The sequence below is a fragment of the Acetobacter malorum genome (assembly GCF_002153605.1).
GTDB classification, from domain to species: domain Bacteria; phylum Pseudomonadota; class Alphaproteobacteria; order Acetobacterales; family Acetobacteraceae; genus Acetobacter; species Acetobacter malorum_A.
In genome coordinates this window covers 1-57,671 of the sequence record NZ_JOPG01000025.1, presented here as the reverse complement: position 1 = coordinate 57,671, position 57,671 = coordinate 1, and the positions used below count along the sequence as shown (strand labels likewise).

General features: G+C 59.2%; 49 protein-coding genes, 1 tRNA gene, 1 other RNA gene and 1 riboswitch (1 of these 52 running past the window's edge). Of the genes, 34 read left to right on the top strand and 17 right to left on the bottom strand.

What is annotated here, in order from left to right; translation table 11 throughout:
• Positions 1-1,555, top strand: the 3' portion of a protein-coding gene (locus HK23_RS10955; protein ID WP_256940159.1) for a Hint domain-containing protein. Its footprint begins 425 nt before the window's first position; only the last 1,555 of its 1,980 coding nucleotides appear in the window; the start codon falls outside the window, past its left edge; it ends in the stop codon at positions 1,553-1,555.
• Between the two features lie 67 nt (positions 1,556-1,622).
• Here HK23_RS10955 and HK23_RS10950 read toward each other — a convergent pair whose 3' ends face one another.
• The gene (locus HK23_RS10950) at positions 1,623-2,243 is read right to left on the bottom strand and encodes a hypothetical protein (RefSeq protein WP_086653982.1); all 621 of its coding nucleotides are present in this window, start codon (positions 2,241-2,243) and stop codon (positions 1,623-1,625) included.
• A gap of 80 nt (positions 2,244-2,323) precedes the next feature.
• On the opposite strand from HK23_RS10950, the gene HK23_RS10945 reads away from it, so the two are divergent.
• The 4 genes from HK23_RS10945 to HK23_RS10930 all read left to right on the top strand — a co-directional run bounded on the left by HK23_RS10945 (position 2,324) and on the right by HK23_RS10930 (position 8,344).
• On the top strand, positions 2,324-3,175 hold the full coding sequence (locus tag HK23_RS10945) for a hypothetical protein (RefSeq protein WP_086653981.1): 852 nt from the start codon (positions 2,324-2,326) through the stop codon (positions 3,173-3,175).
• Between the two features lie 162 nt (positions 3,176-3,337).
• Positions 3,338-6,658, top strand: a complete 3,321-nt coding sequence (locus tag HK23_RS10940) for an efflux RND transporter permease subunit (RefSeq protein ID WP_086653980.1) — start codon at positions 3,338-3,340, stop codon at positions 6,656-6,658.
• A 77-nt stretch (positions 6,659-6,735) separates the two neighbouring features.
• Positions 6,736-6,975, top strand: a complete 240-nt coding sequence (locus HK23_RS10935; RefSeq protein ID WP_043550482.1) for a DUF3297 family protein — start codon at positions 6,736-6,738, stop codon at positions 6,973-6,975.
• Positions 6,976-7,084: 109 nt separating this feature from the next.
• On the top strand, positions 7,085-8,344 hold the full coding sequence (locus HK23_RS10930; RefSeq protein WP_063907356.1) for an NAD(P)/FAD-dependent oxidoreductase: 1,260 nt from the start codon (positions 7,085-7,087) through the stop codon (positions 8,342-8,344).
• Positions 8,345-8,456: 112 nt separating this feature from the next.
• Here HK23_RS10930 and HK23_RS10925 read toward each other — a convergent pair whose 3' ends face one another.
• The 11 genes from HK23_RS10925 to HK23_RS10875 form a co-directional block, all read right to left on the bottom strand.
• On the bottom strand, positions 8,457-9,902 hold the full coding sequence (locus HK23_RS10925) for a Hint domain-containing protein (protein ID WP_086653979.1): 1,446 nt from the start codon (positions 9,900-9,902) through the stop codon (positions 8,457-8,459).
• 203 nt (positions 9,903-10,105) lie between these two features.
• Positions 10,106-12,700, bottom strand: a complete 2,595-nt coding sequence (locus HK23_RS10920; RefSeq protein WP_086653978.1) for an MMPL family transporter — start codon at positions 12,698-12,700, stop codon at positions 10,106-10,108.
• 112 nt (positions 12,701-12,812) lie between these two features.
• Positions 12,813-13,823: a lysylphosphatidylglycerol synthase domain-containing protein gene (locus tag HK23_RS10915; protein ID WP_086653977.1), complete on the bottom strand. Its 1,011-nt coding sequence runs from the start codon at positions 13,821-13,823 to the stop codon at positions 12,813-12,815.
• Positions 13,824-13,874: 51 nt separating this feature from the next.
• Entirely contained in the window at positions 13,875-14,357 is a 483-nt protein-coding gene (gene ribH, locus HK23_RS10910; RefSeq protein ID WP_063908522.1) for a 6,7-dimethyl-8-ribityllumazine synthase, read from the bottom strand.
• 30 nt (positions 14,358-14,387) lie between these two features.
• The gene (gene ribB, locus HK23_RS10905) at positions 14,388-15,758 is read right to left on the bottom strand and encodes a 3,4-dihydroxy-2-butanone-4-phosphate synthase (protein ID WP_086653976.1); all 1,371 of its coding nucleotides are present in this window, start codon (positions 15,756-15,758) and stop codon (positions 14,388-14,390) included.
• Positions 15,743-16,345 (bottom strand): riboflavin synthase, encoded by a 603-nt coding sequence (locus tag HK23_RS10900; protein WP_086653975.1) that lies wholly within the window; start codon positions 16,343-16,345, stop codon positions 15,743-15,745. The genes ribB and HK23_RS10900 overlap by 16 nt, the downstream gene beginning before the upstream one ends.
• A 2-nt stretch (positions 16,346-16,347) precedes the next feature.
• The gene (gene ribD, locus HK23_RS10895) at positions 16,348-17,346 is read right to left on the bottom strand and encodes a bifunctional diaminohydroxyphosphoribosylaminopyrimidine deaminase/5-amino-6-(5-phosphoribosylamino)uracil reductase RibD (RefSeq protein ID WP_086653988.1); all 999 of its coding nucleotides are present in this window, start codon (positions 17,344-17,346) and stop codon (positions 16,348-16,350) included.
• Positions 17,347-17,474: 128 nt separating this feature from the next.
• Positions 17,475-17,621, bottom strand: a riboswitch (FMN riboswitch).
• 118 nt (positions 17,622-17,739) lie between these two features.
• Positions 17,740-19,257 (bottom strand): outer membrane beta-barrel protein, encoded by a 1,518-nt coding sequence (locus HK23_RS10890; protein ID WP_179193880.1) that lies wholly within the window; start codon positions 19,255-19,257, stop codon positions 17,740-17,742.
• A gap of 54 nt (positions 19,258-19,311) precedes the next feature.
• On the bottom strand, positions 19,312-20,661 hold the full coding sequence (gene eat, locus HK23_RS10885) for an ethanolamine permease (protein WP_086653974.1): 1,350 nt from the start codon (positions 20,659-20,661) through the stop codon (positions 19,312-19,314).
• Entirely contained in the window at positions 20,658-21,458 is an 801-nt protein-coding gene (gene eutC / locus HK23_RS10880; RefSeq protein ID WP_086653973.1) for an ethanolamine ammonia-lyase subunit EutC, read from the bottom strand. Before eutC ends, eat begins: the two co-directional genes overlap by 4 nt.
• Positions 21,459-21,461: 3 nt before the next feature.
• Entirely contained in the window at positions 21,462-22,844 is a 1,383-nt protein-coding gene (locus tag HK23_RS10875) for an ethanolamine ammonia-lyase subunit EutB (protein WP_086653972.1), read from the bottom strand.
• Positions 22,845-23,044: 200 nt separating this feature from the next.
• Here HK23_RS10875 and qhpR point away from each other — a divergent pair, with 200 nt between their 5' ends.
• The 3 genes from qhpR (at position 23,045) to HK23_RS10860 (ending at position 25,141) form a co-directional block, all read left to right on the top strand.
• Positions 23,045-24,100 (top strand): AraC-like transcriptional regulator QhpR, encoded by a 1,056-nt coding sequence (gene qhpR, locus HK23_RS10870; RefSeq protein ID WP_086653971.1) that lies wholly within the window; start codon positions 23,045-23,047, stop codon positions 24,098-24,100.
• Between the two features lie 116 nt (positions 24,101-24,216).
• Positions 24,217-24,774, top strand: a complete 558-nt coding sequence (locus HK23_RS10865; protein ID WP_086653970.1) for a flavodoxin family protein — start codon at positions 24,217-24,219, stop codon at positions 24,772-24,774.
• Positions 24,775-24,925: 151 nt separating this feature from the next.
• Entirely contained in the window at positions 24,926-25,141 is a 216-nt protein-coding gene (locus HK23_RS10860; protein ID WP_063908515.1) for a hypothetical protein, read from the top strand.
• A 126-nt stretch (positions 25,142-25,267) separates the two neighbouring features.
• Here HK23_RS10860 and HK23_RS14375 read toward each other — a convergent pair whose 3' ends face one another.
• Both HK23_RS14375 and HK23_RS10855 read right to left on the bottom strand, forming a co-directional pair.
• Positions 25,268-26,074, bottom strand: a complete 807-nt coding sequence (locus tag HK23_RS14375; protein ID WP_143217555.1) for a hypothetical protein — start codon at positions 26,072-26,074, stop codon at positions 25,268-25,270.
• A gap of 223 nt (positions 26,075-26,297) precedes the next feature.
• Positions 26,298-26,387 (bottom strand) — tRNA-Ser (locus HK23_RS10855).
• 222 nt (positions 26,388-26,609) lie between these two features.
• Here HK23_RS10855 and rplU point away from each other — a divergent pair.
• From rplU to proB, 4 genes are all read left to right on the top strand, one after another.
• On the top strand, positions 26,610-26,924 hold the full coding sequence (rplU, locus tag HK23_RS10850) for a 50S ribosomal protein L21 (protein ID WP_006559166.1): 315 nt from the start codon (positions 26,610-26,612) through the stop codon (positions 26,922-26,924).
• A gap of 43 nt (positions 26,925-26,967) precedes the next feature.
• Positions 26,968-27,237 carry a 50S ribosomal protein L27 gene (gene rpmA, locus HK23_RS10845; RefSeq protein WP_043553668.1) on the top strand — a complete coding sequence of 90 codons (270 nt, stop codon included), beginning with the start codon at positions 26,968-26,970 and terminating at the stop codon, positions 27,235-27,237.
• A gap of 104 nt (positions 27,238-27,341) precedes the next feature.
• Positions 27,342-28,358 carry a GTPase ObgE gene (gene obgE, locus HK23_RS10840; RefSeq protein WP_063908514.1) on the top strand — a complete coding sequence of 339 codons (1,017 nt, stop codon included), beginning with the start codon at positions 27,342-27,344 and terminating at the stop codon, positions 28,356-28,358.
• 47 nt (positions 28,359-28,405) lie between these two features.
• Positions 28,406-29,536, top strand: coding sequence for a glutamate 5-kinase (proB, locus tag HK23_RS10835; protein WP_086653969.1), 1,131 nt, complete (start codon positions 28,406-28,408; stop codon positions 29,534-29,536).
• 25 nt (positions 29,537-29,561) lie between these two features.
• On the opposite strand, the gene HK23_RS10830 is transcribed toward proB, so the two are convergent.
• Positions 29,562-30,230, bottom strand: a complete 669-nt coding sequence (locus tag HK23_RS10830; protein WP_086653968.1) for a LapA family protein — start codon at positions 30,228-30,230, stop codon at positions 29,562-29,564.
• An 82-nt stretch (positions 30,231-30,312) separates the two neighbouring features.
• A complete protein-coding gene (locus tag HK23_RS10825) occupies positions 30,313-30,585 on the bottom strand; it encodes a DUF2312 domain-containing protein (RefSeq protein ID WP_025825221.1) in 273 nt (90 codons plus the stop codon).
• A 261-nt stretch (positions 30,586-30,846) separates the two neighbouring features.
• Here HK23_RS10825 and zwf point away from each other — a divergent pair, with 261 nt between their 5' ends.
• Positions 30,847-32,319 carry a glucose-6-phosphate dehydrogenase gene (zwf, locus tag HK23_RS10820; RefSeq protein WP_086653986.1) on the top strand — a complete coding sequence of 491 codons (1,473 nt, stop codon included), beginning with the start codon at positions 30,847-30,849 and terminating at the stop codon, positions 32,317-32,319.
• A complete protein-coding gene (locus tag HK23_RS10815; RefSeq protein ID WP_086653967.1) occupies positions 32,316-32,762 on the top strand; it encodes a hypothetical protein in 447 nt (148 codons plus the stop codon). The genes zwf and HK23_RS10815 overlap by 4 nt, the downstream gene beginning before the upstream one ends.
• Here HK23_RS10815 and HK23_RS10810 read toward each other — a convergent pair.
• The gene (locus HK23_RS10810; RefSeq protein WP_179193879.1) at positions 32,759-33,796 is read right to left on the bottom strand and encodes an alpha/beta hydrolase; all 1,038 of its coding nucleotides are present in this window, start codon (positions 33,794-33,796) and stop codon (positions 32,759-32,761) included. The two genes, HK23_RS10815 and HK23_RS10810, sit on opposite strands and share 4 nt — an antisense overlap.
• Before the next feature lie 93 nt (positions 33,797-33,889).
• On the opposite strand from HK23_RS10810, the gene rnpB reads away from it, so the two are divergent.
• The 20 genes from rnpB to HK23_RS10710 form a co-directional block, all read left to right on the top strand.
• An RNA gene (gene rnpB, locus HK23_RS10805) (RNase P RNA component class A) lies at positions 33,890-34,303 on the top strand.
• Between the two features lie 312 nt (positions 34,304-34,615).
• On the top strand, positions 34,616-35,098 hold the full coding sequence (mraZ, locus tag HK23_RS10800) for a division/cell wall cluster transcriptional repressor MraZ (protein ID WP_062141681.1): 483 nt from the start codon (positions 34,616-34,618) through the stop codon (positions 35,096-35,098).
• Positions 35,095-36,126 carry a 16S rRNA (cytosine(1402)-N(4))-methyltransferase RsmH gene (gene rsmH / locus HK23_RS10795; RefSeq protein ID WP_086653965.1) on the top strand — a complete coding sequence of 344 codons (1,032 nt, stop codon included), beginning with the start codon at positions 35,095-35,097 and terminating at the stop codon, positions 36,124-36,126. Before mraZ ends, rsmH begins: the two co-directional genes overlap by 4 nt.
• A complete protein-coding gene (ftsL, locus tag HK23_RS10790; protein WP_086653964.1) occupies positions 36,123-37,130 on the top strand; it encodes a cell division protein FtsL in 1,008 nt (335 codons plus the stop codon). Before rsmH ends, ftsL begins: the two co-directional genes overlap by 4 nt.
• Before the next feature lie 32 nt (positions 37,131-37,162).
• Positions 37,163-39,199: a peptidoglycan D,D-transpeptidase FtsI family protein gene (locus HK23_RS10785; RefSeq protein WP_086653963.1), complete on the top strand. Its 2,037-nt coding sequence runs from the start codon at positions 37,163-37,165 to the stop codon at positions 39,197-39,199.
• Entirely contained in the window at positions 39,196-40,704 is a 1,509-nt protein-coding gene (locus HK23_RS10780) for a UDP-N-acetylmuramoyl-L-alanyl-D-glutamate--2,6-diaminopimelate ligase (protein WP_086653962.1), read from the top strand. Before HK23_RS10785 ends, HK23_RS10780 begins: the two co-directional genes overlap by 4 nt.
• Positions 40,701-42,086 (top strand): UDP-N-acetylmuramoyl-tripeptide--D-alanyl-D-alanine ligase, encoded by a 1,386-nt coding sequence (locus tag HK23_RS10775; RefSeq protein ID WP_086653961.1) that lies wholly within the window; start codon positions 40,701-40,703, stop codon positions 42,084-42,086. The genes HK23_RS10780 and HK23_RS10775 overlap by 4 nt, the downstream gene beginning before the upstream one ends.
• Positions 42,086-43,180 (top strand): phospho-N-acetylmuramoyl-pentapeptide-transferase, encoded by a 1,095-nt coding sequence (gene mraY / locus HK23_RS10770; RefSeq protein WP_062141675.1) that lies wholly within the window; start codon positions 42,086-42,088, stop codon positions 43,178-43,180. The genes HK23_RS10775 and mraY overlap by 1 nt, the downstream gene beginning before the upstream one ends.
• Entirely contained in the window at positions 43,177-44,592 is a 1,416-nt protein-coding gene (murD, locus tag HK23_RS10765) for a UDP-N-acetylmuramoyl-L-alanine--D-glutamate ligase (RefSeq protein WP_086653960.1), read from the top strand. The genes mraY and murD overlap by 4 nt, the downstream gene beginning before the upstream one ends.
• Entirely contained in the window at positions 44,592-45,755 is a 1,164-nt protein-coding gene (locus HK23_RS10760) for an FtsW/RodA/SpoVE family cell cycle protein (RefSeq protein WP_086653959.1), read from the top strand. Before murD ends, HK23_RS10760 begins: the two co-directional genes overlap by 1 nt.
• Positions 45,752-46,900, top strand: coding sequence for an undecaprenyldiphospho-muramoylpentapeptide beta-N-acetylglucosaminyltransferase (gene murG, locus HK23_RS10755; RefSeq protein ID WP_086653985.1), 1,149 nt, complete (start codon positions 45,752-45,754; stop codon positions 46,898-46,900). Before HK23_RS10760 ends, murG begins: the two co-directional genes overlap by 4 nt.
• Complete coding sequence (gene murC, locus HK23_RS10750) at positions 46,897-48,327, top strand: UDP-N-acetylmuramate--L-alanine ligase (protein ID WP_086653958.1); 1,431 nt, start codon at positions 46,897-46,899, stop codon at positions 48,325-48,327. Before murG ends, murC begins: the two co-directional genes overlap by 4 nt.
• Positions 48,324-49,271 (top strand): UDP-N-acetylmuramate dehydrogenase, encoded by a 948-nt coding sequence (gene murB / locus HK23_RS10745; RefSeq protein WP_086653957.1) that lies wholly within the window; start codon positions 48,324-48,326, stop codon positions 49,269-49,271. Before murC ends, murB begins: the two co-directional genes overlap by 4 nt.
• Entirely contained in the window at positions 49,268-50,209 is a 942-nt protein-coding gene (locus HK23_RS10740; protein WP_086653956.1) for a D-alanine--D-alanine ligase, read from the top strand. Before murB ends, HK23_RS10740 begins: the two co-directional genes overlap by 4 nt.
• Complete coding sequence (locus HK23_RS10735) at positions 50,206-51,102, top strand: cell division protein FtsQ/DivIB (protein WP_086653955.1); 897 nt, start codon at positions 50,206-50,208, stop codon at positions 51,100-51,102. Before HK23_RS10740 ends, HK23_RS10735 begins: the two co-directional genes overlap by 4 nt.
• Positions 51,099-52,535: a cell division protein FtsA gene (gene ftsA, locus HK23_RS10730; RefSeq protein ID WP_063908502.1), complete on the top strand. Its 1,437-nt coding sequence runs from the start codon at positions 51,099-51,101 to the stop codon at positions 52,533-52,535. Before HK23_RS10735 ends, ftsA begins: the two co-directional genes overlap by 4 nt.
• Positions 52,536-52,619: 84 nt before the next feature.
• Positions 52,620-54,176, top strand: coding sequence for a cell division protein FtsZ (ftsZ, locus tag HK23_RS10725; protein WP_086653954.1), 1,557 nt, complete (start codon positions 52,620-52,622; stop codon positions 54,174-54,176).
• A 151-nt stretch (positions 54,177-54,327) separates the two neighbouring features.
• Entirely contained in the window at positions 54,328-55,308 is a 981-nt protein-coding gene (gene lpxC, locus HK23_RS10720; protein WP_086653953.1) for a UDP-3-O-acyl-N-acetylglucosamine deacetylase, read from the top strand.
• Between the two features lie 91 nt (positions 55,309-55,399).
• Positions 55,400-56,389, top strand: a complete 990-nt coding sequence (locus HK23_RS10715) for an outer membrane protein assembly factor BamD (protein ID WP_063908500.1) — start codon at positions 55,400-55,402, stop codon at positions 56,387-56,389.
• Positions 56,390-56,536: 147 nt separating this feature from the next.
• Positions 56,537-57,671 (top strand): DNA repair protein RecN (locus HK23_RS10710; protein ID WP_179193878.1); only part of this gene is annotated, 1,135 nt, incomplete at its 3' end.

Sequence of the window (57,671 nt, the reverse complement as noted above, 5' to 3'; positions counted from 1 at the left end):
TGACACATCCTTTGGGTCCGCAGGCCATGGTGGCCACCTTGTCCTGACAGATTCAGCACAATGGAGCGGAGATAACAGCTACGCCGTCCCAGCTGGTGGCTCCATCAGCGTAGAAAGTGGCGCTGTGCTGGATCATGAAACCATTGGGTCGGGCGTAACTCTCACCGTTTCTTCCGGCGGCCAGATTGGAACGTCTGGCGTTACCATTTCCTCTGGCGGTAAAGCCATTCTTGATGGCACCAGCACGGGAGGCACCGTCACTCTGGCAGACTCCGGAGCACATCTTGTCATCAGTGGGATGACCATGCCCACCAATACGATTTCCGGCTTTGGCGATGGCACGCAGATTGATCTGGCCTCCATCCCGGCGGACAGCATTACAAGCGTTACAACCTCCGGTAACATCCTCTCCGTTCACACCACCGACAAAACCTATTCTCTCACCGTCGCCAACGTCGGTAATTTTGGCACCAGACTTGTCTCAGACGGACACGGTGGCACCTATTATGAGGCCTGCTACTGTGCCGATACCCTTATCCTGACAGATAAAGGGGAACGGCCTGTGCAAGATCTGCAGCCCGGCGACCATGTCATCGCCTTTACAGATCATGGCGAAGAAACAAGAGAAATTGTGTGGGCTGGCCATAAGCAGGCTAAAGTGCGTGCTCATTTGCCTCTGACAGAAGCCGGTTATCCGGTGCGTGTCCTGAAGAATGCCTTGCAGGAAGGTGTTCCGCATAAGGATATGCTGATTACCCCTGAACACTGCCTGTTCATGGAAGGCACTTTTATCCCGGTCCGTATGCTGGTCAATGGAAGAAGCATCTTCTTTGATACGTCCGTGACAGACTATACTTATTACCATATCGAAACTGACAGGCATTCTGTCATTCAGGCTGATGGCGCGCTGTCTGAAAGTTTCCTGAACACCGGCAATAAGGCTCAGTTTACAGGCCTTACAGGTTGTGTCCGATTACTGCATGAAACAGCGCGGTGCTGGGCAAACGATGCAGCAGCCACCCTGGAGACGGACAGGCTCGTCGTGGAGCCGATTTATCAGGCTTTGGCTATTCGCGCAGAGAAGCAGGCCTTCCCGCTTCATACTCAGCCCGTTACCTTAACAGATGAGCCTGACCTGCATCTTGAAACAGCCTCTGGTCTTCGTATCAACCCACAGTCTCAGACCAACGGCCGCATGCGCTTTATGCTGCCGGCACAGATGACGGATGTTCGTCTCGTCTCCCGCGCGGCCAGCCCTGCAGAAACGGTGGGACCTTTTGTTGATGATCGTCGTCAGCTTGGTGTCTGCGTTGGTCAGATAACTCTGATAATGGGGAACAACCGTCAGACCGTCACCACTCATCTGGAAGCGGACCATCTGCCGGGGTGGCACGCAAAGGAAAATGGTCGCGCACGCTGGACCGATGGAAATGCTCTTCTTCCGTTAGGCGTGACCGATCAGCTCTGCCTTCAGGCGCTTGATATCGAAATTTTAAACACAGGCCGCTATCCGGTCACACAACCAGAATTCATGACCACAGCGCGACGCGCCTAAGTTCCCAAAATCTGCCGGGTCCTTCTTCCAAAAGAAAACGGCCCGGCAGATATCCTTCAGCGTGGTATTAAAGCGCGGGCACCGGCTGGGCCAAAGCCTCGTTCAACACGCTGTCCCAGACCGGCGAAAACTGGTCGGAATGACCATACGGCGCGAAGCGGTCAAGATATCCTGCCAGATAGGAAGGCTCCTCGCGGATATGCCCGATCAGGTCAGGGTCGTCCGTATGCCGTACGACCAGCAGACGCGCTGGCCCATAGGGCGCTATGGCGTGCGCAAGGCCTTCCGCCACGTCATGCGGTAGATTTTCATTTCGTTTGTAAACAAGAATGACTGAGGGGTCGGCGAGACGCCGAATGAATTTCCCGACCAGATAATCAATCTTTTCTTTTTCGTTTTTATAGATGTCCCGCCGCGTCTCTTCCGGTTCCACCCACTGAAGATTTTTTGAAAATATTTCTGTATGGAAAACAAATCCATACTGGGAATCACTCACCATATTATCCCAATAAGGAGAAAGATTTTCAAAAGCATAGAGCCCTTCAAACCGGTTCTGGAGCCCCCTTACCAAGGCATCAGGAGAGGAAAGAACCCACCGCAACAAACCGCCGCCTTCATCCCCGTGGGCTCTTTTCACAAAGCCAAACTCACAATTATCGCCAATATTTTCAAATCGCTCTATATTCATGAGTCTCTTTCCGGGATCGGGATCATTTCTTGCATTATTCATCTCATACCCGGCTAACCGGTCGAATTAAAGACAGCGGAATGCCACCCTTTCTTCTCCATTCCTGTAACTGGACGCCCCGGCAGGGTGCTGGCACAAATGGACGCATGTCAGGCCCATTCTTCTCTCCTCAACGCGCCATGCTGGCTGCGTTCTGTTTTCTTCTTTCCACGGCCGGCGGCTATGCTGAGGCCGCGACGACGCTGCTGGTCCACACACCCTGCCTGCAAAACCTGCACCTTGTCAGCAACAGCAAGCTGGCCGAGGCCGCACGCATTGAAGGCCCCATTCCGCCCGGCGTTACCCTCACGACGGCAGCCAATGGCGAAACCACCCTTAACCAGACGACCTGCCCCCGGAGTGGCACCCTGACGGTTTCTGTCCGGCCCGATATCAGCCTGACCATTGACGACGCTGGCACGACGAACATCACGGTGGCTGATCGCACCGGCCCTACCTTCATTCATGCAGGTAGCGGCACGCTGATGCTCGGGAAAACCGGAGAGCTGGGTCTGTTCTCTGATTCCTCCGGCCCGATCACCATTTCCACACTGGCTGAGTCCGCCCGCATCCGGTCGGAACAGAGCGCACCTGTTACTATCAACACGGTCGCCGCCCCTGCTCTGGCCCTGTATCTGGGAGGGAGCGCCAGCTTTACAGCCAGAGGCGGTCAGCTCAAAGCGCTGGAAATTACATCCAGCAGCACAGGAGACGCGGTTTTTCATGGGGTGACGGACGTTGGCATGTTCCATGTTGAGCAGAGCGGGGGGATCAGTGTTGACAAAGTCACAGGTCCACTGGCAACGGAACGAGACGGAAGCGGAAAGATTATCAGCGATGCCGCAGCCCCTCCACCACTCACCCGGGCAGACCGGGCCAACGTCCTGCCCTAAGGCTGGACGCGCTTTTTCTGCGGCTTGGCAGGGTGGTTTTCGGGGTGTGAGGGATTTCTGGCCGGTTGAGAGAGACCGAAGATTGATCTTTTGCTGCTTCGTTTAACGCCACGCTGGCCCCACTCGCCCGCCAGCCTTGATCCTGGGTAAGGAAGACCACTTTTGTCCATCTGCCGGCTTTTTATCATGCGTCCCGTCGGCACTCTTCTGATGGCCATGGCTTTTGTTCTGGCAGGTATTTTTGCCTATCGCGCTATGCCGGTGGCCGACCTGCCCAACATTTCCGTACCGGTTATCTACGTTGTGGCGTCCCAGCCCGGCAGTTCTCCGCAGCAGATGGCGAGTTCGCTCACCACACCGCTTGAGCGCCATCTGGGCCAGATTGCCGGTCTGACCAGTATGCGGTCCGATTCAACGGACACCAGCGCCTTCATCCTGATGTTTTTTGATAACAGCCGGGACATTAACGGGGCAGCGCGTGATGTAGAAGCCGCCTTGCAGGCCGCTCGCGCAGATATGCCGCACACGCTGCTGATGCCACCACAGTATTACAAGGCCAACCCGTCTGACAGCCCGATCATGCTGGCGACCATGACCTCCCCCACCCGCACCCCCACAGCCCTGCGGGATCTGGCGGAAACCCGCATGAAGCCGCTTCTGGCTGGCGTGAAGGGCGTTGGCTGGGTGGAAATGGTCGGGGCTTCCAAACCCGCCGTGCGCGTGGAGATGAACCCGATGATGCTGTATAAATACGGCATCGGGTTTGAGGACGTGCGCTCGGCTCTGGCCTCAGCCAACGCCAACACACCGAAAGGCTTTCTGGATTCCGGCGGCCAGCGCCTGACACTGGAAACAAACGATCAGGCCCGCACGGCAAACGAATATCGGGACCTCGTCATCGGCTACCGCAATGGCCGCCCCGTCCGCCTGACTGACGTGGCTATTGTGCGGGATGGCCCGCAGGATGAACGCAAGGCGGCCTGGTATAATGAGAAGCCTGCCATCATCACCATTATCCGCCCGCAGCCGGGCGCGAATGTTATTGAAGTAACGGACGCCATCCGGGCGCGCGCAGATATTCTGGCCAATGCACTGCCTGCGGACGTGGAGTTCAAACTGGTCTCGGACCGTTCCGTGTCCATCCGTGGCGCACTGGAAGACACCCAATACACGCTGGTTATTTCTGTCGTGCTGGTGGTGCTGGTCGTGCTTGCGTTTCTGCGCAGCTGGCGCTCCACGCTCATTCCGGCCATTACCGTACCGATCTCACTGGCTGGCTCTCTGGGTGTCATGCACCTGATGGGCTTCTCGCTTGATACTCTGTCCCTCATGGCACTGACCATTGCCACAGGCTTTGTGGTGGATGACGCCATTGTGGTGGTGGAAAATATTGCCCGACATATGGAAGCGGGCATGAGCCGGATGGACGCCACGCTCCTTGGCTCGCGTGAGATTGCGTTTACCATTCTTTCCATCACCATTTCGCTGATTGCCGTCTTCCTCCCGCTCCTGCTGCTGGGTGGCGTTCCGGGCAAGATTTTCTTTGAGTTTGCGATGACGCTGACCACAGCGGTCTCCGTCTCCTTCTTTCTGTCTATCTCGCTCACACCCATGATGTGCGCCTACATGCTGGAAATCCATCATGAGCCAGACCCCAATGCCCCGCCGCCCAAAAAAGGTGCCTTCACCCACGCAGCACATCTGCTGGCCGATGGCACGGATAAGGGGCTGGAATGGCTGATCCATGGCTATGAACGCTCTTTGAACTGGGCGTTACGGCACCCCTGGCTGATTTTCTGCTCCCTCCCCGCCAGCTTTTTTGCGACCATCGGCATTCTGATTGTCATGTCCAAAACCGTGCTGCCAGCAGAAGATATTTCCTTGCTGGAAAGCTATCTGAGCTCTGACCAGACCAGCTCCTTCGCTGCCATGTCCGGCAAGACGAAAGAGGTCATCAAAGCCATGATGGTGGACCATGATGTCAGTGATGTTCTGGGCTTTGCCGGGGAAGATGCCGCTAATGAATCTCAGGTCTTCGCCCAGCTGACAGACAAATCTGGCCGCAGCTCCACCCCGGAGCAGATTGCGGCCCGTGTGCGGGAACGCGTGAAAAACATTCCGGGCATGAGTGCCAGCATTTCCAATGCCGGGGACATCAATGGCGGTGGCGGACGCCAGCATGAAGGCACATATGAATATGTCTTCCAAAGTGACAACGCGGAAGACATTTACACGTGGGTGCCGCGCATTACGGAAGCCCTGCGCAAAAGCAAGGTCATTGTTGGCGTAACCAGTCATCTGTCCGGCAATGGCACGGCCATGCATGTGCGCATCCAGCGTGATACGGCGGCGCGTTATCTCGTCACGCCGCAGCTGATTGGCAATGCGTTGTATGATGCCTACGGGCAGCGCACCGCCTCCGCCATCTCCACGCCACTCACCACCTATTACGTGGTGATGGAAGTGGAAAAGCAGTTCCGCGAGAACCCGGACATGCTCAAAACCCTCTGGGTTTCCACCGCAGGCGGCACGGCAGCGGGGGCCACGGCATCCAACACGGTGCGCGTGGTCAAACCTTCGGACACCACGGAATCCAAAGAAGCCTCTCTCAGCCAGCAGTCCTTCCGCAACTCTATCGCCAACCGTCTGGCGGGTGGTGGTGCGGGGGCTTCCAACGGCTCTGCTGTGTCCTCCTCCTCCGAAACCATGGTGCCTCTGCCCACCGTTGCGACGCTGGAAACTGCCCCCACCCCGCTTCAGGTCAGCCATGAGAACGGGTTTATTTCCGGGTCCATCGCGTTTGACCTCGCCCCCGGAAAATCTCTGGGGGATGCCACGACCGAAATTCAGCACGCCATGCTCAGCCTGCACACGCCCCAGAGTCTGCGGGGCGATTTCTCCGGTCAGGCCGGGGATATGCAGAAAGATCTCATTAATGAACTGCTGGTTTTCATCGCCGCTATCGTGACGATGTATGTCACGCTCGGCATTCTGTATGAGAGCTACATCCAGCCGCTGACCATTCTTTCCACCCTGCCCTCGGCCGCCGTGGGTGCAGTGCTGACGTTGTGGATCTGTCAGGAACCGTTCTCTCTCATCGCCATGATCAGCGTGATTTTGCTGATTGGCATTGTGAAGAAAAACGCCATTCTGATGATCGACTTCGCCCTGCATGTGGAGCGGGAGCACAACCTGCCCCCGGAAGAAGCCATCCGCACGGCCTGCCTGACGCGCTTCCGCCCGATCCTGATGACCACGCTGGCCGCAGCCTTTGGCGCGGTCCCGCTGGTCTTTGGCCACGGCTATGGCTCAGAACTGCGCCGCCCGCTGGGCATTGCCGTTATTGGCGGGCTGGCCACCAGCCAGTTGCTCACCCTGTATTCCACACCGGTTGTCTATCTGTTCATGCATCGGCTGGGCCGCTGGGTGCAGCGGAAAGGAGCAGCAATTGGGGCCAGGCTGCGCTTTACGCGGGCCGCCTGAGAGGGCGATAGGCATTCCGGCCAAAACTCGCTAAGAAAACAGCGTTTAAGACCCTTATCTGCAAGGAATGGTTCATCATGACCGATACTACCGTCCCCGATCGCCTGTCCGTTAATCCGGCGAGCCCGTATTTTAATGAAGCCCTGCTGGAACGCGGCGTTGGCATTCGCTTTAAGGGCGTAGAGAAAACCAACGTGGAAGAATACTGCATCAGCGAAGGTTGGGTGCGCGTGGCTGTTGGCAAAACCGTGGACCGCAATGGCAACCCGCTGACCATGAAACTGCAGGGCCCCGTGGAGGCATGGATTAAAGACTAACCTGCGCTACAAACATGCCTCCCCAATAATTAATGACTTTATTAAATTATTGATGTTTGGGATACTGCACTCATCAATCGGATGTGAACACGTCTCAGGGAGAGCATGAATGGCCCAGTCTGAAGCCGGGAAAACCCCGGATCTCCGCTATACAGTCGTCATCGTAGGCGGCGGTGCTGCTGGTATCGCAGTGGCTGCCCGCCTGCTGCATGAACGGCCGACACTGGATGTCGCCGTGATTGACCCCTCCACCACCCACGCCTACCAGCCCGGCTGGACGCTGGTGGGGGCCGGGGTCATGACGCTGAAAAGCACGCTGAAGCAGGAAGGCGGGCTGATCCCCAATGGCTGCACCTGGCTGCGGGCTGCCGTCGACTCCTTCCAGCCGGATGAAAAGCAGGTCACGCTGACCGATGGCCGCACAGTTGCCTATAACCGTCTGGTCGTCTGCCCCGGCCTCCAGCTGGACTGGGACAAGATTGAAGGTCTGCCCGAAACACTGGGCCGCAACGGCGTGTGCAGCAACTATTCCAAAGACACAGTGGAATATACCTGGACGTGCATCCAGTCCCTCTCCGGTGGCACGGCTCTCTTCACACAGCCGCCCATGCCGATCAAATGTGCTGGTGCTCCCCAGAAGATTGCCTATCTGGCCGCTGATTACTGGCGCAAGGAAGGCACGCTGAACCGCACCAACGTAGAATTCTGCCTTGCCGGGGATGCGCTGTTTGGTGTGGCCTATTATCGCCCTGCGCTGCAGCAGGCCGTCGATTATTACGGCATTAACCTGCAGTACAAACACACCCTGATTGCCGTGAACGGCCCGGAACGCAAAGCGACCTTTGCTGTAACAGGTCCGGACGGCAAAACGGAAAATGTTGTCAAAGATTTTGACATGCTGCATGTCACGCCGCCGCAAAGCGCGCCGGACTTTATCAAGAAAAGCCCGCTGGCCAATGCAGGCGGCTGGGTCGATGTAGACCCCTCCACTCTGCGCCACACGAAGTATGACTCCATCTTCGGGCTGGGCGATGTGATTGGCACATCCAACGCCAAGACCATGGCCGCTGCCCGTGCCCAGACCCCGGTTGTAACGGCAAACCTGCTGGCCTCTCTGGATGGCAAGCCCTTCAGCGGGATTTATGATGGCTACGGTGCCTGCCCGCTGACGGTAGGCTATGGCAAAATTGTTCTGGCGGAATTCCTGTATGGCGGCAAACCCGCTCCCAGCTTCCCTTACGACCAGCGCAAGCCGAGCCGCTTTGCATGGTTCCTGAAAACGACAGTCTTCCCGCGGGTGTATTGGGACATGATGCTCAAAGGACGTGACATCAGTGTGCCGCACCACCCGGAATGGATTAAGCCCTGAAATTCGGCTTAATCAGACTTTTAAAACCCTCGCTTAACAGCGGGGGTTTTTTATTGGCTTGATCGGCACGGGGCGCGCTCTGCCAACAGCAACGCCCCCCTTACCCCTGATATTACGCCTGTTTTTCTCGGTCAGCTCTCATGTTGCCTGAAATCCTGTACGGCCCCTGCTGCGCAAGAGTGAGTGTGAGTTGAGCAAGACCGTCAGACTGTCGCGGACCAAGCATCAGGACAGCATCGCCGGTTGTCCAGCGCGCGCCGCCTCCTTCGGGGGCGTGCCAGCCAGAGAGTGAAGCGTCTGTAAGATGGTCCGTTACTCTTGTGGTGTGCCCCTGCTCCACCAGCCTGATGGTGCCGACAGCGACGCCCAGCATACGACGGTCATCCACAAACGGCCCGAAAACATCACAGGGGCGGCTCTTGTTGGAAACAATCCTGACAGATTCAACGGCACCCGGAAGCATAAAGGTCACCTCACCCTCATGACATCTGGTGGGGCGCAGGATATCCCCTTCCGCCGTTATCAGATGCAGATCTGACTGATAAGTCAGGTCGGGTTTTTCAGAGTGCAGAGCAAATCCCCTGGTTTTTGCACGGGTGTCAATCTGACGAAAAATTGGCTCCACAAAATCACGCTCGACGCCCAAGGGAGCCGCCGCGTGCCGGGCCCAGTTTTTAGGCTTTCCGCCCAGAATGAAAACTTTACCATCCTGCCGGAAGGAACGTCGGTTTCCTGTATCCAGATAGCTTTCAGTCAGCACACCATCTGCCATAATGACGGAATGCTCTTCTGTCTCGATATGATAATAGGTGTAGTCTGTTACTGACCGGTCGTAAAAAATAGAGCGATCATTCACGAGCATCCGAACCGGAATAAACTGGCCGTTTAAAAACAGACAATGCTCTGCCGTAATCAGCATGTCTTTATAGGGAACACCCTCCGCCAGAGCATCTTTAAGAAGACGCACAGGGTATCCTGCTTCATCATCGGCAAGATCCGGGCGTATAACCGACTGTTTTTTACCAATCCAGACAATGGTACGCGGCGTTTTCTGGCCCTGCTGGTACGTCAGAATTTTCTGCCCGACAGTCAGATCCTGCACCGGGCAAGCCCCGGACACAGTCTCGATCATGCTGTCCGCCAGAAAACAGACAGGGAGATAAACCTCATTCCCCTGGCTGCTCAGGATATTGGTCATATCCACAGTCTCGTCATCAGGGAGGTTAAAAATGTTCCCCGAATACTGGAAAGTAAAAATTTGTTGGTATGGGCTGCCATTCAGGAAGGAGAGCAACGTGCTTTTGGTCGCCGAAGAATAAGAACCCTGAACCGTTTGATACAGATTTTCGGGAATGACGATATTCCCCAGTCCTCCAGAAGCATCGACCACTGTAATAAGAGCCTGCCCCTGCCCGCTCGTCATATCAACGTTTGTAACGTTTAGGGTGCCTCCACCATTTTGAAAGGTGACGGTATACATCGCCTCTTCATCAGGCTGCTCAGGAAACGTAATAGTACAATCCTGCTGAATCCCATTTTCAACGGTGACATCTTCCATAGCAGGCTCCACACCAAAACACGTTACAACAAGGAAAAATACGTTCCCTTTTGTAACCTGACAGTTCACGAACTCACTATGGATGCCCGTATTTTTCTCTTTTATTCAACAATACTGAATATTTTCCTGAAATTTTCTTTCAGACCATAAAAAAAGCCGCCCTCAGAATGGAGGCGGCTTTTTTATGCAATGGCCTGACGTTCTCAGGCTTCGTCCGTCGGTCGCTTCGGCAGCAGAGCGGGAACAAACACCAACGTCGCCAGCAGCGTGCAGCCCAGTGAGAGCAGCAGCAGGCGCCCCATGCTGGCTGTGCCGGGGTGATGCGAGAGCGCCAGAGAACCAAAGGCTGTGCCCGTTGTCAGAGCGGAAAAGAGCACGGCGCGGGCGGTGGGAGATGCCAGCGGGAATTTCACTCCGTCCCGCCAGTTCATGACGAAATAGATATTGAAGGAAACGCCAACCCCCAGCAGCAACGGCAGGGCGATAATGTTGGCGAAGTTGAGCGTTTCCGGCAGCAGCACCACCAGAATAACCGTCATCAGGGCAGACAGCATCAGCGGGGCCAGAACCAGCAACATATCCTTCACCCGGCGGAGGGCGAGGAAGAGGATCAGCGCGATCATAATAATCGCCGCCGCCGCAGCCTGTTCAAACGCGCGTACAATGGAGCGCGCGCTTTCCACAATATCAACTGCCGTGCCAGCAATCTCCGGCTCGACCTTTTGCAGCGCCGTCACAAATTTCCGCAGAGCCCCACTGCTGGACATCACGCCCGTTGGGTGGACTTCCACCAGCGCGCGGCCATCTGGCAGCAGATAGTCATTAGCGATGGAGGGCGGCACGTCTTTCAGCGTCACCGGCGTAGCCTGCAACATGGTGCGCAGCTGCTCCAGCTGGGCAGGCAGAAACCGAACCAGAGCATTATTGGCAGCCATGACCTGCGCGTCCGGCGCAGTAGAGAGTTTGACCAGTGCAGCCTGAATGCGCCGCAACGGGTCCTGCGCAGAGAGTTTGTCCAGCACGCCACCCAGCGCCGCAGCCGTTGCGCCCGCAGAGGCCCGGAGTTCATCGGCACTCGGAGCGGGTTTGGGGTTAGGCACAATCAGGGTGGGCAGCAGAATGGAGCTGGCATCCTGAATCAGCGCCAGCTTCTCATCCTGTTTGGTCGGCACAAAAGAGCCCAGCCAGAGCACGTCATGCACCTGCGGCACGGTGGACAGGCGGTCAGCCTGCTTCTGCGCATCATCCAGAGACTTCACCAGCAGTTCTGCACTGTAAGGGGAAGACTGCGGATTGCTCATCAGCAGATGCAGAGCGCGCATGCCTTCGGAATTCGGATTTTTGGTGTGCAGCGGGTCACCGTCAAACTGGAGTTTGGGTACCAGTGCGATGCCGACCACAGCCACGACACCAAACAGCCCCAGCAGCAACGTGCGGTGATGCCGGATTTTGACATCCACCGGCTTCATGAAGCTGTAGCCCATATCCGGGCAATCCAGCTTGGGGTGGAAGATTTTCAGCAGCGCAGGCAGCAGGCTGGTGGTGGAAACAAACGCCACCAGCATGCCGATCCCGGCAATCAGCCCCAGCTGCGCAACCCCCAGAAAAGCCGTGGGGGTAAAGGCCAGAAAGCCCGCAGAGGTTGCAAGAGCCGCTACCAGAATCTGGTGGCCGGTTTCTTCACCCGTTTCCCGCAGCGCTTCCAGAATACCGGCATTACCAGAATCTGCATGCTGAGCCCGGAAACGGACGGAAAACTGGATGGCAAAATCGACCGCAATGCCGACAAACAGAATGGCAAAGGCCACGGAAATCAGATTAAGCGTACCCACCGCCACGGCCGCAAAGCCAGTCGTCAGCAGCAGCCCCACAACCAGTGTCACCACAATTGGCAGGACCACGCGCCATGACCGCACGGCAAGGGTCAGCCAGAGAGTGACGAGCACCAGAGAGCCAACCAGACCGCTGACCATACCTTCAGCGACGGTCGCAAACTCTTCATCATCCAGCTTCACCTGCCCGGTCATATGCACTTTGACCTGGCCGCTTTTGACAAATTCGAGGGATTTGATGGCCTGCACCATGGCATCAGACGCCGCACCACCCGGCTGGAAAGAGCCATAATCCAGCTTCGGCTTGGTAATAACGAACTGATACCGCCCCGCCAGATCGGACAACTGGCCGCCCAGAAGCTGCTGCCATGAGAGCGGCTGAGGCTGGCCTGCAGCGGCCTTTTCAAGATTATCGGCAAACCCGGCCAGCGGGGTCTGGAAGCTTTTCAGACCGTCCGCCTGCCCCTGTTTGATCCCCTCGGAGATCAGGGACATCGCGCCAAACAGGCCGCGGGCAGACGGATCCTGCGCCAGTGCGGACAGGAACGGCTGAGCTGTAATGGTGTCATTCAGCACTTGTGAAAGCGGCTGTGGCTCCAGAAACATCAGGCCATTGCGGATCAGATACGGGTTAGCATCGGGCCGCTCGGCAAAATTGAAGTGCGTATGGTCGGCGGAGAGCTTTTCGGCCAGCTCGCGTGCCGTCTCCCGCCCCTCTTCCGGCAGATCAGCTTCAATCACTGCAACCAGCAGGTTTTCCTTCTGCGGGAACAGACGGCCCATTTCATCCGAGCGCTGCTTCCACTCCAGACGGTCGGACAGCATCTTGCTGGTGTCTGTCGTTACGCCAAGGCAGGTCATGCCCGCATATACCGCCCCACAGGACAGCAGCAGGAACAAGGCCACCACCGCATAGGCATGACGAGCACAGAATGTAATGAAGCGACCTATGGGGGCAGAGAGCATGACTGACGATCAGATCCTGAAAAGTTCACGGCACAAGGCCCAAAGCTGCTTTCGTTTGGACCAACCCAATGGCCCGATGCAAGGGAGGATATGCAGATCACGCCTGACGGGCTTACAGACCAGAACGGGAAAGCGGATTTTTGCACCCGTTTTGAGACCGCGCATCCCACCGGTGTTCCAGCCATTGCCAGACCAGCAGCGAGGGCACGCCCCATGCAATTTCCCGCACACGTTTAATAAGAGACAGAGCAATAGCCAGAGCAGGACTAATGCCAAACAGGCTGCCGATCAGCAGATAACCGCCTTCTGAAACACCCAGCGCGCCCGGCACGGCAAAGCCAACGGACTTGGCGGCCTCACCCACACCCTCAATGACAAAACCGACCGAGAGCGAGCAGTCATGCCCCATGAAATGCAGAATGAGGCAGACTTCCACCGCCCCCAGCGCCCAGGCTACAAACTGGAGCCACAGGGCCATCACGGCATTCCGCTTGACCTTGTACAGGCCCAGCACCGCCTGATGCAGGCCCCGGATGCCATCCACACCGCTCCAGCCCAGATGCCCGGCAATTTTAACCAGAAGCACTTCCACAAAGGCCACCGCCCCCAGCCACTGGCTGATAAACAGCGCAAGACCCACGGCGAGCGCAATCAGGGCGCTTTCCAGCAGTTCGTCGGTAATGGGGGAGCGTTTGACCAGAAACAGCAGCAGGCCCAGCCCCATGAACGTGAACAGGACCTGACTGAGCAGTTCGAGCGTAAGATCACAAATGGTCGAGGCGGCTGCGTGTTTGATGCCCAGGCCACGGCGCGCCAGCAGGCGGCTGGACCAGACCTCCCCCCCAACCTGCGCTACGGGGAGAAGGTTGTTGATCCCTTCCCGCACACACCGCAGCACAAAATAGTCGCGCCACGGCAGAGAGGGGGAAAGGCTGTGACCTGCAATCGTCCGCCAGGCCTGCGCGGACAGCGCGACCTGCACGGTATGAAACAGAATGGCGGCCAGAATGCCCCAGCCACCCGTCATGATAAGTGAAAGAATGGAGCGCGCGCCGAACTGCATCAGCATCCACACAGTCAGCCCCAGACCTAAAAGACCCGCGATGACGGTAACCCGCTTCATTCTTCCCCCTGCGTTAGAGGGCCGCTGACTCCGTATTGCAGCCCTTTTGCATCAGACCCTGATCTGACGCAGCAAAGCAAGAGACTCCACGCAGGCAGCTGCTGCTTCACGCCCTTTGTTATGAATATCATCGCGGGAACGGACTTCAGCCTGCTCATCCGTGTAGGTGGTCAGCACACCAAAGGCGATGGGCGTTTCCGTTGCCAGAGAGGCCTGCATCAGCCCGACCGTGGTGCCGAGGCTGATAAATTCAAAATGAGCCGTATCGCCTTTGATCACGCAGCCAAGGCAGATCACCCCTTCAAAGCGGCCACTTTTAGCGAGTGTCTGCGCCAGCAGCGGCATTTCAAACGCGCCGGGGGCCGCAAAAATATCCTGCTCAGCAACCGTAATGCCGTGCTCGCCCAGCCATGCCAGTGCGCCATCCCGCAGGCCACCTGTCACGTCTTCATTAAAGCGGCTGACAATCAGGGCCAGACGCGGCATGGGCGTAAGGTTGAGGTCCGGGAGAGAGACAGGAATCCGTGTGCTCATGAAATTATCCTTAAAGAAAGCTGTGTAAAATCAGACTGTGGCGTCGGCCGGCGCATCGCTCACAGAAAAGTGACTCAGGCTGTGCCCCATCCGCTGCCGCTTGGCATGCAGATAGGCCCGGTTGTGCGGATTAACGGGTGTTTCCAGACCGATTCTCTTGCGGACATGGAAACCACGCGCTTCCAGCGCCCGCACCTTATCGGGATTATTGGTCAGCAGATCGAGCTGCCCCACGCCCAGATCCCGCAGGATTCCGGCTGCCGCCGTCCAGTCCCGCACATCCGTGGCAAAGCCCAGCCGATGGTTGGCATCAACCGTATCCAGACCGGCATCCTGCAATTCATACGCGCGGATCTTGTTGACCAGACCGATACCCCGGCCTTCATGCCCACGCACATAAACCAGCACACCACAGTCCGCCTTGCCGATGGCTTTGAGCGCCGCATGCAGCTGCGTGCCGCAGTCACACCGCAAAGACCCCAGCGCATCGCCCGTCACACATTCGGAGTGCATGCGCACCAGGGGCACAGCACCGGCGGCGGCAGGATTGCCCTTAACCAGCGCCACATGCTCCACGCCTCGTGAATCCCGGAAGGCATGAATTGCCAGATCTTCCCCGCCATAGGCACTGGGCAGCGCTGCGGTGGCGAGATCCGCCATAGCTTCTTCTGCCACAGCCTCTGCATCTGACGTTTCATGATCATGCCCTGCCGGAGCCACAGCATTTTCCGTATCCGTCGTAAGCGGCGTCAGACCGTGGGCGCTGATCCATGTAACCAGCTCCGCGATGGAGATAATCGGCATGTCATGCTGCTGACCGTAAATTTCCAGCGCTGGACGGCGGGCCATGGTGCCGTCTTCATTCAGAATTTCACAGATCACCGCCGCAGGGCGGAGGCCCGCCAGACGCAACAGGTCAATAGAGCCTTCCGTATGCCCAATCCGCTCCAGAACCCCTCCGGGGGCGGCCCGCAGCGGGAAGATATGGCCGGGTGTTGCCAGATCCATGGGCTGTGCCGTCTCAGACGCCGCCACCTGAATGGTATGGGCGCGATCCGCGGCGGAAATGCCGGTTGTCACCCCTTCCCGCGCCTCAATAGACACTGTGAAGGCCGTGCCATGCCGGGCGGTGTTGTCCCGCACCATCATGGGCAGTTGCAGCTTGTCCACCTGTGCGGGGGTCAACGGCAGACAGACCAGCCCGCGGGCGTGAGTAATCATGAAGTTCATGGCGGCTGGCGTCATGAATTCCGCTGCCATCACGAGGTCACCCTCGTTTTCGCGGTCTTCATCATCCACCATAATCACCATGCGGCCCGCACGCAGAGCCTCTACAGCGCGGCGCATGGATTCAGACGGCTGAGCCGCCACGGGTGCGCCGTTTTTCACCGGTTCTGACATAGAACCTCCACATATTTGGCAATCACATCAACTTCCACATTCACCGCGTCACCCGGCTGGAGTTTGCCGAGGTTGGTGTGGGTCCATGTGTGCGGGATAATCATCAGCGCGATGCGGAACACATCGTCCTTCACCTCGCTGAGTTCATTCAGGGTCAGGCTGATGCCATCCAGCGTGATGGAGCCTTTTTCCACCATGTAGCGCCGCAGGCTGGCGGGCACTTCAAACATCACGCGGTATGCATCACCGGAGGGCGTGCTTTCTACAAAGCGGGCGGTGCCATCCACATGGCCCTGCACGATGTGGCCGGAGAGGCGAGTGGCCGGTGTTACGGCACGTTCCAGATTCACATGGCTTCCGGTCCGGAGCGCACCCAGCGTGGTGCGGTCCAGCGTCTCACTGCTGACAAAGAACTGCACCAGGCCGGTTTCGGACGGTGCCGTGGCGGTCAGACACACCCCGTTGACGGCAATGCTCTCCCCTTCAGCCACATCCCGCAGACCGGTTTCCACTTCCAGCATGACAGATTTGGCACCGGGTTCGACTTTAAGCACAGGGCCGAGTGATTCGATGATTCCGGAAAACATGGTTACTCCTCAGCGCACCGTGCCCACTCCGGAAACAGAGCAAGCGGCGTTGTTGCATGACGGGTTGTGACGGAAAAATGGTCTGCGCCCTGGGCATCCTGACGAATGGTCAGCCAGTCATCCCACAGGTTCTGCTCCCGCAGGGCGGCCAGCACAGTCGGGCCGGCTTCCACCATTGCCCAGAGAGAGGACGTTTCTGCCAGCAGAGCGGGAAGCTTTTGAATGTCCGGGCAGAACTGCACATCAAAGCGCGTACGGGCCTGCTCCAGCCAGTGCGTCGGCACATGGGCAGAGTGACCGCAGACCACCAGATCTCTGCGGCGGTCGGCATGGTCCTGCACATGCCGCACCGTAAAGGACGGGTTATCTGCCACCACCGTACCCGTGCCGGTTATAACCAGATCAGTCGCCCGACGCAGAGCATGAGCAAAGCGGAGCGACTCTGGGGTTGTGAAGGTTGTCTGCCCGGCAGGCGGCACCATGCTACCGTGCTGGTCCAGCGCCTGTTTGACCGTGATCCACGGCCGACCCTGCGTCATCCGCATGGCGAACGGGGCCAGCAGAGCACGACAGCGAGCGGCAAGGTCAGCACCATTCGGGCTTTCCGCCAGCCAGTGCACAGAAACACCAGCCTTTGCCAAAGCCGCTGCCCCGCCGCCAGCGACATGCGGGTTGGGGTCCGGGCAGCCGATCCAGACAGTCTGCACAGGAGACTCCAGCAGAGCTTCCGTGCAGGGGCGCGTACGACCTGTGTGATTGCAGGGTTCGAGCGTGACAACCGCCGTGTGCACACGGTCAAACACTCCGGCTCGCTTAGCCTGCTCCAGCGCCAGCCGTTCCGCATGTAACTGCCCGGCACGATGATGCGCCGCGACAATCAGCACCTCACCGGCCTCATCCAGCAGTGTGCAGCCTACGGCGGGATTAGGAGCCGTCTGGCCCACAAATCGCCATGCTTCTGCAACCGCCACCTCAAAGGCCTGCGCCACACAGTTCGGCATCATTTTTGAAGGGCCTTGCGTCACACCCTGCACCCATCTGCCAAAAACAAAACACCAGACAGACTCAGGGCAGATAGCAGGGAACACCCCTTACGCCTCCGCTTTAGACGCGAAGACCCAAAGGCCTGCACCGTTCTCTCTCATCCGGACTGTAACCGTCGGCTCCGGAATTACACCGGATCTGCTGACCCTGCCGAAGCAGGCGCTCGCGGGCTTATAACGGAAAACCGTTACTTACCGCCGGTAGGGACTTGCACCCTGCCCTGAGAACGTCACGGTCATACAAGAGATGACCGCACTTGTTATGATGGGGTGAATAAAGCCTGCTTGCAAGAGACAATGCATGCAAAGCAGGCCAAAGAATGCGTGAGGTCCGGGTTAAGCGCCGCGTTTTCAAAAAGCCCAGATCGCGTCACAACTGAACCAGAGCATATTATTGGTGCCGTTGTTCACGATAGGATTGGACACCGTGCCAGCCTGATTAAACGGGTGGGTGCTGTTGAGCGATTTATCCAGACGCATTTCCGGCCGGATGGTCAGAGCGCCAAGCCCAAGGCGCTTATTGATGAATTCCGGCTGGTAGGACACCCCGACCGTCAGTTCCCCATACGTGGTGGGAGGTGCTGCGTAATAGGGATAAGGCTCGTTGCTGAGGGACTTGGTATAGGACGTAAAGCTGGAATACTGCGCCGTCACCGCGCCCGTATTGTCACGGTAGATTTCGCCACGGGCATTCAGGGTCAGCCAGGGGCGGATAGCCCAGGCCAGATAGGATGAAACCCCATACACATCATCATGCGTCAGATCATCATGCAGATAGATGCCGTCCACCGTGACGGTCACCTTCTTGTTCACATGGTAGGCCGCCATGATGTTCCCGTTATACTGCATCTTCTCGTTCGCGAGGGGGCCCATCCCGGCACTTGACCATCCATCCGGGGACATGATGGCGCGCCCGTTATTGCCCTGCGGGCCAAAGTGGCCAATGGCATGCACATCCAGTTTGCCATCCAGAAGGTGATTAAACGCAAACCCGAAATAGCCTTTGGGCTTATTATTGTTTCCAGACCGCCCGAACGTGGTGGAATTGCCCGCATCCACACCCAGAATCCAGTCCATATGTTTTGTCAGATGCATGGTGGCAAGAATGCCAACTGTCTCAAACGGCACGATATAATCAGATGCGTAATTGAACGTGTAGAATGGCCGCGCCTGCGCAGGCGTGCCCTCTACCCCCATTATCCCGTACATCTGCCCCACCTGCACATCTATCCCGTGGCGGAACAGCCAGGGCAGATGCGCATCAAGATGCGCCTGCGTGGGTGCCCACTGATACAGGCTGTTCAGAGAGCCAGACCCCATCCCTATGGTCGGGTCAAACCGGGCGTCCGAACCATACATGGCCTCAAAAACAAAGCCGATGCCATAGCCGCCGCCCACACTGGTGACGGGATGAGAGAGGGACCCCATAATCTGGTTGAGCGTAAAAGTGTTGGCGCGGTCAGTATAATACTGCGCAAAGTTTCGGCCCGAGCGCGTCCACGGGTTACCGGAAATCCCGGCCTCAACGCTCAGGTGCCCTTCCAGACCATCCCAGTATGTCAGCTTATGCCCCGGTTTGGGATGAAACAGATTGCCAACATGCAGCTTTGGCATATCCGCCTGATCCGGCGTGATGGCAGGAACCACCAGTTGTCCATCCGATGGTGTACCAGCAGATTTTTCAGCTTGAGGAGGCTGCGCCACAGGCTTTTGCACGGCCCCCGGCTGCACCCGCTTTTTTGGCACAGACGCACGCCGCGAAAGAGGCTGCTCCGGCGATGCAGCCTGAGTGTTCGGGGAGAAAATCGCACAGCCCACCAGCAATAAAGAAGCCAGAGAAACCTGCTTCAGTCTGTTGTGCTTTGCCATCCGCCTCAATCCATTCCAGACACTATGGGGGTCACAAGACATGATCTGGCCGCTCTATTGAACCGGCTGTTTTCTGGACAGAGCCATGAACAGAACAGACAGCACCACCATGAACCCCAGATAAATGCAGAAAATCGTGGCATTGCAGGAGATGACCGCCACCAGAGCAATCACCGCCCCAACCAGCGCAATACCGGGCAGAACCGGGTAGAGGGGCGCACGATAGGAGCGATGCAGATCAGGCTCCGTGCGGCGCAAACGGAACAGGCTGACCATGCTCAGCACATACATGGTCAGCGCCCCGAAGACGGACATGGTAACCAGCGTTGCAGTGAGCGACTGCCCGTTAATGGAAATGAAATCGTCCGAAAAAATGGCAGCAATGCCGATCACGCCGCCAGCGATGGTCGCCATATACGGAGTCTGAAACCGGGGGTGCAACTGCCCCAGCACTTTGGGCAGGAAACCTGCACGGGCGAGTGCGAAAATCTGCCGGGCATAGCCCATGATAATCCCATGCAGGGACGCCACCAGACCAAACAGCCCAAGCCAGACCAGCATATGCAACCAGCCGCTATTGCTCCCTACCACACGCTTCATGGCCTGCGGCAGCGGATCATTCAGGTTGGCAAGGCTGTGCCAGTCCCCTACCCCGCCTGCAAACAGCATGACCCCAAAGGCGAGAGACACCAGCGTGAGCACCCCGGCAATATAGGCAATGGGAATAGCGCGCTTAGGATCTTTCGCCTCTTCCGCCGCCATGGCGACGCCTTCAATGGCAAGAAAGAACCAGATAGCAAACGGGATGGCCGCAAAAATGCCTCCCATAGCCTCCCAGCCAAAATGCGGGGCCGCACCCCAGCCATCATGCAGAAAATTCTGCCATGAAAAGGCCGGAGCAACGACACCCATAAACACCAGCAATTCGATAATGGCTGCAATGGTAATGAAGAGTTCAAAGGTTGCTGCGATATGCACGCCAACAATATTCAGCGCCATGAACACCAGATACGCGCCACAGGCTGCCACCTTTGGCGAAAGCCCGGGAAACTGCACATTCAGATACGCCCCAATGGCCAGTGCAATGGCAGGAGGTGCAAAAATGAACTCCACTAAAGTCGCCAGTCCTACAACCAGACCGCCCCAGCGGCCCAGCGCACGGGAACTGTAGGTAAACGGGCCACCGGCCTGTGGAATGGCGCAGGTGAGTTCCGTAAAACTGAAGATGAAGGCTGTATAAATCACTGCGACAAACACAGTGGCGACCAGAAAGCCCAGCGTGCCGGCCGTGGCCCAGCCATAACTCCAGCCAAAATATTCACCCGAAATCACCAGACCGACGGCAATGCCCCACAGGTGGAAGGCCCCCAGCGTTTTGTGCAGATTCGTCGGGCTCTGGCTCATGCGTGCGGGTCCTTTTCTATTGAAGGAAGGGAATGTTCAGGAAGGCTGCTGTCAGGGGCGGCATCTTTCAGCCCCACCCCCGTCAGCTTCAGGTGCATGGCTTCCTGCATCAGCCATGCCAGCTTGTCCGCCGCCACGGAGGTAGGCAGACCATGTTGATGGATATTGGAGAGACAATTCCGCGCGGAATCCGGGCAGCCAACGTAGGGCGCATACGTCAGGTAAACACCCATGCTATCGGCCACACTCAGGCCGGGGCGCTCGCCAATCATCATCACAACCATGCGCGCGCCCAGAGCCGAGGCAATCTCATCGCCCAGCGCCACCCGGCCCTGTGTGGCGATCACCAGTGGTGCAATACGCCAGCCTTTCAGCCGTGCCAGCATCGCCCGAAATAAGGGGATAGCCCCTTTCTGCGTTGCAATAGAGGAGAGGCCATCCGCCGCGACAAACACAACATCCCACTCGCCTTTTTGCAAAAAGGCCTGACTTTCCGGCGCAAGCCTACGGCCCAGATCAGGCCGGCGCAGATAGGTTGAGCGGTCCGCAGCGCGGCTCCGCACACACAGGCAGGAGATCCCGTTAAGTTCCTCCAGCATGGCCTGCACATCCAGCGGCGTATGCACGGCATCCCGCGCCTGCGCATGGGCGGCCTGAAACGTCAGCACATCCGTTGTGCGCTGCGCGTTACCACTGCGGCCCAGCCCGATCCGCGCACGCGTGAGAGACCGGAGGTCCTGCCAGACATCCGGCGCGCCATCTTTGTTTTTTGCAGGAGGAAGAGGGTTTTTGGTCATGGGTCAGCCAACCAGCTGCGCGAGGCGGGTCTGGTGCGGTGCAAGTTCCCGCATGCGGCCAGAGTGCGCGTCAAACAGCCCCATCTGCTCCAGCCATGCCGCAAATTCAGGCGCGGGGCGGAGGTTGAGCATGCTGCGCAAGGTCAGAATATCGTGGAAAGACAGGCTTTGATAATTGAGCATGATGTCATCCGCGCCCGGCACACCGATCAGGAAGGTAATGCCCGCAGCGCCCAGCAGCACCATCAGGTTGTCCATGTCATCCTGATCAGCTTCGGCGTGGTTGGTGTAGCAGGCGTCACACCCCATCGGCACACCCAGCAGCTTGGCGCAGAAATGATCTTCCAGCCCGGCGCGGATAATCTGCTTGCCGTCGTACAGATATTCCGGGCCGATAAAGCCGACGACCGTATTCACCAGCAAAGGCCGGAACGCACGGGCCACGGCATAGGCACGGGCTTCCACCGTCTGCTGGTCCAGCCCGTGATGCGCCTCAGCAGAGAGGGCCGCCCCCTGCCCGGTTTCAAAATACATGACGTTATCGCCCACCGTGCCGCGTTTGAGCGACAGGGCGGCCTCATGCGCTTCCTTCAAAATACCCAGCGTGACACCAAAGCCTTCATTGGCTTTCTGCGTGCCAGCAATGGACTGGAAGACCAGGTCCACCGCACCGCCTTTGTTCATGATCTCAAGCGTATTGGTCACATGAGTCAGCACACAGGTCTGGGTCGGGATGTCATACCGTCGGCGGGCATGGTCCAGCATATCCAGCAGGGCCAGACCGTTGGCGACGCTGTCCGTCGCGGGGTTGATGCCAATTACGGCATCCCCCATGCCATAGAGCAGTCCGTCCAGCGTGGAAGCAGCAATCCCCTTCAGGTCATCTGTCGGGTGGTTGGGTTGCAGGCGAGACGCCAGACAGCCTTCCAGACCAATGGTGTTGCGGAAGCGGGTCACCACACGCATTTTCCGGGCCGCACTCATCAGGTCCTGATTGCGCATGATTTTACTGACCGCCGCTGCCATTTCCGGCGTAAAGCCCGGCGCTGCGGCTGTCAGGGCTGCTGGCGTAGCCTCATGCGACAGCAGCCAGTCCCGCAGGTCCCCCACCGTCATAGATGCAAACGGGGCAAATGCCGCCGTATCGTGCGTATCCATAATCAGACGGGTGACGTCATCGGCCTCGTAGGGAATCAGTTCAGTCCGCACAAAAAGGTCGAGCGGCACATCCGCCAGCGCATAGCGGGCAGCAATACGCTGCGCATCAGACGTAGCGGACAGGCCGGCCAGCTCATCCCCGGAACGCAAGGGAGAGGCTGCGGCCATCAGGGCCTTCAAATCATCAAAGACATAGCGTTCACCGCCAAGACTGTACTGAAAGCCCATGCCAGCATGCCTCCCGAGACTCTGCGGAAATCCGCCAGAAACAAACCGGGACTCGGTATCCTGCCCCGTTATTTCTGTTTCGTTCGATACTGAAATGATACGCGTTCCGGGGGCTGGCTGACTTGACGGATACCAACAAACTTTTGACACTTTACAACGTTCAAAATGGTAAACACCGCCACTCTTGCATTGAGGACACCATGCCCCGCTTTCCCGGCACAGGAGAAAACGCCAGCGTTCTCGCCGCCGCCGCGTGGGGAGTAGAGCGCTTCATGCAGGACCGTGGCGGGGACATTGACCGCATTGCGGGACGTGCGGGCCTCTCCACCCGCCAGTTTTCTCTGCCGACCGATGCGCTGGATCTGGGGGCCTATTGCCGCCTGTTTCAGGAAGCCGCAGCCGACACACAGGATGGCAATATCGGCCTCTGGTTTGGCCAGCAGTTTGACCCGCGCAAGCTGGGGCTGATCGGCTATGTCGCCCTTCTCTCCCCCACGGTGTCAGATGCCCTGCACAATCTGGCCTCGCATTTCGGCTATCATCAGGCTCGCACAGAAACCCGATTTGTGCAGCAAGGGGACCTGCTTCGGCTGGATTATGCCATTCGGGACCCGGCCATTCTCACCCGGCGACACGATGCAGAACTCACCATGGGGATGTTCTGCAACATTCTGCGCCATGCGCTGGGGCCGGACTGGGCACCGGAAGAAGTGCATTTTGAACACAGCCAGCCAGAGCAGGCGGAAGAACATCGGCAGGCGTTTCAGGCGGAGATCCGTTTTCAATGCCCGACCAATGCTCTGGTGTTCCGCAAAACAGGGCTGGACCGCCCCATGCCGGATGCAGACCCGATCATGCTGGAGGTCATCCGCTCCTCCCTCATTTCTCTTTCCCGCAGCAGGCCGGATCTCGCCGCCCCGCAACTCTCCCTGAAAGAACAGGTGGTTCAGTACATCCGGGCCGCCCTTGAAGACGGACATATCGAATTCCCCGATATCGCCGCCCGGATGAACCTGCCGCCCTGGACCCTGCAACGCAGGCTGGCGCAGCTCAATCTGTCCTATTCTGCTCTGCTGGAAGAAACCCGATACGCCGAAGCGCTCCGCTATCTGGCCATTCCCACGCATGACATCAGCGAAATTGCCCGTAGGCTGGCTTATACGGAAACCAGTGCTTTTAGCCGGGCTTTCCGAAAATGGAGTAGCATGTCGCCCCGCGCATGGCGGCAACAGACCCGGGGGGATTTCACTCCCTGAGTTGGAGATGACATCTCGAAAACGGTTCTTATCGTGCCCCGGCGTGGATGGCATGGTGCCCTGACGACTTCACAAACGCGCCGCCAACACGGCACATCCCGATAAGGAAAGAGAGAATGTCCGACGTTCTTGTTGTTTATCATTCCGGCTATGGTCACACGCGCAAGGTTGCGGAGCATGTGGCACAGGGTGCAAATGCGACCCTCATCACCATTGATGAAAACGGCAATATCCCGGAAGATGCATGGGACAAGCTGAACGCCGCCAAAGCCATTATTTTCGGCGCGCCGACCTACATGGGCAATGCCAGCTGGCAGTTCAAAAAATTTGCTGATGCCACCTCGAAAATCTGGTTTACCCGCGGATGGGAAAACAAGATTTTCGGCGGCTTTACCAATAGCGCCAGCCTGAATGGCGATAAATCCGTGACGCTGGAATGGCTGAACACGCTGGCCTCCCAGCATGGGGGCATCTGGGTCAGCCTTGGCCTTGCCCCGGCCAACACCAAAGCCGCGAAGCGCACGGACATCAACAACCTTGGCGGGTCCGTTGGCCTGCTGGTGCAAAGCCCGGCTGATGCCAGCGTGGATGAAATTCCGCAGGGCGATCTGGACACAGCGACTCTGTATGGCAAACGCGTAGCTGATATCGCTGCCCGTTTTTCTGCGGCGTAACGCATTACTGCTTTAATCTAATGATGTGGCTTCAGGGGCTGCTCACAGCCGACCCTGAAGCCCTTGCCTGTTTCCCCGGCCCGGATCTTTCAGGAGACTGCATGGCAGGGCTGCCATAAGCTGGCCGCAGATTGACCGGAGCCAGAAAAGAATGGACAAGCTGCGGTCAGAAAATTCATACCAGTTCAGACAACACGATGAAGGCGGAAACGTAATGACTGTAGGAAAAAAAGTAGCCTTGGTTGTACTGGTCGCATTCACGCTGTCTGGCTGCAAAAACTTCTATCACAGCAGCTGCCCCGGCTTTTCAGGCGAAAACCCTGAGGCCCGCGATGGCATCAAATCCGTTATCCAGACCTGCAACTAAGTTCCGTTACGGTTGAGTTCTGACAGCTCTATAAAGAATAAACGCTCTACAGGCTTATACAAACTGCCTGTAGAGAATACTTACAGAACTCTATATTAAAAAAATAGAGATAAGCTAAAGCGGCATCTAAGATTGGGATTGTGTAATTGTCTCAATAAGGTGTTGACCTGCATGAGCCAGAGATTCGGCTGATTGATACAACTTATCACCGCGCTCGACAGCTTTCTGAGCGACGCCGAAAGTTGAGAGAAGCTTTTGATAAATAGACCTACTCTCTTTCTTTTTCGTAGTTTCCTGTGTGGGAATTAGCCGATCAGCTTGGTGAGCCGTGAGTGTCACGCTCCCAAGTTTTTCAAGAGTATCCTGAACATTTAGGCATTCTGGATGTTCCAAATAAAGTATGATTTGATTGATTTGACGTTTCAGACGGAATTTAAGCTCGTGAGACAATGGAGAATCGTCAAGAAGCGACAAAACCTCTCCTAATCCCGTTACTATAGCTGAAATATCTTCTTCTGAAAAGCGGCTCTCAGGAAATTCGGATTCAATATTGGCACCAAGGAGACCCAAATGGCCACACATAGTTTCACTGCATTGCGCGCGATAGCCAGATGCATTTTGATTTAGTTTAGAAATATTTGTGAATATCTCACAATTACTTAATAATTGAATAGAGGACTGCCTGCGACTTTCATTAAAACGAGACCCTGAACGTATCTGGGATTTAAGCAACTCTATATCGCTTGCAACATCTCGAATGCGATCAAAAAGATAAAAATCTCCCCGAGAATTATCGCTATCAAACATTTGCCTCCACATTTGTAAAATAGAGACATTCTGAGATGCGTTTATCGGAAGAAATTTTCTCAACTCATTAAACGTATCTTCCAATCTTTCTGCTACGTTTGTTTTTTCTGGGTTACCACTATACATTTTAAAAAGCATCCTTATTAATGATATATACGTCGTAATATTTTCTTTAAAAAATCGTCGATAGAATCTCAAGAGCAATGCAGAGCCATAATAAACGCATTTGTTGTTGAATTGCTGCTTTTGTTGTTAGCAATTAACTATGAGAAAAACCTATACATGCAACCGCAATTGTCTGCGATTTTTTAAGAAAAACTGTGTACCCAGTAGTTTATATTTTTTTCTCTGGCGGAGAGGGAGGGATTCGAACCCTCGGTACGATTGCTCGCACAACGGTTTTCGAGACCGCCCCGTTCGACCGCTCCGGCACCTCTCCGTTGGCCCGGCTTATAAGCAGGGTTTTTATGGCGCGCAAGCAGAGATCCCCGGCTTTAGCAAGTTCTTGTTGACGAGCGGGGGAGACTCCCCGTAAAAAGCCGCACCACTCCACACAGATGGAGCCATGCCGCCAATGCGGCCAAGGAACAAAAAGCGACCAGACCCTTCGCCTGCGCCTGTGCCGCGGAAGGTCAAGAGATCGGAAAGAGAGACAGGTTTTATGTTCGCAGTTATCCGCACCGGCGGCAAGCAGTATCGGGTTGAGCCCAACATGGTGCTCAAGGTTGAAAAGCTGGAAACCGAAGCTGGCGCTACCATCACCTTTGATGAAGTTCTTGCCGTAGGTGGCGAAGGCACCACCACCATTGGCGCCCCCACCGTTGCTGGCGCAAAGGTGACGGCAACCGTCATCGCTCAGGACCGCCTCAAGAAGGTCATCATCTTCAAGAAGCGCCGCCGGCAGAACAGCCGCCGCAAGAATGGCCACCGCCAGCCGGTTACCGTTCTGCGCATTCAAGAGATTAACGCCGCCTGAGCCCAACTGGGTTCGGCTGGTAAGACCAAGGAGGACTTAGGTCATGGCACAAAAAAAAGCAGGCGGTTCATCCCGTAACGGGCGCGACAGCGCCGGACGCCGTCTTGGCGTCAAAAAATTTGGTGGCGAACAGGTTATCGCTGGCAACATCATCATCCGCCAGCGCGGCACGAAGATGAAGCCGGGCGCTAACGTTGGTGTTGGTCGCGACCACACCATCTTCGCTCTGGTTGACGGCAGCGTTCGCTTTGAGCGTCGCGCCGAAGGCCGCGTGCACGTTTCCGTGGACGCGCTGCCGGCAGCTGCTGAATAAGTATTCGGTAAGCTCCACCACGCGTTTTTCCCGTGGCCGGAATGGCAAGGGGCCGGTCCTCACAGGATCGGCCCCTTTTCATGTTCAGGCGTTGAAAGTATCCCATGAAGTTTCTTGATCAGGCAAAAATCTACGTCCGCTCCGGCGATGGCGGAGATGGTGTCACCGCCTTCCGCCGGGAAAAATATATTGAATTCGGCGGCCCGGATGGCGGGAATGGCGGCCGTGGTGGCGATATCATTTTTGAAGCCGTCCCTAACCTCAACACCCTGATCGACTTCCGGTACACCCAGCATTTCCGCGCCCGTAAGGGCGGTAACGGAGCCGGGTCTGACCGCACGGGGGCTGCTGCGCAGAACGTGGTCATCAAGGTGCCGATCGGCACCCAGATTTTTGATGATGACCGGGAAACCCTGCTGGCGGATCTGGATGAAGCCGGAAAGACCATCACCCTTTGCCGGGGTGGTGACGGCGGCTTTGGGAACGCGAATTACAAAAGCAGCACCAACCGCGCCCCGCGCCGGTCCGACAAGGGCTGGCCGGGTGAAGAGCGCTGGGTCTGGCTGCGTCTGAAGCTGATTGCCGATGTTGGTCTGGTCGGCCTCCCCAACGCCGGGAAGTCTACATTCCTGTCGGTTGTGTCCGCCGCACGTCCTAAAATTGCAGATTATCCCTTCACCACCCTGCACCCTCAACTGGGGGTTGTGCGCCTGTCCATGACAGAAGAGTTTGTGGTGGCGGATATTCCGGGGCTGATTGAAGGCGCGCATGAAGGCACCGGTCTGGGTGACCGTTTTCTGGGCCATGTGGAACGCTGCGCCGTTCTGCTGCATCTGATTGATGGCGCTGCGGGTGACGTCGTAGATGCCTGGCGCACCATCCGGCACGAGCTGGATGCCTATGGCGGTGGTCTGGCCGACAAGCCGGAAATTATCGCCCTGAACAAGAATGATGCCATGACCCCGCGGGAAGCCTCTGCCCGCAAACGCGCGCTGGAAAAAGCCAGTGGCGCCCCGGTCATGCTGATTTCCGCCGCCACGCGGCAGGGTGTTCCGGAACTGCTCCGGGCCATTCAGACACAGGTCACAACCATCCGTAAGGATGAAGAAGACCCCGCTTAAGCCTGCAAGCCCCTCCGGGGGCCACGACAAAGAATGGATTGTTTTCCATGACCGGACGCCCCACCAGCCCTTCCCTTTCTTCCGCCCGTCGGCTTGTTATCAAGATCGGCAGCGCGCTGGTGGTGGACCCGGATAAAGCAGCTCCACGGCAGGCCTGGCTGGCCAGTGTAGCGGAGGACATCGCCCAGCTCCGGCAGCAGGGCACAGACGTAACCGTCGTCTCCTCCGGGGCCATTGCTCTGGCCCGCCATACGCTGGGATTAACAAACCGCACCCTCCGCCTGCCGGAAAAACAGGCCGCTGCCGCCGTAGGCCAGATCAGTCTGGCGCAGGCATGGAGCCATGCCCTTTCCACACAAGGCCTGACGGCGGCTCAGCTTTTGCTGACACCGGAAGACACAGAAGACCGCCAGCGTTACCTGAACGCGCGCGCCACGCTGGATACGTTGCTGGGTCTGGGCTGTGTGCCAGTTATCAACGAGAACGACACCATCGCCACGGCAGAAATCCGTTTTGGCGATAATGACCGCCTTGCCGCGCGTGTCGCCCAGATGACCGATGCGGATCAGCTCATTCTGCTGTCCGATATTGACGGCCTGTACACAGCAGACCCCCGCACAAACCCGGATGCCCAGCATCTGCCGGTCATTGAGGCATTGACCCCAGAAATTGAAGCCATGGGAGGCGAACCACCGCCGGGCTATTCTTCCGGCGGCATGCGGACCAAACTTCTGGCGGCGGGCATTGCTACGCGCTCCGGCTGCGCCATGGCCATTGCTCTTGGCAAGCAGAACCACCCGCTGCGCGCCCTGCTGGAAGGCGCACGCTGCTCATGGTTCCTGCCGCAGGCCTGTGCACAGACAGCCCGTAAACAATGGATTGCCGGAAGCCTGACACCTGCGGGTGAAATCATGATTGATGACGGAGCGGCAGATGCCCTGCGGCATGGTGGCTCCCTGCTGCCCGCAGGTGTGCTGGGCGTCAAAGGAGACTTCACTCAGGGCGATCTGGTTGTGGTTGTGGATAATGATGGCCGCGTTCTGGCGCGAGGCCTGTCCTCTTACGATGCCGATGATGCCCGCCAGATTGCGGGACATCGCTCTTCAGAAGTCTCTGAAATTCTGGGCTGGCAGGGACGGGACGAGATCATCCACAGAGACGACCTCGTTATGGCCTGAAGGAGGGGGCATCCCCTCCGGTTTTTTAGAAATCAGCAGGCTTACGGGACGGCCAGTTCAGTACAGGCTCAGCCCGGCCTGTGTCTTCATCGTAAGACCGGTTGACCCGCGGTTCTGCCGGCTGTTCTGCATTCCGTAAAAAATCAGGCCGATACGGCGGCTGATCAGCATCAGGCGCACGGTAACGGCGCATGGTATCCGCCAGCGGCTCCTTGCGCCCGGACGCATCTTTCTGCGGCTCATGCCAGGGCATGACCCGGCGGGCAGAACCCTCCCGCGGCTCCGGCTCCAGATTAGGAGCCGGCGGGGCCTCGCGGCGCGCTTCATACGCGTCGGAAACCTTGGGGGTGCGCAGCGGCGTCAGCACAGGGGCGGACAGAATGGGAGAGGGGCGGGTTGGTTCCGGCGGACGGATTTCCTCCACCTGCACACCCTCCGGCACGGATGGACGGCTCAGAGCCTCATCCACGGCCGAACGCGTGCCCTGCCCCTGCCCTGCCGCCAGACGCATGGCCAGCGCCCGCACCTCGGCCTGCATTTCCTGAATTTGCAGCTCCAGCTCCGCCAGCCGGCCTTTTACGCCAAAGACAGCAAAAGGCATCATCAGGAACGCAAGCCCAAAGACGATAACAACCGCTATCACCAAAAGCTGCGCCCAGAGCGGCATCCAGTCTGGAAACACTACAGACATCATTTCCTACAGACCCCACATGTCAGGTTTCCATGCCGTGCCAGCGGCCTCCCTTGCGGCAACCCGCTGCCCGGCACGGCCTTCATTACATTCCAAGGGCGCGACGATAGATATCAAGCAGGGTTTCCTGCTCTTCCACTTCACTCGGCTCCTGCTTGCGCAGGCGGATGATCTGCCGAATGACCTTGACATCAAACCCGGCGGACTTGGCTTCGGTAAAGATATCCTTGATATCGCCTGCAAGCGCCTTGCGCTCTTCTTCCAGACGCTCGACCCGCTCGATGATGCTTCTCAGCCGGTCAGCGGCAATGCCACCCACAGCGGCATCGTCACCACCGGAAAATCCTTCGGTATCCATGCTCCAGTTCCCCCGTTTACAGACCGTGTTCAGGGCACGACTGCGGCAGGCCTTTCGCCCGCCACGCCCGAACACCAAAGGCGCGGGCTTATCGCGAGCCGCCCGCGCGGTCAATTACCTTGACAGCCAGAAGCCTTATGGACAAACCGTCTGCCACAACGCTTTCCCGGCTGCCCCGTTCTCAATGCACACTCAGGGGGAAGAAAGTCTTTGTTTGGGGCTTTTCAAGGGCACCCACGATCTTGCGGGAGTACTATGGCCATGGCGCACATTAATCGGATTGACCCTTTCGATTTCATTATTTTCGGCGCCACGGGCGATCTGACAATGCGCAAGCTGCTGCCTGCGTTTTTACAGCGGTTCCATGCGCAGGAATTTCAGGATGATGCGCGCATTATCTGCGTGGCACGCTCCGCCCATTCCACCGATCAGTACCGCGAACAGGTGCGCAACGCCCTCCGGGAATTTGCCCCCACCGCCGCGCGGGATGCGGAAACGCTGAACAAGTTTCTTGCTCTGGTGCAGTATGTTGCTCTGGACGCTACAAAAGAAGGCAGTGACTGGAGCGGACTGGAAGAGCATCTGAGTGATGCGCAGCGGACGCGAGTCTTCTATCTGGCCACCAGTCCCGCCCTGTATGCCCCGCTCTGCGCTGCCCTTGCGGACCATTCCCTGATTACGCCCATCACGCGTGTGGTGCTGGAAAAGCCCATTGGCGTCAGCATGCAAACCGCGGCGGAAATTAATGACGGCGTGGGACGCTTCTTCCCTGAAGAATCGATCTACCGGATTGATCATTATCTGGGGAAAGAAGGGGTTCAGAACATTCTGGCCCTGCGCTTTGCCAACCCGGCACTGGAAAAGCTCTGGTCTTCCGACGCAATTGCTCACGTGCAGATTACGGCGGCTGAGACGGTCGGCGTCGGCAAGCGCGGACCTTATTATGACGAATCCGGCGCACTGCGTGACATGGTGCAGAACCACCTGCTGCAGGTGTTGTGCATGGTGGCAATGGATGCCCCGGCCTCGTTGCAGGCCGATGACCTGCGGAACGAAAAGCTGAAGGTGCTGAACGCCCTGCGCCCGATGACGCCGGATATGGTGCGCCATAACGTCATTCGCGGGCAGTATACTGCCGGCCGTATTGATAGCCAGGACGTGCCCAGCTACGCGGAGGATCTGGGGCAGGACCGCGCCAGCAATACGGAAACCTTTGTCGCCATCCGCGCAAAAATCCGCTCTGCGCGCTGGGGCAATACCCCGTTCTACCTGCGCACCGGTAAGCGACTGGCCGCCAAGACCACGGAAATTGTGCTGCAGTTCCGCCCGCAGATGTGGCCGATTTTCACCAACACACCTTCTCCGGGGCGGCTGGTCATTCGTATTGCGCCCAAGGAAGGCCTCTCACTGGTTCTTGCGACCAAGGACCCCGGCGCAGGCGGTTTCCGGGTGCGGAATGCGGCTCTTGATATGTCGTATGAAAATCAGTTCACCATCGAGTATCACGATTCCTACGAGCGCCTGCTTCTGGACGCCGTACGCGGCAACCCGGCCCTGTTCATCCGCCGGGATGAAGTGGAAGCCTCCTGGCGCTGGATTGAACCGATTCTGGACTCCTGGCGTCACGCCCTCTCGCCGCTGGAACCCTATCCGGCTGGCAGCTGGGGTCCTGCCTCAACCCGCGCCCTGCTGGCGCGAGATGGTGCCCTCTGGCATGAAGATATGCTGACATGAGCCTAAAACCCTCCCCCCTGTCCCAGCGCGGCCCGTTCCGCAAACGTACCTTGCGCCAGCATGTTCTGCGCCGTCTGGCGCTGGTCGTGCCCATTTCCGTGCTGATGATTGTGCTGGCCAAAACCGGGGTGATCGACACCCTGACAGACCGCTACACCTTCCGGCCAGAAAGCTGGTTTGATGATACCGCGCTGGTGCGCCACCTGCGAGTGGTGGTGACGCATAACGGCATGACAAACATCAAACCGGACTGCCTGCTGTTTGTGGTGAACGGGAATGACCCGCCAACGGGCTCCCGCATTGACGTGATGCAAAAAACCTCTGGCTCCTGCCCCGGCCCCAAAGGTGAACTGCCTAAGCTGTTCACCCTGCGGATTGACCGGATGAACCACGTCATCATGTCGGATCAGGGTTCCCCGACGCTGTTCCACCCGATGCCTTAAGGGCCTTTTGAGGCAAAGGCCTTTCGTAAGGCCCGGCCACCAAACCGCAGTGCGGCCTTACCCTGAGGCATGAGGGCGTAAAAGTTCAGGAAGCCATGCACCGCGCCGCGATAGCATTTATACTGCACGGGCACGCCCGCCTGCTGTAGAGCCTGCGCGTAGGCCATGCCTTCATCCCGCATCGGGTCACATTCCGCCGTAACAATCACGGCAGGCGGCAGGCCCGACAGATTGGGATTAAGGCCTGGTACAAAACGCGGCGCAGTCCAGTCTTCCTCGCGCGCTATATACTGATCCCCATACCACTGCATGGAGGCGCGGGAGAGGAAATACCCCTCCGCATACAGGTCATGTGACGGGAAAACCTGCGCCCCATACAGTGAGGGATAATAGAGCAGCTGCAACGCCGGAACCGGCCCGTGCCCCGCTGCGCCATCCTGCGCCAGAACAGCAGCCAGATTTCCCCCCGCACTATCCCCCGCCACAGCGATCTTGCCGCCCCAGAAGCGGGCAGAAACAGCGGCGAGCCAGCGCAAGGCGGCCTGACTATCATCCGCCGCAGCAGGATAAGGATGCTCCGGTGCAAGCCGATAATCGGGCAACAGCACCGCCGCACCGGAAACCCGCGCCAGACGGCAGCACATGCCGTGATGCGAATTCAGCCCGCAATGCACAAAACCACCACCATGGAGAAACAGGACAGCGCCCCTCACCCGCCCGTAAGGCAGATAAAGCCGCGCCCGCATGGGGCCGGCTGCACCGGGCACGGAAATGGACAGAACTTTTTTGACCCCCAGAGCCGAAAGGCGCGTTGGGAATGAGGGCGTATCCATCGCTTTGCGCAGCACGGCCAGAAATTCGGCGCGTTCTGCGGCTGCATCCCGAAGAGTGGCCGCCACAGGCTGAAATTTTTGGGACGGTCCGGCTTTACTACGCGCCCCCTGCCAGCGGATCCACCCCAACAGAAGGCGGGAGTAGAAATTGGGACGAGCGGGAATGCCCTGAGCGGTCTCAGGCTCTGCGGAAACTCTCATAGCATCAGCATACTGCATTCTTGCGCCATGCCGAGACGATTCCGTCACGCTTGCCCCTTGACCTGCTGTGCAGCCCGACGCAGGGTGGCGCCGCCAGACGGTCGGACGGTCGCTGTTCTGCATACTGTGCAGGAGGGAGGAAAGTCCGGGCTCCACGGGAGAACGGTGCCAGCTAACAGCTGGCGAGGGTGACCTTAGGGAAAGTGCCACAGAAAACAAACCGCCTTCCGGGCGATGATCCATGGGAAACCATGGGACAAAGCTGAAGGTAAGGGTGAAACGGTGCGGTAAGAGCGCACCGCTCCTCTGGTAACAGAGGAGGCAGGGTAAACCCCACCGGGAGCAAGACCGAATAGGAGCGGCGGAAACCTGCAAGGGTTTCAGGGGTTCTCCCGCCCCGCTGCTCGGGTTGGTTGCGTGAGGCATGTCGCGAGGCGTGTCCCAGACGAATGACCGTCCAGGCTCTTCGGAGCTGGACAGAACCCGGCTTACAGACCGTCTGGCATTTTCTGTTTCTGCCTCATTTCATTACGCTCCCCACGGCGTTCTGCCGATATCTGCACGTATATGCAGAACATTTGAAGAACATGGCGTGGCAAAGTTTTGTTGGTCTCTATTTTACCATTGCTTTCATGGCTTCAAACAGTTCTGCGGAACTACTTCATAAATGGCGGTTTTCTGCTGTTTTTTCTGCCTTTTTAATTTGCGTCCCATAAAATCCCATGCTATCCCACATTACACCATGAAAGTGGTGGAGGCGGCTTCGTTCCCCGCTGTTCTGCGAACGGAAAGGTCTGAATCAGAAGGACATCGTCTTACGTGAGTGTGTTTCTCGGCACGCATGAGAATCGGTTTGACGCGAAGGGTCGCGTTTCGATTCCTGCCGGATTCCGCACTGTTCTGAAGGCGCAGCATACGGAAGGCGATTCACTGGTGATCCTGCGACCATCCCATACAATGCCCTGCATTGAAGCGTGGCCTGCCGGAGCCTTCTCACGCCTGACCCAGCCGCTGGACCGGCTGGATATGTTTTCTGATGAGCATGACGACCTTGCCGCGGCCCTGTATGCCGATGCCTACCCGCTTGATCCGGACCGCGAAGGCCGCATTATCATTCCCGATTTTTTGCGTGAACACGCAGGTATTACGGAAAGCACGACCGTTGCTTTCATGGGCGTAGGCCGCACCTTTCAGATCTGGGAACCCGAGGCCGCACGCCAGCGCCGTGCAGAGGCCCGTCAGCGGTCCCGCCGCATCAGCATCCCCGCAGCGCGTGACGGGCAGGAAGGAGGGTCCGCATGAATGCTCTGACCACATCCTCCACGCTGCACCCAGCCTCTGGCACACCCGCTCCGGGCCATGTGCCCGTGATGCTGGCCGAAGTGCTGGAAAGCCTGAAACCTGCTGATGGCGATGCCATTCTTGACTGCACCTTTGGCGGCGGTGGTTACACCTCCGCTATTCTGAAAAGTGCAGACTGCGCCGTATGGGCTATTGACCGGGACCCGGACGCCATTGCGCGTGGCCATGCCATGGCCGCAGATTTTACCAATGCCGCCGGCCAGCCCCGCCTGCACATGCTGCATGGTGGGTTTGGCAGCATGAAGGATCTGACAGAAGCCGCTCATGCCCCGGCCTTTGACGGCATTGTGCTGGATCTGGGCGTTTCCTCCTTCCAGCTGGATGAAGCCGAGCGTGGCTTTTCCTTCCGTATGGATGGTCCGCTGGATATGCGCATGGCAAAGAGTGGCCCCTCTGCTGCGGATATCGTGAATAAAGCGCCGGAAAGCGAACTGGCTGACATTTTCCATTTTTATGGCGAAGAGCGCCACGCCCGCCGCGTGGCCCGCGCCATTGTGGCCGACCGCGTAGAAACGCCGTTTGAAACAACGGCGCAACTGGCCGGGCTGATCCGTCGCGTGGTGCCGGCTGATCGTTCAGGCATTGATGCCGCTACTCGTTCTTTTCAGGGCCTGCGCATTGCCGTCAATGACGAGCTTGGCGAGATTGAACGCGGCCTGACGCAGGCGCTTGATCTGCTGGCTCCCGGTGGCCGTCTGGTTGTGGTCTCCTTCCATTCTCTGGAAGACCGCATCGCCAAACGGGTGATGGGCGCTGCAACAGGCAAAACCACAAGTTTTTCACGCTATGACCCGCGTGCAGCATTGACGAAGGGGGATGAACCCGCCTTTATCGCGCTCACCGGGAGGCCCCTCCGTCCTGGTGACGCCGAATGCGTCGCCAACCCGCGTGCCCGTAGCGCCCGCCTCCGCGCTGTGGAAAAACGCCCGACCGATGTTTCCTCCTTCGGCAAAGGATTGACCCCATGATCCCCCGGCCCTTTACCTGCTGCTGCGCTGTCCTGGCCATTGCCTCGGGATTCTTCCTTTATACGAAGAAGCATCAGACCACGCTTCTGGATCAGCAGATTTCCAAAATCGTGTCTGATACGGAACGCGTGCGCTCTCAGACAGCCATGCTGCGCACGGAATGGGCTCTGGAAAACCAGCCGGAACGTCTGACCCGTCTGGCGGAACATCATCTGGCAGGCCTCCACACCATGGACCCGGCACAGTTTGTCCGTATGGCCGATCTTTCTGCCCGCCTGCCCGCACCGACCGTTAAAACCCCGACGGAAGATCCGCGCGCTGGCATGACAGCCGCAACACTGGCCTCTGCCCAGCCGAGCGCACCTGTGCCGGCAGCGCATCCGGCTGTTGTCGCGGTTGCGGAGGCCAAACCGGCGCGCCCTGCTCCGCATCATGATCGCAGTGTGGAAGACGACGAAGCCCCGACGCCGCGCGCTGCTGTGACCGTTGCGGAAGAAACGCCGGTGCGCGCTGCGCCCGCCATTCGTCCCGTTGTGCATCATGACCGTGCCCCGCGCCCGGCTCTGGATGATGCGGATGATGCCGCCGTTCGTACAGCACAGCTGACCGTGCCGGTTCCGGCCGCTCGGCCTGTCGCGCCGCGCCGCGCCGCAACGCAGGTGGCGGATGCTGCGCGCACCAGCCAGCCCGTAGCCCGCACGCCAGTCACTGTGGCCAGTGCAGCCGATGCGCCGCAGCCTGTGCGCCATGCCCAGACGGCTCCCGCGCCGACCCGCGTTGCTGCCGTGACACCCAAACCCAGCGTGACGGACAGCGATGGCGACTCTCAGGTTCGGCATCCGCTGCCTGTGACGGTGGCAAGCTGGCATGCAACCCGGCAGCATCGCGCCGCAACGCCGTCCGCTGGTTATGTTGAGGCACGGGCAACGTCTTCTTACAGCAGTGGCTCTCTGCTGAACCACAGTGGTGACGCATTGCCAGCCCCTGTGCCGATGACCAACTGATTTTCCAGACAATAAGGTGACTTCAACCCGATATGGCCGTTCCGCCGCACGATTATGATACCCCGCCCCCCGTGACGCGCACTGTGCGCATCACGGGTGAGGATCTTCGTGCACGCGCCCATCGGGACCAGATGCATGTCAGATTGCTGGGCGTTGCAGGCGGATTTTGCCTGCTTTTTGCTATTGTGGCCGTCAAACTGTCCATCGCGACAGTTTTGCACCCCATGGCACCGGAAAAGCGGCAAATTGCCCCGCAGGTTCCGGAAATTCCCAAAATCGACCCTAAAGGCAGTCTGGCAGGAGACTTCTCTCTCCCGCAGGTGCACCGGGCATCCATTGTGGACCGCAATGGTCAGACGCTTGCGCTGTCTTTGCCGGTTGCGCAGGTTTACGCCAATCCGCAGGAACTGATTGACCCGCAGGATGTCACCAAAAAGCTGAAAACCGTCCTGAAAGATCTGGACGAGGCCGACACCACCCGCAAGCTCTCACTGCCCAAGCAGTTTGTGTATATCGCCCGTAACATTACCCCCCAGCAGGAACTGGCCATCAACAGCATGGGCATTCCGGGGATCTATTTTGAACCGGGTGAGCGCCGCCATTATCCGCTGGGTCACATGGCCGCGCAGATTATGGGCACAGTGGATATTGATGACCACGGCGTGGCCGGTGTTGAGCGCTATTTCGACAAACGCCTGATGAGCGACCATCGCCCGCTACGGCTTTCACTGGACGTGCGCGTTCAGTCCGTGGTGCGGGATGAACTCGCCAACGCCATGACTACCTTTCAGGCCATCGGGGCGTGCGCCATTGTGATGGATGTGCGGACGGGGGAAATTATCGCCATGGTCAGCCTGCCTGATTATGACGTGAACGAGTTTTCGCACGCCACAAATGACGCCCGCTTTAACCGCGCGGTGACGGGCCTGTATGAACCCGGCTCGACCTTCAAGCTACAGACAGCAGCAATGGGTCTGGAAACCGGCACCATTCATATCTGGGACCGTTTTTCTTCCACGCCGATCCATATTGGTCGCTTCACCATTTCGGATATGAAGAACGACCACTTCGCCCCGTGGATGACCCTGCCGGAAGTGATGGCCTTTTCTTCCAACCCGGCCGCAGCGCATATCGCGCTGGATGTGGGTGGTACACGGCAGGCGCAATGGTTCCGTGACATGGGCTTTTTTGCCCCTGTCCCGATTGAATTGCCGGAAGCTGCCCGTCCGCTGGTGCCGCACCAGTGGGGAATTTCCACAACCATGACGGTCGGGTTCGGGCACGGTATGGCCGAACCGCCGCTGGCCATTGTGCGCGGCACAGCCGCTACGGTGAATGGCGGCATTCTTGTCACACCCACCCTTCTGGAAAAGGAAGAGGGGCCGCCCCCCACGCAGGAGGCGGCGCTTTCTCAGGGTGTGCAGAACGTCGCTCTGGAGCAGGCCGAAGCCGATACCAGCACGAACAGAACCACCATCGGGAGTGATGGTCTGGCCGTGCCGCAGGGCACGCGGGTTATTTCTGAGAAAAATTCCGCTCTGTTGCGCCGCCTGCTGCGGCTGGACGTCACCGGCGGCACTGGCCGCACGGCAGAATCACCGGGCTATTTTGTGGGTGGTAAAACCGGCACGGCGGAAAAAATCGGTCCGCATGGCGGATACCTGAAGCACGTCAACATCTCGGCTTTTACCGGCATTTTCCCGATGAACGCACCGCGCTACGCCGTGTATGTCATGCTGGACAGCCCCAAACCCACACCGCAGACTCACGGCTGGACGACAGCAGGCTGGAACGCCGCCCCGACCGTTTCCAAAATTGTCTCGCGCATTGGGCCGATGCTGCAAATCTTCCCCGATACAGCGCACGCGGAACAGATTGACGCCAGCATGGCGCTGCCTATGCATCCTGCGGTGCCGCGTGGCGTCCGTCCGCTTGGTCCGGGGAATGACCCGGGCGACCCGCGCAAGGCGGAAGCCGAACACCGGGCCGCCAAGGCTGCGGAGCAGAAAGAACGTGCAGCCCATAAAGCTGCCCTGAAAAAACAGGCTCAGGAGGTGATGGACGAATGACCACACGCCTTTCCACCCTTCTCAAGACTGTAGGCCTTACGGCAACCGGGGCCGAGGATGATCCGGTGATTACCGCCATCACGCCAGACAGCCGCGCCGTCAAACCCGGCACGCTGTTTGCAGCCCTCCCCGGCGTTAAGGTCGATGGCCGCACCTTTATTCAGGCTGCCGTGCAGAATGGGGCTGCCGCTGTGCTGGCTCCGGTCGGCACGGTCTGGCCTGCGGATGCAGCACCCTGCCCGCTGGTACTGGCAGAAAACCCGCGCCATGTTCTGGCCGTTCTGGCGACGGCGCTGGCTGGCCGTCAGCCGGACTGCCTTGTGGCGATTACCGGTACCAATGGCAAAACCAGCACCACGGATTTCCTCCGCCAGCTCTGGGCTTTGCTGGGGCTGAAAGCTGCTGGCGTAGGTACGCTGGGCCTGACAGGTGTGAACGGTCTGGGCATTACCATGCCATCCCTCACCACGCCGGACCCGGTGGCACTGGCCAATGGGCTGGCCGCCCTTGCGCAGGCCGGGGTTGAGCATGTGGCGCTGGAAGCATCCTCCCACGGGCTGGAACAGGGGCGGCTGGACGGCCTGCACCTGTCTGCTGCCGGGTTCACCAACCTGACCCGGGATCATCTGGATTATCACGGCACGGTCGAAGCCTACCGCGCCGCCAAGCTGAAACTGTTTGAAACGGTTCTGCCCGAAGGTGGTCTGGCCGTTGCCAATGCAGATATGGACGCTCAGACGCTGGCAGAGCTACGCGCCATCGCCACACGGCGTGGGCTGACCTTGCGGCTGACAGGCGAAAACGGCACCACGCTGCGCCTGCTGCGCCACACACCGCTGCCTGCCGGGCAGGAGCTGGAACTGGAGGTTTGCGGCCAGCGCCAGACTGTCACGCTGGCGCTGCCGGGCCGTTTCCAGACAGATAACGCCCTTCTGGCCGCCGCTCTTGCAGCACCGGATGAAGCGTCCCTGCCCGCCATTCTCGCTCTGTTGCCGCAGCTTACCGGGGTGCGCGGTCGCATGGAACGCGCAGTCGTGCTGCCCAATGGGGCCAGTGCCTACGTAGATTATGCCCACACGCCAGATGCCCTTGCCCGCCTGCTAGCCTCTCTGCGTCCACATGCGCGGGGCAAGCTGGTTGTGGTGTTTGGCGCAGGCGGTGACCGTGACCGGGGCAAACGCCCGCTGATGGCGCAGGAAGCGGCACGCGGAGCAGACGTCGCCATTATTACGGATGACAACCCTCGCACGGAAAACGCCGCGGCCATCCGTGCAGAAGTCCGCACAGGCGCACCAGATGCGCTGGAAATTGGTGGACGCAGGCAGGCCATTGCCGAGGCTCTGAGCATGCTCGGCCCGGATGACGTGTTGGTTGTGGCGGGCAAAGGGCATGAACAGGGGCAGATTATCGGCACGGAAGTGCATCCGTTTGATGATGCCGCCGTGCTGCGCGACCTGGGCGGGGCTCAGACCAGCACCACCTCAAAACAGGCAAACCCGACATGACGGCTCTCTGGACACGCGATGAACTGGAAACCGCCACAGGTGGCAAATTTGCAGGCCCCTGCACGCCGGTTGTGACCGGCATTTCCATTGACACCCGGACCATCGCCCCCGGCGATCTGTTTGTGGCCCTGAAAGGCGATAACAGCGACGGGCATGCGCATATCGCAGTCGCTCTGGACAAAGGTGCGGCAGCAGTGCTGGTGCATGACACCACCGGCTGCACCGATCCACGCCTGCTGATGGTGACGGACACCATGGCAGGCCTACAGGCTCTGGCCCGTGCCGCACGGGCACGCTTTGCCGGCAAGATGGTGGCTGTCACCGGCAGTGTCGGTAAAACCACCACCAAGGAAATGCTCCGCCTGTGCCTTGGCGCTCTTGGCCCGACCCATGCGGCGGAAGCCTCTTACAACAATCACTGGGGCGTGCCGCTCACGCTGGCACGTCTGCCGCGTGACGTGGCGTTCTGCATCAGTGAAATCGGCATGAACCACCCGGGCGAAATCCTGCCTCTGGCCAGCATGGCGCGCCCGGATATTGCCGTCATCACCACCATTGGCTCGGCACATCTGGGCTATATGGGCAGCGTGGATGCCATTGCGCAGGAAAAAGCGGAGCTGATTACCGCCCTGCCGACTGGCGGTGTGGCTATTGTGCCGGATGATGCCCACGGCCAGTCCTTTTTTACCGCAGCCGCGCGGCAGGCCAATGCCACCCTGTGGCATACCGGCCTGAAACGGGACAGCTTTGTGCATCTTTCCGGCCTGAAGGCCATTGAAGGTGGCAGCCAGTTTACCGCCCATGCAGGCAGCCGCTCCGTGCCGGTTACGTTGCACGCACCGGGCACGCATCTGGCCCGCAATGCGCTGACGGCTCTGGCCGTGTGTGCTGCTCTGGGTGGGGATCTGAGCAAAGCTGCGCAGGCTCTTACCAGCTTCCGCCCCGGCAAGGGGCGTGGCGCTCTGGTCCAGATTGCTGGCGGGGACGTAACCCTGCTGGATGAAAGCTATAATGCCTCCTCCGCCTCCATCCGCGCGGCGCTGGATGTTCTTCGTCATCTCCCGGCTTCACGCCGCATTGCCGTTCTGGGCGATATGCGTGAACTGGGCGATTTTTCCCTCTCCGAGCACCAGGCGCTGGCTCAGCCCGCCGCCGCCGGTGCCGACCTTGTTTTCTGTTGCGGACCCCACATGAAATCCCTTTTTGATGCCCTGCCCAAAACGGCGCAGGGTGCCTGGGCGCAAGACGCCGCCACTCTGGCTCCTCTGGTTTGCGCGGCTCTGCGCAAGGGGGACGCCGTTCTGGTCAAAGGCAGTCTGGGGAGCCGCATGCGGGATGTGATTACGGCTCTGAACAGCCTGAGCGCCGTGGAGCCTGCCTGATGCTATATTTTCTGGTCTCTCACCCGCTGACAGACGCACATATTCCGCTGCTCAACCTGCTCCGCTACATCACCTTCCGGGCCGGGGCAGCCTGCTTTACCGCGCTGGCCATCAGCCTGATGCTGGGCCGCCCGCTCATTGCCATGCTGCGCCGTATTCAGCGCGGAGGTCAGCCAATCCGCGCCCTTGGGCCGGAACGGCATCTGCTGGAAAAAACCGGCACCCCGACCATGGGCGGCGTGCTGATCCTGATTGCCCTTTTCGGCTCCACCCTGCTGTGGGGGGACCTTGAAAACGGCTTTGTGTGGGCTGTCATGCTCACCACACTGGCGTTTGGCGCTGTGGGCTTTGCGGATGATTACCGCAAGCTGGCCCGCCGGAATACGGATGGTGTGTCCAAACGGATGCGGCTGGGATGTGAGTTTTCGGCGTCCCTGCTGTGTGGCTGGTTCCTGCAAAGCCTGATGCCGGATGACCTGACCAATCAGCTGGCCTTCCCCTTTGTGAAAGATCTGCTGCTGCCGCTTGGGTTTGCCTATCCCATCTTCGCCATGATCACCATTACCGGCTTCGGCAACGCCGTAAACTTTACGGACGGGCTGGATGGTCTGGCCATTGTGCCGGTAGTCATTGCCGCTCTGGTGTTTGCCATCCTGTCCTACATTGTCGGCAACCATGTTTTTGCAGATTATCTGCAGGTCCATGCCGTGCCGGGCACCGGAGAACTAGCGGTTTTCTGCGCCGCTTTGGTCGGGGCTGGTCTCGGCTTCCTGTGGTTTAATGCCCCTCCGGCTTCCGTCTTTATGGGCGATACCGGATCTCTTTCTCTGGGTGGCGCTCTGGGGGCGCTGGCTGTGGCCATCAAGCACGAGCTGGTGCTGTGCATTGTGGGTGGCCTGTTTGTGGTGGAAACGCTCTCCGTCGTTATTCAGGTCTTCTGGTACAAGCGCACCGGGCGGCGGGTGTTCCTGATGGCCCCCATCCATCACCATTTTGAAAAGAAGGGCTGGGCCGAGCCGAAAATTGTCATACGCTTCTGGATTGTTTCCGTCATTCTGGGGATGTGTGGTCTGGCCACGCTGAAATTGAGATGAGCAATTTTCCCGCCACTCTTTTTACCGGCCAGCATTTTGCTGTGCTGGGACTGGGCCGGAACGGTCTGCCCGCCGTGTGCGCTCTCGCACAAAGCGGGGCTACAGTTCAGGCGTGGGATGATGGCGAGGCTGCCCGTGCAGCACTCGCCAAAGCTGTAACAGGCCTGCCGCAAGACGTGGCGGCACGGATAACCTGTGCCCCCATCGAGACCCTGACGGGGGCAAATGGCCTCGTTCTCTCCCCCGGCATTCCGCATGTGCTGCCCAAACCGCACCCTGTCGCCATCATGGCGCAAGAGGCTGGTGTGCCGATTTTGTCCGATGCGGAACTGCTGTTCAGGGCAGTCCGCAAAGCGGGCAGCAAGGCGCGGTTTGCGGGCATTACCGGCACCAACGGGAAATCGACCACCACCACGCTTCTGGCCCATATTCTGGCCGAAGCCGGTGTTCCGGTTGCTGCTGGCGGAAATCTTGGCCCCGCGGCATTAGCCCTGCCTTTGCTGCCGGATAACGGCGTGTATGTGCTGGAAATGTCCTCCTACATGCTGGAACGGCTGGACATGCTGCATTTTGATGCCGCCTGCCTGCTAAACCTCACACCCGACCATCTGGACCGCCATGCCGGTATGGACGGGTATGCCCGTGCCAAGACCCGCGTCTTTACTCACCAGATCGCGCAAGATCTGGCCGTGATTGGCGTGGACGACGACTGGTGTCGGGATATTGCCAAAACCCTTCAGGCTGGCCCGGCGCAGTGCCTGACCATTTCCGGTGCCAACGCAGACTGTGATGTGTACGGGCAAAACAACGCCATCTGGCAGGCGGGACAGTGCCTTGCGCGCCTTGGCCCCTCTCTGCCCGGCAGCCATAACGCAGAAAACGCCGCCGCCGCCTGTGCCATGGCGCGCTTTCTGGGCGTGCCAGACGACAAGCTGGCTGCGGCCATTCTCTCCTTCCCCGGCCTCCCCCATCGCCAGAAACTGGTGGCAGAGCAGGATGGCGTAGCCTTTATTGATGACAGTAAAGCCACCAATGCCGATGCCTCCGCCCGTGCCCTGGGCTGTTATGACCGGCTGATCTGGATTGCAGGCGGGATGGCGAAAGAGGGTGGCATTGCCTCTCTCACGCCCTATTTTCCACGCATTGTGCATGCGTTCCTCATCGGGCGGGATGCCGCACAACTGGCGGAAACGCTGGCAGCACATGGCGTGGCGTTCACACTTTCCGGCACGCTGGAAAACGCTGTGCCCGCAGCCTATGACGCAGCCCGGAAAACGGGCACGCCCGTCGTGCTGTTGTCCCCCGCCTGCGCCAGTTTTGACCAGTTTTCCGGGTTTGAAGCCCGTGGGCTGCGCTTTCTGGAACTCGCCCGCACGGTGACGGAACAGCCGCAAACAGGAAAGGCCGACTGATGGCAGGCTCCCGCATTGATGACTCCCGGTTTGGGCGCTGGTGGCGCAATGTGGACCGGACGACGCTGATCTGCGCGTTCATCCTGATCGGCTTTGGCTATATTCTGATGCTGGCCGCAAGCCCGGCTGTTGCGGTGCGTATTGGCGCATCCCGCAACATGTTCATTTTCAAACAGGTGATGTTTCTGACAATTGCGGGGCTGATTGTGGTGAGTGTCTCCATGCTCTCCCGCAAGACAGTGCTCAGGCTTTCCCTTGTGGGCGGCGCGCTGATGCTGGGGGCCACAGCTCTCACGCTGGTGCATGGGATTGAAATCAAGGGCGCGCGGCGGTGGATCGCCCTGCCGCTGATGTCGCTCCAGCCTTCAGAATTCCTCAAACCCTGCTTTGCCGTGGTGACGGGCTGGCTGCTCACACAACGCCGCGTCACCCGCTATTTTCCGGGGATGCTGCTGGCCTTCGCGCTGTTTGGCGTCATTCTGATGCTGCTCAAGTCCCAGCCGGATATCGGGATGCTCACGGTTATCACCACCGTCTTCATGACGCAGCTTTTTGTGGACGGTCTGAACCTGATTCTGGTGGGGCTTGGCGTTGCTGTCATGATTGGCGCGGGCATTGCCGCCTTCTTCCTGTTCCCGCATGTGCGCTCCCGCGTGGAACGCTTCCTGCATCCTAATGTGGGCGACCATTACCAGATTGATACCGCGCTCCGCGCCTTCGGCAATGGCGGCCTGACGGGCCGTGGACCGGGTGAAGGCCGCGTGAAGGATCTGCTGCCCGATGCCCACGCGGACTTTGTGTTTGCTGTGGCGGGTGAAGAATATGGTCTGATTGTCTGCATGCTCATCATCTGCGTGTTTGGCGTGATTGTGGTGCGCACCCTGCTCCGGCTGATCCGGGAGGATGACCCGTTTATCGTCATTTCCACCACCGGACTGGTGACAGGTTTTGGCCTGCAGGCCTTTGTGAATATGGCATCCTCCTTGCATCTCATCCCCACCAAGGGCATGACGCTGCCTTTCATTTCCTATGGCGGGTCTTCCGCTATGTCCGTGGCGCTGGCCGTGGGCATGGTGCTGGCTCTCACGCGGCATCAGCCGGGTGAACGGTTGCCACGCAGCGGAGGCTTCATGACCACTCTCAGACAATGGCGGCCCGTATGACCCAACGCACTATCGTCATTGCCGCAGGCGGCACCGGCGGACACTTCTTTCCTGCTGAAGCACTGGCCGATGCTCTGGCCGAACGCGGCCACAAACTGGTCCTGATGACGGACGCCCGCGCAGGTGCGCGCACAGAAGGCGTCTTTTCTCGCGGTCAGCAATATGTGCTGCCCGGTGCCGGTGTTGCCGGCCGTGGGCCGATGCGCGCCTTTAAGGCTGGTCTCACCCTGCTGAGCAGCGCTTGGAAGGCCCGTGCCATTCTGCGCAGCGTGCAGCCGGATGCCGTGGTGGGGTTTGGCGGTTATCCCTCCGTACCGCCGCTGCTGGGCGCACGCCTGCTGGGCCGCAAGCATCCGGCCCTGATTATTCACGAAGGCAATGCCGTTCTGGGCAAGGCCAATGCGGTGCTGTCCCGTTTTGCGGATGTGATTGCCACCTCCTTCCCCTCCGTTGCCAAACTGCCGATCGGCGCGCGGACAGCCTTTACCGGCATGCCGGTTCGCCCGGCTATTGCCGCGCTCGCGGGTGAAGGCTGGACCATGCCGGATCAGACCATCAACCTGCTGGTGTGGGGTGGCTCTCTGGGGGCCAGCGTGTTTGCACAGGTGGTGCCCTCTGCCCTTGCCAAACTGCCCGCAGAGCTGCGCGCCCGCCTGAACGTCACGCAGCAGGCGCGGAAGGATGACGTTGAGGCCACGCGCAAAGCCTATGCCGATATGGGCGTGACAGCCCGCGTGGAACCGTTTCTGAATGATGTGCCTGCCTTGTTGCAGAGCGCGCATCTGGTGATTGGCCGGGCCGGTGGCTCCTCCGTTGCAGAGATCACCACCGCTGGCCGCCCCTCCATTCTGGTGCCCCTGCCCATTGCCGCGAGCGATGAGCAAACGGAAAACGCCCGTGCCATCACCACAGCCGGCGCTGGCTGGATGATCCGCCAGCCGGACTTTACCTCTGCCGCTCTGGCAGATCGCCTGAATGACCTCCTTACGGCCCCGGAAGAGCTGGCGCGCGCAGCGGCCGCCGCAGCCTCACTCGCCCGCCCGGATGCCGCCACCCGCCTGGCCGATGTTGTAGAAGAATGCTTGCACCTTTCCCCCTCGCCCGCCTATCCGACACCTCCCAGCCAGACGGAGTTCAGCGCATGAGAGCCCTGCCCCTTTCCATCGGAACCATTCATTTTGTCGGGATTGGTGGCATCGGCATGTCCGGCATTGCCGAGGTGCTGTCCATGCTTGGCTATTCCGTGCAGGGGTCGGACATTGCGGAAAACGCCAATGTCAAACGGCTGCGCGCTGCGGGTATTCCCATCACCGTGGGTCACGCTGCGGAAAATCTGGGGGAAGCTCAGGTTGTCGTTATCTCCACGGCTGTCAGCCGGGATAACCCGGAAGTGGTCGCCGCCCGCAGCCGTCTGATCCCGGTTGTGCGCCGTGCGGAAATGCTGGCGGAACTGATGCGCCTGCGCTGGTCCGTCGCGGTTGGCGGCACACACGGCAAAACCACCACCACCAGCCTGATTGCGGCTGTGCTGGAAGCCGCGCGTCTGGACCCCACCGTGATTAACGGCGGCATTATTGAGGCCTACGGCACCAACACCCGCATGGGCAAAGGCGACTGGATGGTGGCGGAAGCGGATGAGAGCGACGGCTCCTTCCTGCGTCTGCCCTCCGTGATTTCCGTTGTGACCAACATGGACCCGGAACATCTGGACCACTGGGGTTCCGCCGAGGCCATGGAAGCGGCGTATGACCAGTTTGTCTCCAACGTGCCGTTCTATGGCTTTGCCGTGCTGTGCATTGACCACCCCGCCGTGCAGCAGATGATCCCCCGCATGTCCGACCACCGGATTGTCACCTACGGGTTCTCCCCGCAGGCAGACGTGCGGGCTGAAAAGCTGATTACCGACAAGATGGGGGCGACGTTTGAAGTCACGCTGACAGACCGCTCCACCCGCCGCACCCGTAAGGCAGGCCCGTTCCGCCTGCCCATGCTGGGCTCCCACAACGTGCAGAACGCGCTGGCCGCCATTGCCGTGGCAACAGAGATGGATATCAGTGACGACGTTATCCGCTCAGGCCTGGCTGCTTTCCGGGGTGTGAAGCGTCGCTTTACCCGCACGGGTGAATGCAACGGCGTGACGGTGATTGATGATTACGGCCATCACCCCGTGGAAATTGCTGCGGTGCTGAAAGCCGCGCGGCAGGCCGGGGCGAATAACGTGATTGCGGTCATGCAGCCGCACCGTTATTCGCGCCTGAAAATGCTGTTCCCGGATTTCTGCACCTGCATGAATGATGCCGATACCGTCATTGTGGCCGATGTCTATGCCGCAGGCGAACAGCCGGACCCGGAAATGACGCGTGACAAGCTGATTGAAGGCCTGCGTGAACGCGGCCACCGCTCTGTAGTGCCGCTCTCCAGCCCTGACCATCTGGCGGAAATGATCAACGCCATCGCCAAGCCGGGGGATTATGTTGTGTGTCTCGGCGCAGGCACTATCACCAACTGGGCACAGGCTCTGCCGGAACAGCTTAAGGCACTGCACGCAGCCGATGGCGGGCGCGCAGCATGAGCCTGTCTTCCGCCTCCATGACGGATCTGGTGCAGCAGGCATTTGCGGAAACCCGTGGCCGCCTGACACCGCAGGCTCCGCTTGGCCCGCGCACATGGTTCCGCGTGGGCGGTGCGGCGGAATGGCTGTATCAGCCTGCGGATGCGGAAGATCTTGCATCTGTCATGCAGCGTCTGTCCCCCGAGCTCCCCGTGACAGCACTGGGCGCCTGCTCCAACGTGATTATCCGCGACGGCGGACTGGATGGCATTGTCATCCGTCTGGCACGCGGGTTTTCTGACATCACGGTTGAAGAAGACGGGCTTGTGGTCGGCAGCGCCTGTCTGGATGCCACCGTGGCCGAATACGCCGCACAGGCGGGTCTGGCCGGTCTGGAATTTCTGGCGGGTATTCCCGGCTCCATTGGCGGCGCCGTGCGGATGAATGCCGGGGCCTACGGGTCCGACATCGCGACCGTGCTGGACTGGGCGGAGATCATTACGCGGGATGGCAGCCTGATGCGGCTGGATGCCGGCGCGCTGAAATTTGGCTATAGACGGTCCGGCCTGCCGGAAGGCGCGCTGGTTATCCGTGCCCGCCTGCGGGGTACGCCGGATAAACAGGCCGATATTTCCGCCCGCATTGCAGAAATCCGCGCAGCGCGTGAACTTTCTCAGCCCGTGCGCGCCAGAACCGGCGGTTCCACCTTCCGCAATCCGGACCCGGATATCTCCCCCCGCAAGGCGTGGGAACTGATTGATGCCGCTGGGTGCCGTGGGCTGACGCGTGGAGATGCGCAGGTGAGCGAGAAGCACTGCAACTTCCTGATCAATCTCGGTCAGGCGACCGCCGCCGACCTTGAAGGTCTGGGGGATGAGGTGCGGCATCGCGTAGCCCAGCAGTCTGGCGTTCAGCTGCACTGGGAAATCAAACGCATCGGCAAGGCAGAAGGACCCTCCGCATGAGCAACAGCAAACGGATTACCGTTCTGATGGGCGGGATTTCTTCTGAGCGTGAGGTCAGCCTCGCCTCCGGCAAAGGGGTGGTCGAAGCGCTGCGCAGCCTTGGCCATACCGTCAGCACACTGGACCCGGGGGCTGATCTGGCGGCACTCGTCACAACGCTGACGGAACAGAAACCCGACGTGGTGTTCAACGCCCTGCACGGGCGCTTTGGCGAAGATGGCTGTATTCAGGGTGTGCTCAACTGGATTGGCGTGCCTTACACCCATTCCGGCATCCGCGCTTCCGCCACAGCCATGGACAAGGCCGCTGCCCGCGCTGTCTTCCTTTCCGCCGGCCTACCGGTTGCGGACGGCAAGCTGGTTGCCATTGAGGATCTGGCCAAAGCCGACCCCATGCCAGCACCGTATGTGGTCAAGCCGGTGAGCGAAGGCTCGTCCGTCGGGGTCTCCATTGTCCGCTCCGGCTCCAATACGCGGCAGGAAATTGTTGAAAACTGGCGCTATGGCCCGCATGCGCTGGTGGAAGCCTTTATTCCCGGCAAGGAAATCACGATTGGTGTGCTGGGGGACCGCGCCTTGACCGTGACAGACATCACACCTGCACCCGGCGGCGGCCATGATTTCTATGATTATGACGCCAAATACACCAGCGGCGGCTCCAGCCATGTCCTGCCTGCGGCGATTGATGACGCCGTGAGCAAACAGGCCTGCGAGATTGCCGTTGCAGCGCATCAGGCACTTGGCTGCTCCGGCGCGTCCCGCTCGGACTTCCGGCTGGATGATACCGGCCCCGGTCCCGCACGGCTTGTGCTGCTGGAGGTTAACACCCAGCCGGGTATGACAGCGACCTCTCTGCTGCCGGAACAGGCCGCCTATTGTGGCATAAGCTATCCGGAACTGTGCGGCTGGCTGGTTGAGCAGGCAGCCTGTCCCCAATGAGAATCCCCTCTTCCCCTTCTGATCGTCCGTCACGCATCGGGCTGTTTGCCCGGCGGCAGAAGCGGCTGATCCGCCCCTTATTCGGCCTGCTGTTTCTGGCGGCGCTGGGGGGAGGAGGTTACCTGTATTTGCAGCAACCCGGCGCACAGGAACGTCTGGCTCCCTTGCGGGAGAAAGTTCTGAGCGCTGCCCCGCTGCGGATAACCAAAATTCAGGTGCAGGGCGCGCAGCTCACCAGCGATTCCGCTATTCGCAAGGCTCTTGGCGTGTCCGTTGGGGACCCGGTGCTGAATTTCAGCGTCTCCGAAGCACGGGACCGTTTGAACGCCCTGCCCTTTGTCGATCATGTGGTTGTTGAACGGCATCTTTCGGGCGAAATTGACGTCACCATTACCGAGCGTCCGCCCTTTGCTGTCTGGCAGCATCAGGGGCATTTTGAGCTCATCGACCGGCAAGGCAAGCGCGTGCCGGATCAGGGCATGACGGGCAAGGACGCCGAGGCTTTCACCAAACTGCCGCTGGTGGTGGGGGATGGCGCGAATGACGCCGCCTCTGCCCTGATTGACGCGCTGACGCAGGAACCCTCCGTGCGCGAGCATGTAACGGCTGCCGTACGGGTGAGTGACCGCCGCTGGAACCTGACCTTGCGGGATGGCGCCACGGTCTTTCTGCCCGAGGGCGAGGAAGTTCCGGCCATTCACCGGCTGGCCAAGCTGGATGCTACCACGCATCTGCTGGACCGCCCGGTGGTGCTGATTGATATGCGTCTGCCCGACCGCCTGACCATTCGGGAGCGCCCCCCGCAGCCCGCCCCCTCCGGCACTGATGCCGCATCGCCTCCATCACAGCCCGGCAGCCCCTCCCCCGCTGGCCGGCAGGGAAGTCCTGCATGACGAACCGCTCGCGCCCGTCCTTCTCGCTCAATTCCGCTGCGCAGTCCCGTTTGCGCAAGAAAGCCAGCACGACATCCGCCTCTTCCAGCCTGCGGATGAGCGGGGATGACACCATTCTGCCGCTGCCCCCTTCCGAGACCAACAAGCGCCCGCGCACCTGGCGCAATGGCTATTCGGCTGTGCTGGATATTGGTTCCACCAAAATCACCTGCCTGATTGGCAAGGGAGAGCCCAACGGCAGCCTGAAAGTCATCGGCTGTGGCTGGCGGCGCTCCGCTGGCGTGCGGAACGGGGCCATTACTGACCTGCAGGCAGCGGAAGCCGCCATTCGTGCCACCGTTGGGCAGGCTGAGCTAATGGCCGAACGCACGATTGACCGGGTGGTGGTCAATCTCTCCTGCGGGCATCCTGCCAGCCGCCTGTTCAATGTACGCTGGCCGGTTGGCGGGCGTGTCGTGACGGAAGCCGATATTCGCCGGGTCGTCACGGAAGGCCGTGTTCAGGCCACAGTAGAAGGCCGGGATGTTGTCCACACCCTGCCAATTGATTTCACTGTGGATGATACGGAAGGCGTGGCTGACCCGCGGGGCCATCTGTGCGACACCCTGAAGGCGCGCCTGCATATTATTGATGCCGCCTCCACCGCGCTGCTTAATCTTGAAACCGTTCTGAGCCGTGCGGAACTCAAGATGGAAGCGCTGGTGTCCTCCCCCCTCGCCTCCGGCCTGTCCGTGCTGGATGCAGATGAGCGGGAACTGGGCACCACGGTTGTGGAAATGGGCGGCGGCACGACATCACTCGCTGTATTTGGAGAAGGACAGATTCTCCATACCGCGCAGATCAGTGTCGGCGGCCTGCACGTTACGCGCGATATTGCACGGGGCCTGAGCACATCCTTAGAAAATGCTGAACGGCTCAAGACAGTTTACGGCAGTGCTGATCTCTCTTCCGATGTGGAAGATGAAATTCTGACTGTTGAACTGCTGGGCAATGACGTTCCTCATTTTGAACAGATTTCCCGCGCACAACTTGGTCGCATCATCCGCCCCCGCATGGAAGAAACGCTGGAGCTGGTGAGAGAAAAACTGGATGGTGCGGGGCTGGGCAATGCCGCCAGTGGCCGCATTGTGCTGACAGGCGGTGCCTCCCTGCTGGATGGCATGCGTCCGCTGGCAGAACGTATTCTAGGTGCCTCGGCATCCAAAGGGCGCAGTGGCGGACCGGCTTTTACACGGTCTGTCCGGCTTGGAAGACCCAAGCATATTCTGGGTCTTCCCGAAAACACGGCGGCGGCTGCGGGCTTTGCAACCGCTGCGGGCCTGCTGTCCTGGGCCGCCAGTGCAGAGCGTCCATTCGGCGATGTTGAGTTCCGCGAGGCCCCACCCTCCGGCATGTTACAAAGACTCGTCGCTTTTATTCGTGACAGAGTTTGATATACTTAGAGAAATATTGATAACTTCGCTCTAGCATCCATCTGAAGACTTCGTTAGTTTGCCGCAGCTGCCCGGGAGAGCCACATGACACTGAACCTGACCGTTCCACCTCAGACACATGCTGATTTTTCACCGAGAATTACGGTTTTCGGTGTCGGGGGCGGCGGCACGAACGCAGTTGACAACATGATTGCGTCCAGCCTTCAGGGTGTGGAATTTGTTGTTGCCAACACGGATGCGCAGAGCCTTGCCAAGAGCCGTGCAGACCGCCGCGTGCAGCTTGGCCCGCACCTTACCCACGGGCTGGGCGCTGGCGCAAAACCGGAAGTTGGCCGTGGTGCAGCGGAAGAAGCAGCAGACGAGCTGGCCCGGTATCTGGATGGCTGCCACATGGTGTTCATCACCACCGGCATGGGTGGCGGCACCGGCACCGGGGCGGCACCGGTTATTGCCCGCATGGCGCGTGAGCGGAATATTCTGACGGTTGGCGTTGTCAGCAAGCCGTTTGATTACGAAGGTAAACGCCGCGCCCGCATTGCGGAAGAAGGCATCAAGGAACTGCAGCAGTACGTTGATACGCTGATTGTGATTCCGAACCAGAACCTGTTCCGCGTGGCCAGCGAACGTACAACTCTGCGTGAAGCCTACAAGATGGCTGACCACGTGCTCTACATGGGCGTGCGTGGCGTGACCGATCTGATGATGGCTCCGGGCTACATCAACCTCGACTTTGCCGACATCCGCAGCGTGATGGCAGAAATGGGCAAGGCCATGATGGGCACGGGTGAAGGCGAAGGTGAAAACCGCGCTGTTGAAGCCGCCGAGGCCGCTATTGCCAACCCGCTGCTGGAAGACACCTGCATGTCCGGCGCGCAGGGCCTGCTGGTCAACGTGACCGGTGGCGAAGACATGACGTTCTTTGAAGTGGACGAAGCCTGTAACCGTATCCGCCGTGAAGTGGCGGAAGACGCGAACATGATCTTCGGTTCCATTATTGATGAGAACATGAACGGCAAGATCCGCGTGTCCGTTGTGGCAACGGGGATCGATATCGGCACGCAGGCGAATGATCGCCCGCATCTGGTTGCTGTGGATGGTGAAGTTCCGGCTGAACAGCAGACACTGGCAACCGGCACCGGTCCGTCAGTCACGGCCAATCCGGCTCAGCCTGCTTCCACCATGCAGCAGCCTGCCGCACCCCGTATGGATGCCGGCATGCAGCAGCCTCGTCCGGCAACAGCTCCTGCCCCGCAGGCTTATCAGCCGCAGCCGGGTGGGCAGCACGTCTCTCCGCCGCCTGCACACAGCGTCCCCGGCCAGATCAATACGGCTCCGGCTGCTTCTGCTCCGGCACAGGCTCAGCCGCAGCGTCCGGCGGCGTCCCCGCGGGCCGGCCTGTTTACGGAAGCCCCACGCTCTCCGTATCTGCCTGAGTCCAACCAGCCGTCCTCACGCAGCCTCTTTGGCCGCGTAACCGGCGCGTTCCGTCGCGCAGGTGCAGCTGAAGAACAGCGGAGCGAGCCGGCTATTGAACCGCAGCGCCCGATGGTCAGCCCGGCTGGTCAGCAGGGTCCGAGCGTACGCCCGGCTGATACAGATGATGCCGGGCTTGAAATCCCGACCTTCCTGCGCCGCCAGTAAAAAAGCGCAGTTTTCTGCCGCGCTGCTCGCTCCGGGCAGCGCGGTTTTTTTATGTAATAGACGGCAATAATGATTGACTCGCCAGAACAGCAGGCGGGCTTTAGCGTTAACCTGCACGTCTTTTAAACCGCGCAGGAAAGAAGCCAGAGCCATGGACAGTCTGCTTATGGAACCCAAGAACCGCTCCACCACGCTGGAGCCTGTTTCTGGCCCTGCCCAGCCTTCTGCAAAATATCAGCCTGCGGTCCAGCATACGTTGCACCATGCCATTTCTTGCGTGGGTATCGGTTTGCACACAGGGGCACGTATTACGCTCACCCTCCAGCCCGCCCCTGCCGGGCATGGCGTTGTATTTAAACGCTCGGATCTGAACGCGGCCCTACTGCCTGCGCGATTCGACTACGTGGTGGACACACGCCTCAGCACTGTTCTGGGGGATGTCACTAACCCGGCCAACCGGATTGCCACTGTTGAACACCTGATGGCGGCCCTGAATGGCTGCGGGATTGATAATGTTCTGGTGCTGGTCGATGGGCCGGAAATCCCAGTATTTGATGGCTCTGCCGCCGATTTCGTCTTCCTGATGGACTGCGCCGGCCGCGTGGAGCAGGACGCTGTGCGGCACCGGATTGATGTGCTGCGCCCCGTGCGCGTTGAGCAGGGCGATGCCTTTGTTGAACTCAGCCCGGCCCCCGTCCAGAACCTGCATCTGGACCTGAGCATTGATTTCCCTGCGGAAGCTATCGGCAAACAGACCTTTTCTACAGAGCTGACCCCCACCACCTTCCGGCAGGATCTGGCACGCAACCGCACCTTCACGCTGCGGCAGGAAATTGAAGCCCTGCACAAAGCCGGTCTGGCGCGGGGTGGCTCGCTGGATAACGCTATTGTTGTGGATGGGCATGAGATTCTCAACCCGTCCGGCCTGCGCTGCCCGGATGAGTTTATCCGCCACAAGGTGATGGATGCTGTGGGTGATCTGTATCTGGCAGGAGCCCCCCTGCGTGCCCGCTTTACCGGCCACCGCTCGGGCCATTGCCTGAACAATAAGGTGTTGCGCGCCCTGTTTGCAGACCCCTCTGCATGGCGCTATGTCCCTGCCCATGCGAGCTTTTCCCTCGCCGCAGCGTAAGATGCGTAACCCCAAAATACAAAGAGCCTCTTCATTCTCTTTTCTTGAGCGCCATGCGTGCTATAAGACAAGTTCAATTTGAAGAGCCGGAATGTCTGTGAGCCTCATTAATTCTCTTTCCGTTCGCTGCCGCATACGCCGCCTGGCTTCGGCTGGTCTGCTTTTGGGCTTGTCCGGGTGCAGCCTGTTTGGCGGAGGGAAACCCGCTCCGGCTCCTAAGCTCGCCTCTCCGGAAACCCTGTATAATAACGGGATTGATGCTCTGCGGACCCAGCGTTACACGCTGGCCTCTGCCGAGTTCGAGGTTTTGCAGCAGAATTACCCCTATTCCGGCTACATTGCGAACGCTCAGCTGATGGAAGGGTATTCCTACTACCTTAAAGGCAAATACCCTGAGGCCGTGCAGCAGCTAAACCGCTTTATTGGCCTGCACCCCACCAGTGCTGACGCTGCCTACGCTTATTACCTGCGCGCTCTGTGCTTTTATGAGCAGATTGCAGACGTCAAGCGTGACCAGCAGGGCACTGTGGAAGCTATGGATGCGCTGGAAGAGGTCATTACCCGCTTCCCGCAGTCTCAATATGCGCGTGATGCTCAGCTGAAGATTGACCTCTGCCGTGACCATTTGGCCGGTAAGGAAATGCTGGTTGGCCGTTACTACCAGCAGGAACGCAATTACGAAGCCGCCATCAACCGCTATCAGCGCGTGATTCAGGATTTCCAGACAACCAACCATGTGCCTGAAGCGCTTGAACGCATGGTGGAAGTCTATCTGGACCTCGGCCTGACCGATCAGGCCCGTAAATCTGGTATTGTGCTTGGCTATAACTATCCGGGCAGCAAATGGTATCGGTACGCCTATAGCAACCTGAAGCGTTACAAGCTGCTCAGCAGCAACTTCCCGATCCCGGGCAAAGTTGTCACTGCGCAGCCCACAGCGCCCGCGGCAACAACGCAGCCGCCCACGGCTGCCGGAACCGCTCCTGCCCCTGCGGCTATGGATATCAAGGCCGCACCGGTTCAGCCTGTTAAGAAACAGCGTATTGAACCGCAAGTCGATCAGGCTCCGGCCCTGCGTTAAGCAAAAGCGGAATGCGACAAAAACCAGACCCACGCCGGAGCCACCGCCTCCGCGTGGGTTTGTTGTTTTATGGGCAGACAAAGCGGTGGATGAAGGCTATAAGCCGCAAGAACGTATAGTGAACAGTCTTTCAGACCGGACATCATCATGCTGACAAACCTTTCCATCAGGGACGTCGTGCTGATTGAAGCACTGGATCTTTCCCTGCACGCCGGTTTTACGGCCCTGACGGGTGAAACCGGGGCGGGTAAATCCATCCTGCTGGACAGTCTCGGGCTGGCTCTGGGTGAGCGCGCCAACGCCGGACTTGTCCGCGCCGGAGCGCAAGAAGCCCGCGTAACAGCCAGTTTTGACATCCCCCAGACTCACACAGCCTATGACGTGCTAAAAGAGCAGGGCATTCCGGCAGAGCCGGGTGAACCGCTCATGCTGCGCCGGATTGTCTCCAAGGAAGGCCGGTCTCGCGCATGGATCAATGACCAGCCGGTTGGCATTACGCTCATGCGCCGGGTCGCGGTGTCACTGGTGGAAATTCAGGGCCAGCATGAGCAGATGGGACTAGCCGATTCCAGCACCCATCGCGGCCTGCTGGATGCCTATGGTGTATCCAGCAGCCTGCTGAAAGACGTGGCCGGAACCTTTGACTCCTGGCAGACCCTGAGCCGGGATCTGGAAGCCGCCCGCAAAAGCCTGCATGAGGCTGCGCGGGAAGAAGAGTGGTTGCGCCATACGGTTGAGGAACTCAGCACTCTCAACCCGCAAGCGGGGGAAGAAGAGCAACTGGCCGTGCAGCGCCATAGCCTGCAACAGTCTGAGCGTCGGGGCGAAGCTATTGCCGCCGCTCTCTCAGAACTCACGCCGCGTGACAGACGCAACAGCGGTCCGGCGGCAGCCCTCCGTGGGGCAAGCCGCGCCCTGCAACGCCTGCTCCCTGCCCCCACGGCTGAAAAAAACGCCATTGACCCGCTGGAAACCCGCACGAATGAGGCTCTGAACGCGCTGGAAAGTGCCGAGAATGCGCTGGCCGAAGCGGAGAATCTTCTTTCCCGTCTGGCCGACGATTCTGAAGCAAATCCGCGCTTGCTGGAAGAAATTGAAGAGCGTCTGTTTGCCCTGCGCGCCGCCGCCCGTAAACATGACGTGACGGTAGATGATCTCCCCACCTTTCTGGCCGACCTCTCTGCACGCTTAACCGCGCTTGAAACCGGGGCCACACAGCTGGACGCGCTGGAACAGGCGGTTAAAGAAGCCCGCGCTCAGTATGAACAGGCCGCAACCCGCC

Coding starts and splice junctions, on each gene's coding strand:
- HK23_RS10950 (WP_086653982.1), bottom strand. CDS start 2,243: ATGAATATAGAGCGATTTGAAAATATTGGCGATAATTGTGAGTTTGGC.
- HK23_RS10945 (WP_086653981.1), top strand. CDS start 2,324: ATGCCACCCTTTCTTCTCCATTCCTGTAACTGGACGCCCCGGCAGGGT.
- HK23_RS10935 (WP_043550482.1), top strand. CDS start 6,736: ATGACCGATACTACCGTCCCCGATCGCCTGTCCGTTAATCCGGCGAGC.
- HK23_RS10930 (WP_063907356.1), top strand. CDS start 7,085: ATGGCCCAGTCTGAAGCCGGGAAAACCCCGGATCTCCGCTATACAGTC.
- HK23_RS10925 (WP_086653979.1), bottom strand. CDS start 9,902: ATGGAAGATGTCACCGTTGAAAATGGGATTCAGCAGGATTGTACTATT.
- HK23_RS10920 (WP_086653978.1), bottom strand. CDS start 12,700: ATGCTCTCTGCCCCCATAGGTCGCTTCATTACATTCTGTGCTCGTCAT.
- HK23_RS10915 (WP_086653977.1), bottom strand. CDS start 13,823: ATGAAGCGGGTTACCGTCATCGCGGGTCTTTTAGGTCTGGGGCTGACT.
- ribH (WP_063908522.1), bottom strand. CDS start 14,357: ATGAGCACACGGATTCCTGTCTCTCTCCCGGACCTCAACCTTACGCCC.
- ribB (WP_086653976.1), bottom strand. CDS start 15,758: ATGTCAGAACCGGTGAAAAACGGCGCACCCGTGGCGGCTCAGCCGTCT.
- HK23_RS10900 (WP_086653975.1), bottom strand. CDS start 16,345: ATGTTTTCCGGAATCATCGAATCACTCGGCCCTGTGCTTAAAGTCGAA.
- ribD (WP_086653988.1), bottom strand. CDS start 17,346: ATGCCGAACTGTGTGGCGCAGGCCTTTGAGGTGGCGGTTGCAGAAGCA.
- HK23_RS10890 (WP_179193880.1), bottom strand. CDS start 19,257: ATGGCAAAGCACAACAGACTGAAGCAGGTTTCTCTGGCTTCTTTATTG.
- eat (WP_086653974.1), bottom strand. CDS start 20,661: ATGAGCCAGAGCCCGACGAATCTGCACAAAACGCTGGGGGCCTTCCAC.
- eutC (WP_086653973.1), bottom strand. CDS start 21,458: ATGACCAAAAACCCTCTTCCTCCTGCAAAAAACAAAGATGGCGCGCCG.
- HK23_RS10875 (WP_086653972.1), bottom strand. CDS start 22,844: ATGGGCTTTCAGTACAGTCTTGGCGGTGAACGCTATGTCTTTGATGAT.
- qhpR (WP_086653971.1), top strand. CDS start 23,045: ATGCCCCGCTTTCCCGGCACAGGAGAAAACGCCAGCGTTCTCGCCGCC.
- HK23_RS10865 (WP_086653970.1), top strand. CDS start 24,217: ATGTCCGACGTTCTTGTTGTTTATCATTCCGGCTATGGTCACACGCGC.
- HK23_RS10860 (WP_063908515.1), top strand. CDS start 24,926: ATGGACAAGCTGCGGTCAGAAAATTCATACCAGTTCAGACAACACGAT.
- HK23_RS14375 (WP_143217555.1), bottom strand. CDS start 26,074: ATGTATAGTGGTAACCCAGAAAAAACAAACGTAGCAGAAAGATTGGAA.
- rplU (WP_006559166.1), top strand. CDS start 26,610: ATGTTCGCAGTTATCCGCACCGGCGGCAAGCAGTATCGGGTTGAGCCC.
- rpmA (WP_043553668.1), top strand. CDS start 26,968: ATGGCACAAAAAAAAGCAGGCGGTTCATCCCGTAACGGGCGCGACAGC.
- obgE (WP_063908514.1), top strand. CDS start 27,342: ATGAAGTTTCTTGATCAGGCAAAAATCTACGTCCGCTCCGGCGATGGC.
- proB (WP_086653969.1), top strand. CDS start 28,406: ATGACCGGACGCCCCACCAGCCCTTCCCTTTCTTCCGCCCGTCGGCTT.
- HK23_RS10830 (WP_086653968.1), bottom strand. CDS start 30,230: ATGATGTCTGTAGTGTTTCCAGACTGGATGCCGCTCTGGGCGCAGCTT.
- HK23_RS10825 (WP_025825221.1), bottom strand. CDS start 30,585: ATGGATACCGAAGGATTTTCCGGTGGTGACGATGCCGCTGTGGGTGGC.
- zwf (WP_086653986.1), top strand. CDS start 30,847: ATGGCGCACATTAATCGGATTGACCCTTTCGATTTCATTATTTTCGGC.
- HK23_RS10815 (WP_086653967.1), top strand. CDS start 32,316: ATGAGCCTAAAACCCTCCCCCCTGTCCCAGCGCGGCCCGTTCCGCAAA.
- HK23_RS10810 (WP_179193879.1), bottom strand. CDS start 33,796: ATGAGAGTTTCCGCAGAGCCTGAGACCGCTCAGGGCATTCCCGCTCGT.
- rsmH (WP_086653965.1), top strand. CDS start 35,095: ATGAATGCTCTGACCACATCCTCCACGCTGCACCCAGCCTCTGGCACA.
- ftsL (WP_086653964.1), top strand. CDS start 36,123: ATGATCCCCCGGCCCTTTACCTGCTGCTGCGCTGTCCTGGCCATTGCC.
- HK23_RS10785 (WP_086653963.1), top strand. CDS start 37,163: ATGGCCGTTCCGCCGCACGATTATGATACCCCGCCCCCCGTGACGCGC.
- HK23_RS10780 (WP_086653962.1), top strand. CDS start 39,196: ATGACCACACGCCTTTCCACCCTTCTCAAGACTGTAGGCCTTACGGCA.
- HK23_RS10775 (WP_086653961.1), top strand. CDS start 40,701: ATGACGGCTCTCTGGACACGCGATGAACTGGAAACCGCCACAGGTGGC.
- mraY (WP_062141675.1), top strand. CDS start 42,086: ATGCTATATTTTCTGGTCTCTCACCCGCTGACAGACGCACATATTCCG.
- murD (WP_086653960.1), top strand. CDS start 43,177: ATGAGCAATTTTCCCGCCACTCTTTTTACCGGCCAGCATTTTGCTGTG.
- HK23_RS10760 (WP_086653959.1), top strand. CDS start 44,592: ATGGCAGGCTCCCGCATTGATGACTCCCGGTTTGGGCGCTGGTGGCGC.
- murG (WP_086653985.1), top strand. CDS start 45,752: ATGACCCAACGCACTATCGTCATTGCCGCAGGCGGCACCGGCGGACAC.
- murC (WP_086653958.1), top strand. CDS start 46,897: ATGAGAGCCCTGCCCCTTTCCATCGGAACCATTCATTTTGTCGGGATT.
- murB (WP_086653957.1), top strand. CDS start 48,324: ATGAGCCTGTCTTCCGCCTCCATGACGGATCTGGTGCAGCAGGCATTT.
- HK23_RS10740 (WP_086653956.1), top strand. CDS start 49,268: ATGAGCAACAGCAAACGGATTACCGTTCTGATGGGCGGGATTTCTTCT.
- HK23_RS10735 (WP_086653955.1), top strand. CDS start 50,206: ATGAGAATCCCCTCTTCCCCTTCTGATCGTCCGTCACGCATCGGGCTG.
- ftsA (WP_063908502.1), top strand. CDS start 51,099: ATGACGAACCGCTCGCGCCCGTCCTTCTCGCTCAATTCCGCTGCGCAG.
- ftsZ (WP_086653954.1), top strand. CDS start 52,620: ATGACACTGAACCTGACCGTTCCACCTCAGACACATGCTGATTTTTCA.
- lpxC (WP_086653953.1), top strand. CDS start 54,328: ATGGACAGTCTGCTTATGGAACCCAAGAACCGCTCCACCACGCTGGAG.
- HK23_RS10715 (WP_063908500.1), top strand. CDS start 55,400: ATGTCTGTGAGCCTCATTAATTCTCTTTCCGTTCGCTGCCGCATACGC.